The organism is Streptomyces bikiniensis, assembly GCF_000716625.1.
Classification (GTDB): Bacteria; Actinomycetota; Actinomycetes; order Streptomycetales; family Streptomycetaceae; genus Streptomyces; species Streptomyces bikiniensis.
Genome location: NZ_JNXJ01000003.1, coordinates 1 through 56,903 on the forward strand (window position 1 = coordinate 1; position 56,903 = coordinate 56,903).

The 56,903-nt window shown below is 70.7% G+C and carries 54 protein-coding genes, 1 tRNA gene and 3 pseudogenes; 30 read left to right on the forward strand and 28 right to left on the reverse strand.

The features are described 5' to 3' along the window. Nucleotides 1-1,686, forward strand: a 1,686-nt coding sequence (locus OO47_RS02335) for a relaxase/mobilization nuclease domain-containing protein (protein ID WP_033207822.1), incomplete at its 5' end; no start/stop codon positions are given. Nucleotides 1,687-2,182: 496 nt separating this feature from the next. After that, nucleotides 2,183-3,241 carry a hypothetical protein gene (locus OO47_RS02340; protein ID WP_030209230.1) on the forward strand — a complete coding sequence of 353 codons (1,059 nt, stop codon included), beginning with the start codon at nt 2,183-2,185 and terminating at the stop codon, nt 3,239-3,241. Nucleotides 3,242-3,666: 425 nt separating this feature from the next. Here OO47_RS02340 and OO47_RS37165 read toward each other — a convergent pair whose 3' ends face one another. Both OO47_RS37165 and OO47_RS37170 read right to left on the reverse strand, forming a co-directional pair. Then, nucleotides 3,667-4,236, reverse strand: coding sequence for a peptide deformylase (locus OO47_RS37165; RefSeq protein WP_199812261.1), 570 nt, complete (start codon nt 4,234-4,236; stop codon nt 3,667-3,669). Then, nucleotides 4,233-5,204 carry a helix-turn-helix domain-containing protein gene (locus tag OO47_RS37170; protein WP_033207825.1) on the reverse strand — a complete coding sequence of 324 codons (972 nt, stop codon included), beginning with the start codon at nt 5,202-5,204 and terminating at the stop codon, nt 4,233-4,235. Before OO47_RS37170 ends, OO47_RS37165 begins: the two co-directional genes overlap by 4 nt. 144 nt (nt 5,205-5,348) lie before the next feature. Here OO47_RS37170 and OO47_RS02360 point away from each other — a divergent pair, with 144 nt between their 5' ends. The 4 genes from OO47_RS02360 to OO47_RS02375 are packed head-to-tail and all read left to right on the forward strand — an operon-like array spanning nt 5,349 to nt 9,329. Continuing rightward, nucleotides 5,349-6,503 (forward strand): glycosyltransferase family protein, encoded by a 1,155-nt coding sequence (locus tag OO47_RS02360; RefSeq protein ID WP_030209236.1) that lies wholly within the window; start codon nt 5,349-5,351, stop codon nt 6,501-6,503. Beyond that, a complete protein-coding gene (locus tag OO47_RS02365) occupies nt 6,500-7,204 on the forward strand; it encodes a hypothetical protein (RefSeq protein ID WP_030209238.1) in 705 nt (234 codons plus the stop codon). The genes OO47_RS02360 and OO47_RS02365 overlap by 4 nt, the downstream gene beginning before the upstream one ends. Next, nucleotides 7,201-8,436 (forward strand): glycosyltransferase family protein, encoded by a 1,236-nt coding sequence (locus tag OO47_RS02370; protein WP_030209241.1) that lies wholly within the window; start codon nt 7,201-7,203, stop codon nt 8,434-8,436. Before OO47_RS02365 ends, OO47_RS02370 begins: the two co-directional genes overlap by 4 nt. Then, on the forward strand, nt 8,433-9,329 hold the full coding sequence (locus OO47_RS02375) for a glycosyltransferase family 2 protein (RefSeq protein ID WP_234323055.1): 897 nt from the start codon (nt 8,433-8,435) through the stop codon (nt 9,327-9,329). Before OO47_RS02370 ends, OO47_RS02375 begins: the two co-directional genes overlap by 4 nt. Here the strand turns inward: OO47_RS02375 and OO47_RS02380 are convergent. Next, a complete protein-coding gene (locus tag OO47_RS02380) occupies nt 9,287-9,787 on the reverse strand; it encodes an AAA family ATPase (RefSeq protein ID WP_199812262.1) in 501 nt (166 codons plus the stop codon). The two genes, OO47_RS02375 and OO47_RS02380, sit on opposite strands and share 43 nt — an antisense overlap. A 101-nt stretch (nt 9,788-9,888) precedes the next feature. Between OO47_RS02380 and OO47_RS02385 the strand changes: the two genes are divergently transcribed. The 7 genes from OO47_RS02385 (at nt 9,889) to OO47_RS02415 (ending at nt 17,192) form a co-directional block, all read left to right on the forward strand. Next, on the forward strand, nt 9,889-10,806 hold the full coding sequence (locus OO47_RS02385; RefSeq protein ID WP_030209249.1) for an FkbM family methyltransferase: 918 nt from the start codon (nt 9,889-9,891) through the stop codon (nt 10,804-10,806). A gap of 91 nt (nt 10,807-10,897) precedes the next feature. Beyond that, nucleotides 10,898-11,377 (forward strand): NUDIX domain-containing protein, encoded by a 480-nt coding sequence (locus OO47_RS02390; RefSeq protein ID WP_051715592.1) that lies wholly within the window; start codon nt 10,898-10,900, stop codon nt 11,375-11,377. Between the two features lie 155 nt (nt 11,378-11,532). Beyond that, complete coding sequence (locus tag OO47_RS02395; protein WP_030209254.1) at nt 11,533-12,435, forward strand: LLM class flavin-dependent oxidoreductase; 903 nt, start codon at nt 11,533-11,535, stop codon at nt 12,433-12,435. A 229-nt stretch (nt 12,436-12,664) separates the two neighbouring features. Continuing rightward, nucleotides 12,665-13,603: a restriction endonuclease gene (locus OO47_RS02400; RefSeq protein WP_030209255.1), complete on the forward strand. Its 939-nt coding sequence runs from the start codon at nt 12,665-12,667 to the stop codon at nt 13,601-13,603. 280 nt (nt 13,604-13,883) lie between these two features. Beyond that, nucleotides 13,884-15,053, forward strand: coding sequence for a DUF262 domain-containing protein (locus OO47_RS02405; RefSeq protein WP_234323056.1), 1,170 nt, complete (start codon nt 13,884-13,886; stop codon nt 15,051-15,053). Then, complete coding sequence (locus tag OO47_RS02410; protein ID WP_030209259.1) at nt 15,050-16,171, forward strand: AAA family ATPase; 1,122 nt, start codon at nt 15,050-15,052, stop codon at nt 16,169-16,171. Before OO47_RS02405 ends, OO47_RS02410 begins: the two co-directional genes overlap by 4 nt. Further along, complete coding sequence (locus tag OO47_RS02415; RefSeq protein WP_234323057.1) at nt 16,152-17,192, forward strand: hypothetical protein; 1,041 nt, start codon at nt 16,152-16,154, stop codon at nt 17,190-17,192. Before OO47_RS02410 ends, OO47_RS02415 begins: the two co-directional genes overlap by 20 nt. 63 nt (nt 17,193-17,255) lie before the next feature. Here OO47_RS02415 and OO47_RS34590 read toward each other — a convergent pair. Next, a pseudogene (locus tag OO47_RS34590) lies at nt 17,256-17,495 on the reverse strand (LLM class flavin-dependent oxidoreductase); the annotation flags it as partial. A 100-nt stretch (nt 17,496-17,595) separates the two neighbouring features. Here OO47_RS34590 and OO47_RS02420 point away from each other — a divergent pair. From OO47_RS02420 to OO47_RS02435, 4 genes are all read left to right on the forward strand, one after another. Beyond that, nucleotides 17,596-17,907 (forward strand): calcium-binding protein, encoded by a 312-nt coding sequence (locus OO47_RS02420; RefSeq protein ID WP_030209262.1) that lies wholly within the window; start codon nt 17,596-17,598, stop codon nt 17,905-17,907. 100 nt (nt 17,908-18,007) lie between these two features. Continuing rightward, complete coding sequence (locus OO47_RS02425; RefSeq protein ID WP_051715595.1) at nt 18,008-19,156, forward strand: hypothetical protein; 1,149 nt, start codon at nt 18,008-18,010, stop codon at nt 19,154-19,156. Between the two features lie 56 nt (nt 19,157-19,212). After that, nucleotides 19,213-19,461 carry a type II toxin-antitoxin system CcdA family antitoxin gene (locus OO47_RS02430; RefSeq protein ID WP_030209266.1) on the forward strand — a complete coding sequence of 83 codons (249 nt, stop codon included), beginning with the start codon at nt 19,213-19,215 and terminating at the stop codon, nt 19,459-19,461. Beyond that, complete coding sequence (locus OO47_RS02435; RefSeq protein WP_030209268.1) at nt 19,458-19,859, forward strand: hypothetical protein; 402 nt, start codon at nt 19,458-19,460, stop codon at nt 19,857-19,859. The genes OO47_RS02430 and OO47_RS02435 overlap by 4 nt, the downstream gene beginning before the upstream one ends. A gap of 75 nt (nt 19,860-19,934) precedes the next feature. Here the strand turns inward: OO47_RS02435 and OO47_RS34595 are convergent. After that, a pseudogene (locus OO47_RS34595) lies at nt 19,935-20,195 on the reverse strand (LLM class flavin-dependent oxidoreductase); the annotation flags it as partial. Between the two features lie 67 nt (nt 20,196-20,262). Continuing rightward, nucleotides 20,263-20,625, reverse strand: coding sequence for a hypothetical protein (locus tag OO47_RS02440; protein ID WP_030209271.1), 363 nt, complete (start codon nt 20,623-20,625; stop codon nt 20,263-20,265). A gap of 190 nt (nt 20,626-20,815) precedes the next feature. Between OO47_RS02440 and OO47_RS33210 the strand changes: the two genes are divergently transcribed. Together OO47_RS33210 and OO47_RS37565 are read left to right on the forward strand one after the other, a co-directional pair. Beyond that, nucleotides 20,816-21,136 carry a calcium-binding protein gene (locus OO47_RS33210; protein ID WP_234323058.1) on the forward strand — a complete coding sequence of 107 codons (321 nt, stop codon included), beginning with the start codon at nt 20,816-20,818 and terminating at the stop codon, nt 21,134-21,136. Then, nucleotides 21,090-21,449, forward strand: coding sequence for a hypothetical protein (locus tag OO47_RS37565; RefSeq protein WP_234323059.1), 360 nt, complete (start codon nt 21,090-21,092; stop codon nt 21,447-21,449). Before OO47_RS33210 ends, OO47_RS37565 begins: the two co-directional genes overlap by 47 nt. A 50-nt stretch (nt 21,450-21,499) precedes the next feature. On the opposite strand, the pseudogene OO47_RS38865 reads toward OO47_RS37565, so the two are convergent. The 6 genes and pseudogenes from OO47_RS38865 to OO47_RS02475 all read right to left on the reverse strand — a co-directional run. Then, nucleotides 21,500-21,613 (reverse strand): annotated as a pseudogene (locus tag OO47_RS38865) (LLM class flavin-dependent oxidoreductase); the annotation flags it as partial. A gap of 10 nt (nt 21,614-21,623) precedes the next feature. Further along, nucleotides 21,624-22,496, reverse strand: a complete 873-nt coding sequence (locus OO47_RS02455; protein ID WP_030209278.1) for a DUF72 domain-containing protein — start codon at nt 22,494-22,496, stop codon at nt 21,624-21,626. Nucleotides 22,497-22,686: 190 nt separating this feature from the next. Then, complete coding sequence (locus OO47_RS02460) at nt 22,687-23,229, reverse strand: RNA 2'-phosphotransferase (RefSeq protein ID WP_030209280.1); 543 nt, start codon at nt 23,227-23,229, stop codon at nt 22,687-22,689. A 152-nt stretch (nt 23,230-23,381) separates the two neighbouring features. Then, nucleotides 23,382-24,338: a MerR family transcriptional regulator gene (locus OO47_RS02465; RefSeq protein WP_030209281.1), complete on the reverse strand. Its 957-nt coding sequence runs from the start codon at nt 24,336-24,338 to the stop codon at nt 23,382-23,384. A 245-nt stretch (nt 24,339-24,583) separates the two neighbouring features. Continuing rightward, a complete protein-coding gene (locus tag OO47_RS02470; protein ID WP_030209284.1) occupies nt 24,584-26,374 on the reverse strand; it encodes an SDR family oxidoreductase in 1,791 nt (596 codons plus the stop codon). Further along, nucleotides 26,374-27,219 (reverse strand): M24 family metallopeptidase, encoded by an 846-nt coding sequence (locus OO47_RS02475; protein ID WP_030209289.1) that lies wholly within the window; start codon nt 27,217-27,219, stop codon nt 26,374-26,376. The genes OO47_RS02470 and OO47_RS02475 overlap by 1 nt, the downstream gene beginning before the upstream one ends. Before the next feature lie 283 nt (nt 27,220-27,502). Between OO47_RS02475 and OO47_RS02480 the strand changes: the two genes are divergently transcribed. From OO47_RS02480 to OO47_RS02495, 4 genes are read left to right on the forward strand one after another with little or no spacing between them, the layout of a single operon-like run. Next, complete coding sequence (locus OO47_RS02480; RefSeq protein ID WP_030209292.1) at nt 27,503-28,477, forward strand: ABC transporter ATP-binding protein; 975 nt, start codon at nt 27,503-27,505, stop codon at nt 28,475-28,477. After that, nucleotides 28,474-29,385, forward strand: a complete 912-nt coding sequence (locus OO47_RS02485; RefSeq protein WP_030209295.1) for an ABC transporter permease — start codon at nt 28,474-28,476, stop codon at nt 29,383-29,385. Before OO47_RS02480 ends, OO47_RS02485 begins: the two co-directional genes overlap by 4 nt. Beyond that, nucleotides 29,382-30,293, forward strand: coding sequence for an ABC transporter ATP-binding protein (locus tag OO47_RS02490; RefSeq protein ID WP_030209297.1), 912 nt, complete (start codon nt 29,382-29,384; stop codon nt 30,291-30,293). Before OO47_RS02485 ends, OO47_RS02490 begins: the two co-directional genes overlap by 4 nt. A 14-nt stretch (nt 30,294-30,307) precedes the next feature. Continuing rightward, the gene (locus OO47_RS02495) at nt 30,308-31,027 is read left to right on the forward strand and encodes an ABC transporter permease (RefSeq protein WP_030209299.1); all 720 of its coding nucleotides are present in this window, start codon (nt 30,308-30,310) and stop codon (nt 31,025-31,027) included. 121 nt (nt 31,028-31,148) lie between these two features. On the opposite strand, the gene OO47_RS02500 is transcribed toward OO47_RS02495, so the two are convergent. Together OO47_RS02500 and OO47_RS02505 are read right to left on the reverse strand one after the other, a co-directional pair. Beyond that, the gene (locus OO47_RS02500) at nt 31,149-32,420 is read right to left on the reverse strand and encodes a CynX/NimT family MFS transporter (protein ID WP_030209305.1); all 1,272 of its coding nucleotides are present in this window, start codon (nt 32,418-32,420) and stop codon (nt 31,149-31,151) included. 182 nt (nt 32,421-32,602) lie between these two features. Further along, the gene (locus OO47_RS02505) at nt 32,603-33,283 is read right to left on the reverse strand and encodes a FadR/GntR family transcriptional regulator (RefSeq protein ID WP_030209308.1); all 681 of its coding nucleotides are present in this window, start codon (nt 33,281-33,283) and stop codon (nt 32,603-32,605) included. Nucleotides 33,284-33,404: 121 nt separating this feature from the next. Between OO47_RS02505 and lpdA the strand changes: the two genes are divergently transcribed. Continuing rightward, on the forward strand, nt 33,405-34,808 hold the full coding sequence (lpdA, locus tag OO47_RS02510; RefSeq protein ID WP_030209311.1) for a dihydrolipoyl dehydrogenase: 1,404 nt from the start codon (nt 33,405-33,407) through the stop codon (nt 34,806-34,808). 129 nt (nt 34,809-34,937) lie between these two features. Then, a complete protein-coding gene (locus OO47_RS02515; protein ID WP_234323060.1) occupies nt 34,938-35,543 on the forward strand; it encodes a rhomboid-like protein in 606 nt (201 codons plus the stop codon). 192 nt (nt 35,544-35,735) lie between these two features. On the opposite strand, the gene OO47_RS02520 is transcribed toward OO47_RS02515, so the two are convergent. From OO47_RS02520 to OO47_RS02560, 9 genes are all read right to left on the reverse strand, one after another. Further along, nucleotides 35,736-36,542 carry an HAD family hydrolase gene (locus OO47_RS02520; RefSeq protein WP_030209315.1) on the reverse strand — a complete coding sequence of 269 codons (807 nt, stop codon included), beginning with the start codon at nt 36,540-36,542 and terminating at the stop codon, nt 35,736-35,738. Further along, nucleotides 36,539-37,828 (reverse strand): serine--tRNA ligase, encoded by a 1,290-nt coding sequence (gene serS, locus OO47_RS02525; RefSeq protein ID WP_030209316.1) that lies wholly within the window; start codon nt 37,826-37,828, stop codon nt 36,539-36,541. The genes OO47_RS02520 and serS overlap by 4 nt, the downstream gene beginning before the upstream one ends. A gap of 485 nt (nt 37,829-38,313) precedes the next feature. Then, entirely contained in the window at nt 38,314-39,249 is a 936-nt protein-coding gene (gene pheA, locus OO47_RS02530; protein ID WP_030209318.1) for a prephenate dehydratase, read from the reverse strand. Between the two features lie 78 nt (nt 39,250-39,327). Beyond that, nucleotides 39,328-40,599, reverse strand: coding sequence for an iron uptake transporter deferrochelatase/peroxidase subunit (efeB, locus tag OO47_RS02535; protein WP_030209320.1), 1,272 nt, complete (start codon nt 40,597-40,599; stop codon nt 39,328-39,330). A 21-nt stretch (nt 40,600-40,620) separates the two neighbouring features. Next, nucleotides 40,621-42,657, reverse strand: a complete 2,037-nt coding sequence (locus tag OO47_RS02540; protein WP_030209323.1) for a copper resistance CopC/CopD family protein — start codon at nt 42,655-42,657, stop codon at nt 40,621-40,623. Between the two features lie 24 nt (nt 42,658-42,681). After that, nucleotides 42,682-43,152, reverse strand: a complete 471-nt coding sequence (locus OO47_RS02545; protein WP_030209325.1) for a copper chaperone PCu(A)C — start codon at nt 43,150-43,152, stop codon at nt 42,682-42,684. Then, nucleotides 43,149-43,886, reverse strand: coding sequence for an SCO family protein (locus tag OO47_RS02550; protein ID WP_078489446.1), 738 nt, complete (start codon nt 43,884-43,886; stop codon nt 43,149-43,151). Before OO47_RS02550 ends, OO47_RS02545 begins: the two co-directional genes overlap by 4 nt. A 39-nt stretch (nt 43,887-43,925) precedes the next feature. Then, on the reverse strand, nt 43,926-44,720 hold the full coding sequence (locus tag OO47_RS02555) for a YcnI family copper-binding membrane protein (protein ID WP_030209331.1): 795 nt from the start codon (nt 44,718-44,720) through the stop codon (nt 43,926-43,928). A 204-nt stretch (nt 44,721-44,924) separates the two neighbouring features. Continuing rightward, complete coding sequence (locus OO47_RS02560) at nt 44,925-45,710, reverse strand: hypothetical protein (RefSeq protein WP_030209334.1); 786 nt, start codon at nt 45,708-45,710, stop codon at nt 44,925-44,927. A gap of 257 nt (nt 45,711-45,967) precedes the next feature. Here OO47_RS02560 and OO47_RS02565 point away from each other — a divergent pair, with 257 nt between their 5' ends. Continuing rightward, nucleotides 45,968-46,459, forward strand: coding sequence for an ATP-binding protein (locus tag OO47_RS02565; protein WP_030209336.1), 492 nt, complete (start codon nt 45,968-45,970; stop codon nt 46,457-46,459). A 90-nt stretch (nt 46,460-46,549) separates the two neighbouring features. On the opposite strand, the gene OO47_RS02570 is transcribed toward OO47_RS02565, so the two are convergent. Beyond that, nucleotides 46,550-48,010 carry an aminopeptidase P family protein gene (locus OO47_RS02570; protein ID WP_030209338.1) on the reverse strand — a complete coding sequence of 487 codons (1,461 nt, stop codon included), beginning with the start codon at nt 48,008-48,010 and terminating at the stop codon, nt 46,550-46,552. Between the two features lie 169 nt (nt 48,011-48,179). Beyond that, a complete protein-coding gene (locus tag OO47_RS02575) occupies nt 48,180-49,661 on the reverse strand; it encodes a PP2C family protein-serine/threonine phosphatase (RefSeq protein WP_078489447.1) in 1,482 nt (493 codons plus the stop codon). Between the two features lie 533 nt (nt 49,662-50,194). On the opposite strand from OO47_RS02575, the gene OO47_RS02580 reads away from it, so the two are divergent. Further along, entirely contained in the window at nt 50,195-50,938 is a 744-nt protein-coding gene (locus OO47_RS02580; RefSeq protein WP_030209344.1) for a bifunctional DNA primase/polymerase, read from the forward strand. A 203-nt stretch (nt 50,939-51,141) separates the two neighbouring features. Next, nucleotides 51,142-51,801: a hypothetical protein gene (locus OO47_RS02585; RefSeq protein WP_030209347.1), complete on the forward strand. Its 660-nt coding sequence runs from the start codon at nt 51,142-51,144 to the stop codon at nt 51,799-51,801. Between the two features lie 219 nt (nt 51,802-52,020). Here OO47_RS02585 and OO47_RS02590 read toward each other — a convergent pair whose 3' ends face one another. From OO47_RS02590 to OO47_RS02600, 3 genes are all read right to left on the reverse strand, one after another. Further along, entirely contained in the window at nt 52,021-52,998 is a 978-nt protein-coding gene (locus OO47_RS02590; RefSeq protein WP_030209350.1) for a DUF5926 family protein, read from the reverse strand. A gap of 320 nt (nt 52,999-53,318) precedes the next feature. Then, nucleotides 53,319-53,921 carry an ATP-binding protein gene (locus tag OO47_RS02595; protein WP_078489448.1) on the reverse strand — a complete coding sequence of 201 codons (603 nt, stop codon included), beginning with the start codon at nt 53,919-53,921 and terminating at the stop codon, nt 53,319-53,321. Between the two features lie 147 nt (nt 53,922-54,068). After that, nucleotides 54,069-54,890 carry a glycerophosphodiester phosphodiesterase gene (locus OO47_RS02600; protein ID WP_030209357.1) on the reverse strand — a complete coding sequence of 274 codons (822 nt, stop codon included), beginning with the start codon at nt 54,888-54,890 and terminating at the stop codon, nt 54,069-54,071. A gap of 304 nt (nt 54,891-55,194) precedes the next feature. On the opposite strand from OO47_RS02600, the gene OO47_RS02605 reads away from it, so the two are divergent. Together OO47_RS02605 and OO47_RS02610 are read left to right on the forward strand one after the other, a co-directional pair. Next, complete coding sequence (locus tag OO47_RS02605; protein WP_030209360.1) at nt 55,195-56,610, forward strand: S1C family serine protease; 1,416 nt, start codon at nt 55,195-55,197, stop codon at nt 56,608-56,610. A gap of 187 nt (nt 56,611-56,797) precedes the next feature. Beyond that, nucleotides 56,798-56,884: transfer RNA gene (locus OO47_RS02610), tRNA-Ser, on the forward strand. Nucleotides 56,885-56,903 lie beyond the last annotated feature (19 nt).

Sequence of the window (56,903 nt, forward strand, 5' to 3'; positions counted from 1 at the left end):
CTGCTCGCCTACCTCTACGGCCCCGGCCGCCACGACGAGCACACCGACCCGCACATCGTCGCCGGCTTCGCCATGCTCGGCATGCCCGACCCCGGCCGCAACCCGGACGCCACCCTCACCCAGCTCGCCCGCCACCTCGACGAGCCCGTCCATCTTCGGAACAGCGAGTTCGGCAAGAAGGTCACCGACCACGTCTGGCACTGCCCCGTCCGCACCGCCCCCGAAGACCGCCGCCTCTCCGACACGGAGTGGGCCGACATCGCCCAGCGGATCGTCGAAGCCGCCGGCATCGCCCCGGCCGGGGACGACCTGGGCTGCCGGTGGATCGCCGTACGCCACGCGGACGACCACATCCACATCCTCGCCACCACCGTCCGCGAAGACGGCCGCCGCCCCAGGCTCCACGACAGCGGCATCCGCGTCGGCGACGCCTGCCGCCAGATCGAAACCGACTACGGCCTGCGCCAACTGAAGAAGGGCGACCGCACCGCCGGACGCCGACCCACCCAGGCCGAGATACACAAGGCCCAGCGCCTCGGCTGGGAGCAGACCAGCCGCGACTGGCTCCAGGACCGCATCCGCGCCGCCATCCCCCACGCCAGCAACACCGAGGAACTCCTCGCCTACCTAGAAGCCATGGGCATCGCGGTCAAACCCCGCCGCGGACCGTCCGGCGACCTCCTCGGCTACGCCGCCGGCCGCCCCGGCGACCTCAACACGGACGGCGAACAGATCTTCCACCCCGGCGGAAAGATCGCCCCCGACCTCACCCTCCCCAAGCTCAAGGCCCGCCTGGAGACCACCGCGCCGGAGGAACACCCCACCGCCCGCCGTGACCAGCCTGCCACCCCCTGGCATCAGGCCATCGACGCCCTCGACACCCTCCACCAGGGGATGGCCGACGACACCCATGCCCAGGCCCATATCACCGCGCTCGGTGACCTCATCGAAGCCACCGCCCAGAAAGCCCCCAACCACCTCCACCCCGAACTACGAGCAGCCTCACGGGCATTCGCCCGCGCTCAGCGCTCCCAGATCCGAGCCGAGAACCAGGCCGCCACCACCCTGCGCAAGGCCGTCCGGGACATCGCCCACACCGCCACCGGCCCCGACGGCAGCGCCCTGGCGACCCTGCTCGCTGCCCTCGTCTGGGCAACGATCGTCGCCGCCCGCTGGCACGAGGCGAAGAACCACGCCCACCAGGCCGAAGCCGCCCGCCAGATCCTCCACCACCTCCAGACCGCCGCCGACCGAGCCCTCACGCCCGTCGTCGACAGCCTCGCCACCCACCGGCCGAACGATCAGGTCCGCCGGACCCTGGCCCACGACGTCCGGGCCGCCGTCCCCGACCACGCCGACCGCATCCTCACCGACCCCGCCTGGCCGGCCCTCGCTACCGTCCTCGCCGACGCCGAAGCCAGCGGCCACAAACTCCACCAGCTCCTCAAGGAAGCAGCCGCTAAGCGCGAACTCACCACCGCCCGCCAACCCGCCCGCGTCCTGATCACCCGCATCCAACACACCAGCCGCAACCCCGCACCCAACCCCCGCGCCGAAGCCGCCCGCCGCCGCTCCACCATGGCGCCCGCGCCCAGCGGACACCAGGCCCGCAACCCTCAGCCCACCACGGCACCCGCGGCCCCCGCCGATCAATGGCACCGCCCCACCAGGATTCGGCGGTCTTGAAGGTCACGGGGTGGGCGATGAGTGCCCAAGGATGACGATCGGCGCCTCGGCCTCCTCGCGGGCGCGTGCCGAGCTGGCACGCATGGCGGAGCCGGAGATCACGCGACCAATTCACCGCACTCGAACTGGCGATCAGGGGCTTGCTGCGCAAGCTGCGTACTGAGTGCGTAAGGGGTATCACCCCCGTCTGTCGTCGCCAGGGCGGCCTGAAGGGGTGACCTACCGGGACGCCAGAGGGCGTTCGGGGTACCCGCGTGATCAGCAGCGCGGGCATCAAGAGGTCGGCCTGGTGGAGGGCCGTGGAGCAGTTGTCGATAAACGGTCGCGTGCCTGCACCAAGTGGAGGAGTATGTACCAGTCGGGCGAAAGCGGGCAATCGAGGATTGGCTAACCTGAACCCGACGCTCCCACACGCCAAGCATGACGAGGCTCTCAGGCGCAGCCGATGCGGTCCCGTTAGCACCGGCGTGCTTCTTCCACGCCCTCCGGAGTCCGAATGGCCACGCCGACGAACCCGCTGACCCCCCAGACTGTCCAGCGGCTCGCATTCATCCGATTCCTCTATGCGCAGGGCGTGACCCAGACCCAGCAGCCCCAACCTCTCGCGGCGACCTCGGTGCTGTCCTTCCATGATGCGGTCGAACTCTTCCTTGTCCTCGCGGGCGAGCATCTGCAGGTCAACCTCCCCACTCAGATCAACTTCTCTCAGTACTGGGACAAGCTCACACCCGGACTGCCTCCGAGCACTCAACTGCCAAGCAAGAAGGCTATGGAGCGGATGAACAAGCTCCGGGTCAACCTCAAGCACACCGGTGCGATGCCGTCGACGATGGACATCGCACAGGTCCGCGCGGACGTGCTGACGTTTTTCACCGATGCGACGCCCATGGTCTTCGGCGGAGACTTCGATCGCATCGACATGATCGATCTGGTCGCCCGCCAACAAACAGTGAACTTCCTCCAATACGCGCAGACCAGCCTGGACCGGGGAGATCTGCCACAGGCGATGGCAGGACTTGCCATTGCGTTCGACGAGCTCATCGACCACTACACCGAGGCCCGCCAATGGGCCTACCAACCACCGTTCCGATTCGGCGACACGGTACGCGACTACAGCGACCAAAGCATGCACATGTTCAACGACCGAGGCGCCAGCAAGCTCCCTGACCTGCCCAGATTCAGGCAGAGCCTCAAAGACATGTCCAAGCAACTTGCGAGTCTGACCGCCGCGACCAAGGGCATTCGGCGGGCGATGCAGGTGACGGCACTGGGCATCGACTACAGCCGCTATGCCCAGTTCGAAGTGGTGACACCCGCCATCCAGCACTACTTGGATGGGCACACCACGTTCGTCGTCGAGGAGGGGCACAAAGCCCTCACCACCGACGACTACCACTTTGGACGCCTATTCGTGATCGAGTCCGCCCTGCAGGCAGCCAAAGCGGATGAAGTTCTGCAGCGGAGGCGTGCGCACCACGCTGCCGGCAGCCCGTCGCCGGGCAGCTGGAAGACCGGTGAGCACCGCCAGTGGGAAGGGCCTAATCCCTCCGGGTGATGAGCAAGAGCTCAATATTCGCCGGACGCCCACTCTGCCGCGTCGAACCGCAGGGGGTCCATGCTGGTCATGCACGACCTGAGGAAGGATCACTCGGCCGTGCAGCCGCATTCGAGCCGATGCTCACCCTGATCGGCACGACAATGGCTTCTGAAGCCTCTGCGCGCCGTGACCCGTGCTGGTTCCGCGTCGACGCAGTCGGCGAAGCCTGCCGAACCAGCGTTCAAGTGCTGCCCGCCCGCGTACCCAACGTGCGGGGCCTCGCAATCGAGGCCCGCTACCCCGCCCAGCGCTTGACCGCCTTGGTCTGAGTCAGCGGACGCGTCTCGAGGCCGTGCTCAGAAGGCTGACCCCGAGGACGATCAGCCACCACGGCGGTGGCGGCAGCCTCGCCCAGGCTGCGGGCCCGGAAGCCACGTCGGCCGTTATTGCTCGTAGGCCCACGCCCGGCCGGTCTGGCGGTACTCCTCGACGGGGATGGGAGCGACGCCCGTCCGCATCCGCGCGGTGTAGAGCAGGCCATCGAGGTGGTCGATCTCGTGGTGGACCAGCCGGGCGAGCCCGCGTTCGTAGGTGGTGGTCACCAGCTGGCCCTCCAGCGTGGTGGTCTCCACGGTGATCCGTAGTGGCCGGGGGACCAGGCCGCGGACGTCGAAGAACGACAGGCAGCCCTCGTACTGCTCGTCCTCGTCGCTGGAGCGGTCGGCGATTCGGGGGTTCAGCAGGACGATCGCCGGGGCGCCGGGGCCGGGGGGCTGGACCACGGCGGCGGCCCGGCCGATCGCGATCTGCGGGGCCGCGATGCCCATGCCCTTGGCGAACGGGTGAACCTGCCCGATCCGCTCCATCGCGGAGAACAGCTGCTCGACGACCTGCTCGGCTGCCTCGCGCTCGGCCGGCAGGGCGAAGGCGCGGGCAGGCTCGGCGAGGACGGGGGCTCCGTTCTGCACAACGCCGAGGCCACGCATCTGCTCGCTGGGCCGCACCTGGATCACCTGAACTCTCCTTGTTTTGCTTCACGTTCGGGTCGCGCCCGGAACCGCCATTCCAGACGGTACCGGGCATGGAGTGCGGGTGTGGACGTGCTCCAGGAGAAGACCCGCATCCCGTTCTCCTCGCGCTGGACCGGGGCCGTTCGCAGCGGTGCTGCCTCAGCGGTCATGGAGGTCTCGGTGCCCCACACCGCGGGGTCGAGTTCGGCGGGGAAGGCGAGTTCGACCGCCAGGTGCTCGGTGGGCAGGCGGACGGCGCGTTGGAACCAGCGGCCCCACTTCTCCTCGCCCACGGAGTAGGCGTACTCGATCCACACCGACTCGCCCGGGTACAGAGGGAAGCGGCCCTGCTCGTTCTCGAACAGCAGCCACACCTCCTTGAAGGCGTCGCGGTCGTGCTTCGCCTGCCAGCGCATCGCCTCACCACGACAGGTCGCCGTCAGAGCGAGCTCGTCCCAGGTCAGCGGGTGTTCGCGGTAGTGGGCGTTGGACCGTTCCGGCTCGCCCGGGTAGCGGTCGACGCTGATGCGGATCAGGTAGCGGGTGATCGGCTCACTGCCGGTGTTCCGCAGCAGCCGGCGCATCGTGAGCCGGTAGAGGTGCCCGTCGTAGTCGAGGCGGGCCGCGTCATGCTCGACGACGATCGCCGAGCCGGTCGCGTACGGCTGCTCGGCCCTGCGGGGTGCGGGTACGACCGCCGTCGGTGCCACAGGAGCCTTGGCCGTCTCGTAGTCCAGCCAGCGCTTCCAGATGGCCTTACCCGCGTTCAGGGCCTCCTCCGCACGGCGGGCGAAGTCCTCGGTCGGCTTGTGCCGGCCCGACTCGACGTGGCTCACGTAGGACGGATCGAAGCCCATCCGTCTGGCTAACTCCCGCTTGGCAAGGCCCCGCACCTCGCGCCAGTAGGCGACCTCCGCCGCGAACGCCTCGGCGGCCTGCTCGACCGTCAAGGCGTCGTCCCGCGCGTCCATCAAAGCCCCCGCCCTGGCCGTCGGATGAGATGAATGAACCGTCAGTGATCTCGATTCACCATTCTGTCACGGTCCCGTCCGCCAGTTTCCTTCCTTCACCGGCCCAGGTCGACCCCCGGGCCCAAACGAGGAGGGTCCCCAGCGATGCGCGTGCTGTATCTGCTCAACGTCTCCAACTCCAGTCAGCTGTCCGCCGACTCCGGCTACACCTTCGCCGACATGCTCGCCCCGGCCCTGACCGACGCCGGGGCCGAGGTGACCGTGGCCTCGCCGGTCCCGGTCGGCGACACCCGCGTGCACTTCGCGCCCATCACCTCGCCGTCCACCAAGTACCGGGCCCGCTTCGACCCCGGCATGGACGCCCTGGTCACCCTGATCCGCGACCGGCGGCCCGAGGTGGTGGTGGCCAACCAGATCGAGGCCGCCCCCGCGATCCGGGCCGCGCTCCTGGAAGCCGGGGTGGACGCGCTGATCACCGGCTACTGCCACTACCTGCCGTTCTCCTTCACCGACACCGGCGTCCTGGAGCTGGACCCGGCGATGAACGACCGGGGCCTGGGCCGCAGCGTGCTGCTGGCCTTCGCCGCCGGCCTCGCGGCCTGCGACCGCATCCTGGTCCACTCCTCCACCGCCGCCTCCTGGACCACCGCGGCTGCCGCCCGCACCGGCGTCGACCTCGGCGACAAGCTGCACATCGTGCCCGCCCCCAGGGACGTACGGCTGGTGCGCGACCCGGCTGGCATCACCCCGCCCGGAGGCAGGGCCACCGGCATCTACAACCACCGCCTGTACAGGCACTACGGCACCGCCCGCTTCACCCAGCTCGCCCGCCGCCTCGTCGCCGACGCCCCGGTGCGGCTCACGGTGATGGACCTGTTCGGCATCCGAAGTTCCGAGCGCATTCGCCTCGACCCCAGCCCCGAACGGCACCTGGAGGAGCTGGCGACCACGGATGGCGTCACGATCGCCTCCGACCGCGGCGACCGCGTCCGCTACCGCAACCTTCTGTCTGGCGCCCACTTCGGCATCGCCCCCTTCCGCCCCGGCTGCCCCTGGTCCATGTCGGTGATCGACTGCCAGGCGATGGGCCTGCCCGTAATCGGCCCGCGCACCGGCTGGCTCGCCGAGCACATCGACAACGAGCTGCTGTTCGACACCGACGAGCAGGCCGTCCAGATCACCGAGCGCCTCGCCACCGACGCCAAGTTCTACCTGGTGCACGCCAAACGCGCGCACGCCTCCACCGCCGACCTCACGCACGCCGTGGTGGCCGCCCGTTACCTGGAGGCGATCAAGTGACCGGCTTCGACGCGGTCCAGCTCTCCTACGACGAGCCGCTGGCCGACCGTCTGCACACCCGCCTCACCCGGGTGCTGGGCGGCACCGTCAAGCGCCTGCACGGAGTCCGCGGGATGCGGCGCGCGTACCGGCTCACCGCCGAGCTGGTCGACACCGAGCAGTTCTTCCTCGCCGACGGTGACTTCGCCATCGACCCCGAGTTCCCCACCGCCGCAGTCCAGCCGCTGGCCGACGGGGTGGCGATGCGGGTCTGGCAGGCGGTCAACCCGGTCAACGGCCTGACCTACGGCTACGGCGGGCTCAAGCTGATCCGACGCTCGGCGCTGCGGGAGATGGGCCAGGCCGTCGACGTGCTGGCCGCACTGCCCGGCCGGGTCGAGTTCTGCCGCCAGACCGCCGGGGTCACGCGGTTCAACCAGAGCCCGTTCCACGCGTGGAAGGCGGGCTTCCGAGAGTGCGCGATGCTCGCGCGCGGCAGCGAGTACGGCATGACCGACGCCTCCGCCCAGGAGCGTATCGCCGCTTGGACGGCTGGCCGCGACGGCGAGTTCGCCGCCTACGCGGCGGCCGGAGCCCGCGACGGACTCGGCTTCGCCAAGGCCGCTGCCCGCGACCCGCAGCGCTTCGAGGCGCTCAATGACCCGCCCTGGCTGTACCAGCACTTCACCACTCTGTACGGCGAGCAGGCGGTGACCGGATGAGCACCGCCCCCGGGCCACTGGTGCTGATCGAGCCGTACGCGCACCGGGCCGGCGGACATCACCAGCGCACGCTGGCGGCGCTCGCCGCCGCGCGGCCGGACAGCCTCGTCATCGCCCCGGGCGGCCTGAGCGAGGACGTGGGCCCGCTGGTTCAGTCCGGTTCCCGGGTCGCCGTCGGTCCGGCCGGGCCCGCGGCGAAGATCCTTCTGGCCGTCGCGCGGGCGGCAGCACGGGTCTCCGTCGCCGGCCAGCAGGTCTTCGCCTCCCGGCGCTGGCCGCTGGCGGTCCGCAGGTCCCCGCACCAGGTCACCCTTCTCGCCCGGTGCCTGACCGAGGCCGCCTGCCTTCGCACCGCACGCCGCCTCGCCCCGCGGGCCTCGGCAGTGGTGATCCTCAGCGCGAACGAGGCCCTGCACGGCGTGGCCGCCCTGCTCGGCGGCACCCCGCACCTGCGGTTCATCCACGAGGCGGTCACCACCGAAGACCGCCTGGTCCGGTGGCTGGGCCGACTTGCCCGCAGGGGCGAGAAACGGGTGATCGCTCTGTATCCGACCACCGCTGTCCGCGATCAGGTCGCGCCGGCCTTCCCTCGCCTTCTGGGTGAGGTGCGAGCGTTCGCGGTCGACGACGGGCGCCCGCTGACCGACGCCGAACGAGACGGTGCCCGCACCGCCTTCACCATCCCCGCCGATGCGAAGGCGGTGTGCGTGGTCGGCGGCTGGTGGCCGTACAAGGACATCCCCACCATCGACGCCGCCCTCGCCCGCCTCACTACCCAGCTGCACGTCCTGGTGTGCGGCACCCCACTGGACGACGCCGTCCTCACCCGCTGGCACCAGCTCCCCAACGTCCACCTTCACACCGTGCCCGGCCCGGTCGGCGACCAGATCCTGCGGCTCGTCTACGCCGCCGCCGACACGGCCCTCGTCGCCCGGAAGCCCGGCGTGGGCAAGGAATCCGGACTGGTCATGGACGCCGCCCGCCTCGCCGTCCCGCTGATCGTCTCCACGCACGACCCCGAGCTGACCGCCCGCCTCGACGGGCAGCCGTGGGTCCGGCTCTTCCCGGCCGGCGATCCGGACATCCTCGCCAAGACGCTGGACCACCTCACGGCCGACGCGCCCGCCCGCCCGGGGCCTTCGGCGCGCGGGGTCCTGGACATGCACTCGGCGGCCGAGCAGGCTGCCTTCCTCGCCGACACCTACACCCGCCTGACCAAGGAATGCCGATGAAGACGACCGTCTCTCCCGCCCTGGTCGCGGTGGTCGGCCCGGTCGAACCGGCTCTGCTGGCCGCCTGGACTGCCCACTACCGCCGACTCGGCATCGAACGCTTCCACCTCGCCTTCCACTTCCCCGACCACGTCCACGACGCCTGGCGGCACCAGCTCCTCGCGGCCAGCCACGACCTCGGCATCATCCCTGCCCGGATCAGCACCGGACCGTGGCACGAGCACACCAACACCCAGCTCCGCGACGCCTTGCGCGAGCAGGCGGGAACCGGCTGGCACCTGATCGCCGACTCCGACGAGTTCCAGACCTACCCCGCCCCGCTCGCCGAGATGATCGCCCAGGCCGAGGCCGCCAGGCGCAAGGTGATCGGCGGGCTGATGCTCGACCGCGCCACGAACGACGGCCGCTTGGCCTTGTGGCGCCCGGAAACCGGACTGGACCGGGCCTTCCCGCTCGGCGGGCACCTCACCCACCGGCTCCTCAAGGGCGACCCCCGTAAGATCGTCCTCGCCCACTCCTCAGTGACCGTGGCATCCGGCAACCACCGGGCACCGGGCCACAAGCCCGACCCGGACACGCTCGCGTGCGTGAACCACTTCAAGTGGCGCTCGGGCGTCCTAGACGACCTGCGCCGGCGGATCGACCGGTTCACCTCCGGTGAGTGGGCCGAGCACACCCCGGCCGTCCGCAGCGAGGCGTCCCGCCTGTTGCAGCACATCGACCGCCACAACGGCCGCATCGACGTCGCCGATCCCCGCCTGGCCTTCCGCCGCGTCACCCTCGACCGCCTGCCGGACGGCTGGGCCGCCGAAGCCGCCAAGATCTCCAACACCTGGCGCCCGCAGATGGCTCAGAGCCAGTCCGGCTCCACGATCTCCTCGCCCTCGCCCTGAGGCGCCTCGAAGCGGGCGAAGAAGTCATCCAGGGCCGCCGGCGTCACGACGAGCGCGTTGGCGTCCTCCCGCTCATTGCGCTCCGCCAGCCTGCGCAGCAGTTCGTCGCGCTCCACCGGGAAGTACAGCAGCCGCCACCGCCCGCCGGCCGACTCCACCAGCTCCTTCATCGCGTCGCGGTCCTTACGCGGCCACAGCCCGTGGTCCCACACCACATCCCGGCCCTCGGCGACCAGCTCGGCAAGCCGCTCGTGCAGCTCGGCGACGACCGGGGCCTCCTTCTCGAAGTAGGTGTTCTCCGGGTAGTCGACGCCGTAACGACCGTGCCGCTCGAAGACGACCTCGTCCACCGACAGCCGCACAGCACCCTCGGGCTCCAGCTTCCGCAGGGCATAGGTGGTCTTCCCCGAACCGGTGAGCCCCACCAGCAGGAACACCACCGGAGTGCGCTCGGCCACCGCCAACTCCCCTCAACAACACCAGCGTTCCTTGGCCAGTCTGCCACCGCCGGCCAGCCCAGGACCCCGTTCCCCATCACCGTCACCCGAAGGAGCCGCCCGTGTCTGCCTCCGCACTCGCCCGCACACTACGGGCCTACGTCCGCCACGCCCCCGGCAGCGTGGGCAAGGCCCGGCTCGTCGGCAGCTTCCTCGACGAGCACCTGCGCACCCACCCCGTCCGCACCACCGTCCGGCTGCGGTCCGGCGACAAGGTCGGCGTCACCACCAGCGACGTCATCCAGCGCTACCAGTACCTGTTCGGCGAGTGGGAGCCGAACCTGAGCGCCTTCCTGCGCGACCGGCTCCGCCCTGGGGACACCTTCATCGACGTCGGAGCCCACCGCGGCGCCTTCAGCCTATTGGCCTCCCACGCCGTCGGCCCCCACGGCCGCGTCGTCACCATTGAGCCCTCCCCGCAGTTCCACAACGACCTGACCGCCGCGGCCACCGCCAACCACCGCACCAACATCCGGGCCGTCCGCTCCGCCGCCTCCGACACCCACGGCACCCTGACCCTCTACCTGGAGGACCCCGCCAACCTCGGCCACACCACCGCCGTCCGGCCCCGCCACGTACACACGGCCTTCGACGTGCCGACCGCACCCCTGGCCGACCTGATCAGCCGGCCTGAGCTCGCCACCACCCGCGTCATCAAGATCGACGTCGAAGGTGCCGAGGCAGCAGCCATCCGAGGGCTGCTGCCCGCGCTCGCGCACCTGCGCGACGATGCGGAACTCGTCGTGGAAGTCACCCCCAGACTCCTGGCCAAGCAGGGCGAGAGCGCCGCCGACATCATCGACACCCTGCGCGAACACGGCTTCTACGCGTACACGCTCACCAACGACTACGACCCGGCCACCTACCCCCGAGCCATGCGCCGACCGCAGCCGCCCGCCCGGTGCAACGAAACCCCGAAGGACATGACCGACCTGGTTTTCTCCCGCACCAACGCCGACGGCCTCACGCTCGGGCGCTGAGCAGCACCTCCACATTCCAAGCGGCTCGGCCAGTCCGAGCCGCGCGCCAGGACCACCGACACCTTCCGGCACGTCGACGAGGAGTGGGCACGTGATCAACACCAGCGTGATGAACAGCCGCAACGCAGTCTGCGTGATCGTCCACGACAAGGACGCCGACACGATCGCCGCCGTGCTCTACGGAGCCCGCAACTGGTCCCCGCAGCCGGCCTGGACCCTCCCCGGTGGCAAGGCCGAACCCGGCGAAGCCCTCGACGAGGCCGCCGCCCGCGAACTCAAGGAGGAGACCGGCCTGCTCGTCGACCCGGCGGATCTCGCCCTCGTCCACGTCATCCACGTCGAACAGGGCTGGGACCAGGCCGGGCAGTTCGTCCTGTTCGTCTTCGCCACCGACACGTGGGCCGGTGAGCTGACCAACACCGAGCCGGACAAGCACCTGACGGCCGAGTGGGTCGCCGCGAGCCGCCTGCCCACCCCCGCGTTCCCGACCTCCACACAGGCCCTGGCGGCGTACCAGGACGAAGGCCCGTCCTTCTCCCGCTATGGATGGTCGGTCACCGCTGCGCAATGAGCCAGCACCAGGGTGATCGGCGGGCTCGGCCGCCACACTGAGACGGCTCCGGTGGGTGCCGCCCACCTCGCACCAGACCGGATCGCCGCAGTGTGAGGGCGTCACGCTCCGGAGTCGCATGGGAACACCCCTGGGTCCGACGTAGGCTCGGTGGCATGAGCCTGCGCCTGAGCACCGTGATCCTTCCCGTCGACCGCTGGCACGAGGGAGGCCGCGCGAAGTGGCAGCGCGCCGAGGAACTCGGCTTCCACGCCGCGTACACGTACGACCACCTCTCCTGGCGGACCTTCCGCGACGGCCCCTGGTTCGGCGCCCTGCCCACCCTTACCGCCGCCGCCACGGCCACGGACCGCCTGCGCCTGGGGACCCTCGTCACGTCGCCTAATTTCAGGCATCCAGTGACGCTCGCCAAGGAGCTGATCTCGCTCGACGACATCTCCGGCGGGCGGGTCACCCTCGGCATCGGGGCCGGCGGCAACGGCTTCGACGCCACCGCGCTGGGCCAGGAGGCGTGGACGCCGAAGGAGCGGGCGGACCGGTTCGGCGAGTTCGTTCCGCTGCTCGACCGGCTCCTCACCGAGGGCGCGGTCTCGCAAAAGGGCGACTTCTACACGGCGGAGGAGGCGCGGAACATCCCAGGCTGTGTCCAGCGCCCGCGGCTGCCGTTCGCCGTGGCGGCGACCGGGCCGCGCGGGCTGCGGCTGGCCGCCCGGTACGGGCAGGCGTGGGTGACGACGGGCGACCCGAAGCTGTACGAGGAGGGGACCCCGGAGCAGTCGGTGGAGGCGCTGCGCGGGCAGGTCGAGAAGCTCGGCAAGGCGTGCGCCGAGTCCGGGCGGGACGTCGCCGAGCTGGACAAGATCCTGCTGACCGGCTTCACCCCGGACCGGGGCCGACCGCTGGAGTCCGTGGACGCCTTCGTCGACTTCGCCGGCCGCCACCAGGAGCTCGGCTTCACCGAGATCGTGATCCACTGGCCGATCGCGGACTCCGACTTCGACGCTGACCAGCAGGTCTTCGAGCGACTCGCCACCGAGGCACTTACCCAGCTGAATTGATCAAGGGCCGTGCTGCTGGCCACGCCACTGCGTTCCACGTAACTCGTGCGGCCGATGAACGTGGAGCAATCAACAGCGGACGGAGCTACGGGGCTACTCCAATCACCCGAGCGGGAGCGTGGTGGTGAGCGCCACGTAGCGGCTCAACTGTCCCGCCAGACAGTAGAATCAATCAGATCATCCCGCAGTTGGGCAGCAGGGTAGGCGAGCATAGATCTGGGGGTGGGCCATGGTGGGGGCACAGTCGGGCGCTGCAAAGAAGATCCACTCCGACGCTTACGGGGCGCTCATCGAGGCGCTGACCACGATCAACTGGAACAAGGCCCCGTTCGAGCAGGACATCCGGCGCAGGCTCCGAGCGCATCCCGAGTTGCTCATGCGCCTCGACTTCGCCACGACGAAGCGCCAGACAGCAGCCCAGCTGGTGCACATGCTGATGGACCAGGAGTCGGAGTACCGGGACTTCACCATTGAGCTGATGATCGACGTGTCCAGGCTGGACACCTTCCCGAACCTGATGAAGCAGGTGGACGCCAAGGAGCTCCTGGCCGACGCTCAGGCTGCCGTGGCGAACCTGGCCAGGTGGGTTGACCGGCATGCCGGTCTAGTCGAAGAGCGGGAGAGACTAGCTGCGGACCTCGCGGCTCACCAGGACGAAGTTAATCGGAGTCGCAGTTTCGCCCAGGTGCTGCAGGAGCTGACGCAGGACTTCCTGCGGCTCCGTTCAATAGAGAACCGCCAGCAGGCGGGGCGTGAGTTCGAAACCTTCCTGCATCGGTTGTTCACCCTGTTCGATCTGGAACCCACGCTCGCGTACAACCTGAAGGGCGAGCAGATAGACGGGGCGATCTACTACAACACGGACCACTTCATCGTCGAGGCCAAGTGGCTGGCCGGCACCGTCGAGGCCGAGGACCTGATGAAGTTCGACAGCAAGGTGCGTCTAAAGAGCAAGAACGCCCTGGGCTTGTTCGTGAGCGTGAACGGATTCTCCGCAGGTGGCCGCGACATCTTCAAGCGGGGGACGTCGTTCATCACCATCGAAGGCGGAGACCTCTACTGCGTGTTGGAGGGGCGCATCCGCCTAGACGAGCTGCTCAGCCGCAAGCTCCTCCACGCAAGCACTACCGGCAATTGCTACTACCCGGCAGCAGAGATACTGGGCTGATTCTGAGCTCGACGCTTCGTTGAGGCACTACCCGACCTGGCCGCCCGCTCCGAAAGCAGCCACGGGAGACCTCGATGGTCACCCTGTGTCATACCCCAGCGATGTCAGGCGATGGTGTGCGCCTCACGGGCGGCGAATCCATCACACCGTTCGCCGCCCGGTCCTGCTCGTGAAGAGGTTCTTAGCCCTCGCCAGCGGCTAGGGTCACCTCCTGTCGCGTGAAGAGGAGGAGGTCAGCAAACTCCTTCGGCCTGGGCCACTGGCCCATAGAATGGCCCGCATGGCTATGGACGGCACGCAGACGACTCCGGACGTGGTGGAGGACGTGTTCGATGGACACGCCACGGGTATCGAGGTCGAGGACTCGGGCGAGGACACCACCAAGATTCAGCGGCCGTGGAACCCTGACCAGATCCGGGTGAACACCAGCCAGTTCTCCTTGCGTAACATCCTCGACCAGATCGACGAGGGTTCCATCGAGCTCGCTCCGGACTTCCAGCGGTTGCAGGTCTGGCGGACGGACCAAAAGTCCCTGCTGGTCGAGTCGCTGCTGCTCCAGATCCCGCTGCCCGCGTTCTACTTCGCGGAGGACGCGGACGGTTCTTTCCGCGTTGTCGACGGCCTTCAGCGGCTGTCGACGCTACACGCGTTCGTCCGGGGTGGAGACAACGGCTTCGCCCTTGGGAAGCTGGAACACCTGAACGATCTGAAGGACATGCGCTTCAGTGATCTCCCTGTACCGTCCCAACGGCGAATCAACAACACCCAGCTGATCGTCAACGTGATCGACCCGACGACACCGCGCGGGGTCACGTACGAGATCTTCAAGCGCATCAATACTGGTGGAACCCCGCTCAATGCCCAAGAGATCCGGCACTGCATGAGCAGCCCGCGTAGCAGGGGCATCTTGCACCGGATGACTCATACGGATGCTTTTGCCAAGGCCACTGGGGGCCGCCTCACTGATCACATCCGGATGAATGATCGGGAGATGGCCCTGCGGTTCGCCGCGTTCTGGTTGAAGGGGGTCTTGGCCTACCAGGAGCGCCCCTTCATGGAGCAGTTCCTGATGGACGCAACCGAGATGCTGGATGATCCGAAGCAGGTCCCAGACGAGCAGGTGACTGAGCTGGAGACCGCCTTCGAGCGGGCGATGACTCACGCGTACCTCGTCTTCGGCGAGCACGCTTTCCGCAAGTGGCCGGAGGGCGACGATTACCGTCGCCCGATCAACCGCGCCATGTTCGAGAGCTGGTCCATGGCCTTGGCCGACCCCGACTGCACGACTGCCGACCTGCGTACGCGTCGAACAGCCATTGTGAAGGCGGCCCGTGAGCGGATGACCACCGACGTCACGTACCTCAACGCCATCACCTCCTCCACCGCCGACCGGTTTAGGGTGGACTACCGCTTCAAGGCCGCCGTGGCGGATGCGGGAGCCGGTCTGTGATCACTTCCCTGGAGATTCGGGGCTTCAAGCGGTTTGAATCAGCGTCGTTTGGCCTGCGTCCTTTCACGGTCCTGACCGGAGTTAACGGCGGCGGCAAGAGCACCTTGATCCAGTCCCTGCTGCTGGCGAGGTTGGCAAGTACGTCAGGTGCAGCGGCAGGTGCCACGATCCGGCTAAATGGCCCGCTCGGGCTGGCTCTCGGCGAGGCCCGGGACGTGCTGAACTGGACGACCGACGCGCGTGAGATCAGCATTCGACTGGGCGGCCCGGACGGTGAGTCATGGGTGTACGGCTTCGGGCTGCCTGACGCCGAGCAGGCACTGCACCTCGACGTGCGGCGGCTCCCAGTGGCGCACGTGCCAGGTATCGGGTCCGCTGTCACGGATCCCGCTTTCACCTACCTGTGCGCCGAGCGTCTGGGCCCCCGTGACACGCTGTCGGTGTCCGCCGAGGAGCCCGACCGGATCGGAGTCGGAGTGCGGGGTGAGTTCACCGCACAGGTGCTGGCACTGCGCGAGTCCCGCGCGGTAAGCACTCGGAGGGCGGTCCGAGGAGCATTGCACCACCCAGATTCCGCAGGACCGCAGTTGAGAGTCCAGGCCGAATCGTGGGCCTCCGAGATCATCCGTCCTCTCCAGATCAATGCACGGGTCGCCGTGGGAATCATGGCCACGACGATCCGGTTCGGAGAGACGGGGCTGAGCGGTGAGGAGATCCGTCCAGTCAATACCGGGTTCGGCATCTCCTACGCCTTGCCGGTCATCGTCGCGGGGCTACTCACAGAGCCAGGCGATCTGTTGATCGTGGAGAATCCCGAGGCGCATCTGCATCCGGCGGGACAGTCCCGGTTGGGCCGGTTCCTCGCTCGGGTGGCGGGCAGCGGGGTACAGGTCGTGGTGGAGACGCACAGCGATCACGTCCTCAACGGAGCCCGACTCGCCGTCGCGCACGATCACTCGCTACCGGCGGCGGACATGATCACCCACTACTTCGATCACGACCAGACCCTGTCCATCGACATCAATGACAAGGGTGAACTCAGCTATTGGCCCAACGGTTTCTTCGACCAGATCGAGACCGACCTCGGGAGGTTGGCTCGTGCCCAACGCGGCAGGTAGGAACGGAAGGGGAAACGAGCAGGACTTATTGGGTGCCTCCGCTGCCCTCGATGCCGACGACGACTACCGCGTCGTAGTCGCCGAGGAGTGCTTCAACTGGCGGGAGCTGACGGACTCCGGCCTGCAAGACGCCCTCGACGTCCTTGTGGAAGTCCTCCAACCGTTTACTGACGGCCGCAAAGCCGCGTTCATGGAGCCCGCGTATGACGTCGAGTGCCGCCCCTCGGTAACGCTGATCGACGCCCTGTATTCCCCGGACGGAGGGCTACCACGTGACAAGCGGGCTCTGCTGCAGCAACTGGTGAGTAAATGTCGGTGCGTAATACCGGACGAGGAGGATCTGCCCCAGCCGGCCCGGGTAGCCGAGGGCTCCTGGCAGGAACCTTCCTGGGGTACAGCCCACGCCCTGGCTCGGGCAGCTATGGGCCGCGCCATGTCCTGTCTCCTGGTGCCTTACGCCACAGAACCCGACTGGCCGTCCGGATGGGTCACTGTCACGCGGACGACGGAGGTTGGCCAGGACGAGGTGAAGTTGCACGTTCTACGACACCCTGACGACGTACCGATCTTCTGGCGCGGTGTCCTCACCCACGAGAGCGTGCCGGCCGAGCGCTTCTTCACCTTCACAGAGGATGCTTTCCCCCGGCTGCTGTTCGCCGACTCTCTGCGTCTGCACCACTTCAAGGGCGCGTACGCCGAAGTCCTGCCGTGGCTCGTGAAGTTGCTGGGAGCGATTGACGACCACTTCGCCCGGACGCTGGCTGAATGCGGCGGCGACCAGACACAGGTTGTCCGGAGGTTCAGTGCTCTGGGCCTGGACATCTCACCCGAGAGCCCGAACACGAAGAAGAACGCGAAGGCGTGGGAGCAGCGCAACGTGGGATACGGCGACGGCACCTACCGATGCGAGTGGCATGGCAAGCGGCTCTGGGACCGCGACAGAGTCCACTTCTCATTGCCGATCGCCGAGCACGGCGACCGGATCCTCATCGGGATCTTTGTGGAGCATCTGGCGACCTGAGCGAAGGAGACCGAAAGGCGTGGCCATGGACGTTCCGCTCACACATCAACGGCCAGGTCAGCCCGTGATGGGTGAACAAGGCTTGACTGACGTGACGAGCGTGCCCAAACGTATACTCTGTGTGACCGTCGCTGCCGCTGTCAGCGTCGGGATCGCACCGAACCACGGCCCGTCCCGGAAGGTACGCCAGGACAGGTGATCGTAGGTGTACGCGGCGTGGAAGCCGAGTTCCTCGGCCCGCCGCCAGGTCTTCTGTCCTTCGGCCCACCGGTGGATGGGGAGGATCACGGTACTCAGACGCATGACTCGACGATACGCGGGCTTGCCGCTGCCGCGGATATGCCGACCGAGCAGATCCGGGAAGGCGCGTCGGCGTAGCCGTGGGGGCCGCTAACGTGGCGTCATGAGCACGCTGGACAGGGCTGAGCTTGAGGCCATGATCGAAGAGGCGACGGTGGACGCCTACGGCGAGGACGAGCAGCGGACCGGTCTGTTCACCATGCTTGAGGAGCATCTCGACGTGCCCTTCACCACCGTGGTTCTGGGCGTCGAGGCGATGGCGCACGGCGTCGACCTCACGCCCGACGGCAGGATCGTCGCCCTGTGCTCGCGTGGCCGTGTTCGGCAGTCGATAGGCATCCTTGACCTGCCGTTGCCCTCCCCCGCGCCCGAAGGTGTGGAGTGGATCGAGGCGTACCGCCATGGGGCCGGTTGAGACCGGGCACCCCTCACTTCATACGGAGCTGGATTGCACGAAAGGGCTGAACGTGGCTGACGCCGTACAGGGCGCGGGTGGACCATCACTGGCCGGCCTCATGGAGCGCAGCGCCGAGTTGAAAGGGGAACTGGTCACTTTCGCTCAGAGCGCTCGTTTCGACCGGTGGTTGACGCCTCTCCTGCTGGAGGCCGCGGGGCCTGCACGGCAGCTGGACGAGGGTGAGGCGATCCGGATCACCGATCACTTCATCCTGCGGTACCGCCTGCCGGACGGTTCGACCGTCGTGGACCGGTTCCTCGCCGGCCGGAAGGACTTGACCACGGCCGACCGGGAGATGCTGCTCGGCTGGCGTGACCCGGTCGAGGGCGTCTTCGAGGTCCGGCGCAAGGACGGCGATGCCGTCATCCTGCTGAACCTGGTCGACGACCTGGAGTACCGCGCGTACTCGAACGTCGGGCGGGCGGCGTTCCGTGGAGTGTCCAAGGGAGGATTCCTTCACACCTGCCTGGTACCCGTCCACTCAGCCGACGGTGCGTGGCTGGTGTCCGGGGCGATGACGAGCTACCCCAGGTCCAGCGCCCCCGAGATCGCCCAAGCAGCTCTGCAACTGGCCACGCACCACCCCGAACTGGTCTTCCGCAACCCCGAGAAGATCGAGCAGGGGTGGCAGCGGATGAGGGAGGACCGGGCCGCGTTCGTCGAGTTCTGCGGCGGCGACGAACTGGTCCTTCCGCCTGCCGAAGCCGAGGACCTCCTCAACGCCTACTACCGCCACCGCCAAAAGACAGCCGTCGCCGCACAGCCTGGTCGTGCCCGACGCAAGCGGCCCTCCGGCCTCGACCTGCCCTTCTTCGAGCTGCCGTCAGAACTGGCGGACTCGGACACCGTCGGCGTCATCTACGACCAGGTCGACGGGCTCAACTTCTACGCCGACTACGGGATGCTGCGGGACCTCTTCGCAGACCCCGCCCTCACGGGTCGCAGACGGCACCAGGACCTGCTGCGCACGTACCTGCGCGAGGAGTCGATCACGCCACTGCCGATCCGCCGGCTGGCCGCCGCTCACCCGGAGACGGCGGATACCGTGTTCCGGAAACTGCTGAGGAAGCCCGGATTCACCTGGAGCGAGCACGGCGATGCGCTGATGCGCCGGCGCAAGCCCTGGTACTACGAGAGCGACCCGCGCCCCGGGGTGTCCGTCATCGGTGACCGTCTGAGTGAGCTGCTGGGCGCGGGACAGCGCTGAGCTCGTACGTGGAGAAAGCCCGACGAATGGCGCGCATACCGCAGTATGCCGGCTCCATGGCTCACACGACCCGCATCACGGTCACTCTGCCCACCGAGCAAATGGCGGAGCTGAAGAGGCTCACGGACAACGTCTCCGGCTACGTCGCGGAGGCGGTCGCCCGCCAGATCAGACACCAGCTGCTCGGTGAGGAGCTGCGCCGCTACGAGGAGGAGCACGGCGCGTTCACCGACGAGGAACTGGCCGCGGCCCAGGCCAGAATCTTCGGCACGGCCGAGCACGAGGAGTCGGCGAGCGCCGCGTGAACCACCGCATCGAGACCGTCGTACTGGACTCCGAAGGGCTGTCCGCCTGGATCGCGCGGGACCGGACCGTGCTCGCGATGATCCGGTCTTTCCATTCGATGGCAGCCGATCTCGTGATCTGCGCCAACACCATCGTGGAAGTCATGCACGCCCGCGTGAACACCGCCCGACTGAACTGGGTGCTCTCGCAGGTCAAGGTGGAAGCGGTGACCGAGCAGGCGGCCAGAGCCGCCGCCGGCCTGCTCGAAGAGGCCGGTCTGCACGGCCACAAGTACGCGATCGATGCCACCGTCGCCGAACTCGCGCTCCGCCGGCCAGGCCCGGTGGCCGTGCTCACCTCGGACATCGACGACATGGCCAAGCTGTGCGGGAGTCACGTCCGACTCATCGCGCTCTGATCCGCTTCGGTCGGGACCAAGCGGTCCGGCATACGTCTTCCCAGGTCAGGCTGCGATAGGTGAACAAGGCTTGACCGACGTCACGAGCGTACCCAAGCGCATGCTCTGCGTTGCTGACGCTGCCGCCGTCAGCGTCGGGATCGCCCCGAACCACGGACCGTCCCGGAACGACCGCCACGACAGGTGGTCGTAGGTGTACGCGGCATGGAACCCGAGGTCTTCGGCCCGCCGCCAGATGTGCCGACCCCGGCTCCATCGGTGGACGGGAAGGATTACCGTACTCAGTCGCATGCCTGCGACCCTATGCGTCGGTGACTGCGGGCAACAGAGCGCCACACTCCCGGTCGGGGCTGCGGCGGTCCCGTGGTGCGCGTGTGCGCTCCGGAGCGGTGGGCGGCACCCTTCAGCTCTCGCAGTAGCGTGCGAAGACGCGGGCGCGCTCCTGCTCCCAGGTCCATTCCGCGTGCGTCCGGTGGAACGGAGCCCCGTTCGCCAGCTCGAAGAACTGGCCGGCGGGCCTGCCGGTCGCCTTGAGGATCACGATGGCGGAGAGCATGGGATCAGTCCCCTTGCTGTCCCGCCGGCAGGCGTCACCGAGGAGCTGGCTGATGATCGGGCCGCGATAGTGGACGTTGTGCCCCTGGGCCTTCAGCTCTTCACTGAGGGACTTGTACCAGCCGTCGGTACGGCCCTCCCGCGCCCAACGCCGGAGGATCTCCATCGTCTCGTCCAGCGCTGCCAGGTACTCGGTGTCGCCCTGTCGCATCCGAACCTCCCACGTCCTCAATGGACTTACACCGTATCCGGCAACGGCCCGCGTCGGCGCGGGCCGCAGGCCACTGTGCGTCCTCGTCGCTCCGGGGCGAGGCACCAGTGGCGTCGTTGCCGCCCGGTGTCGCCCTGGGGGCCGCTGGCGTTGCCTCATGGACGGGTGGGACACAGCCGCGCCTGAGGCCATGATCGAAGAGGCCACCGTCGACGCCTACACCGAAGACGAGCAGTCGACCGGTCTGTTCACACTGCTTGAAGAGCACCTGGCCTCGCCCTTCACCACCGCCGTTCTCGGCGTCGAGGTGATCGTGCGCGGCATCGACCTCACGCCAGACGGCAGGATCGTCGCCATGTGCACTGGCGGCCGGGTTCGGCAGTCGATCGGAATCCTGGAGCTGTCTTTGCCCAGCCCGCTCCCGAGGGCGCGGAGTGGACCGAGGCGTACCGTCACTGGGCCGGTTGAGGCCGGACACCTCTCACTCCACACGGAACCGGCTCGTCGGTGAGGAACTGCGCCGCTACGAGGAGGAACACGGCGCGTTCACTGACGAGGAGCTGGCTGCGGCCCAGACCAGGGTCTCGGGCACGGCCGATGAACCGGATCCTTCCCGGGGCAAGGTGGAAGCGGTGACCGAGCAGACGGTCAGAGCCGCCACCGGCCTGCTGGAAGAGGCCGGCCTGCACGGCCACAAGCACGCGATCGATGCCACCGTCGCCGAGCTCGCGCTCCGCCGGCCAGGCCCGGTGGCCGTGCTTACGTCGGACGTCGACGACATGGCCAAGCTGCGCGGTAACCGCGTCCGGCTCATCGCGATCTGATCTGCTCCGGGCGGGACCAAGATGCCCCTGACGCACGACTTCCCGGATCAGACGTGGTCGTAGGGGTGAGCGGTGTGGAAGCCCGGCTCCTTGGCGCGCCGCCACTTCGCGCGGCCTCCCTCGTGCCAGCGGTCGATCGGCAGGAGCACAGTGCTCAGTCGCATGGGGACGACCCTACGAGAGGCCGAGCAGCCGCCGCATCGACTCCGCCGCGCGGACGGCCGCGTCGCCGCAGCAGTTGTTGAAGAGGACGTGGACCTCCCGCGTCCGCTCGGCCGTCTCCCGGACGCGCGGGATCCACTCCGAGAGCTCCTCGGAGGTGTAGTCGTGGCGGAACCTCTCCTCCTTGGTCCCCGTGCCCCAGGCGGTGTTGCGGCCGTGGAAGCGCACCAGGGCGAGGTCCGGGGAGGTGACCCGTACGACCGGCGGCACGGACGTGGGCAGCGTCTGCGTCATGTCCACGGCCACGGCGGCCGCGTCCAGCTCCGTCAGCAGGGCGGTCGTCGCGTCGGCGTTCTCCTCGTGCCACCAGCCCGGGTTCCGGAACTCCACGGCCACCGGCCATCCGGCGGCCCGCTCCCGGCACCGGCGCAGGAACTCCACCGCCGGCGCTCCCGGTACGAGCCGGTGCGGGAACTGGAACAGCAGCGTCCCCAGGCGGTCGGCCTCGCGCAGCGGTTCGAGGGCCGCGCTGTACCGCGTCCACACCTCGTCGAGCAGCCCGGGATCGACGCCCTCCCGCCCCCGCTGCCGCGCGAAGGCCGGGCGGAGGTCGGCGGGCAGCGCCTCCGGTCGGGTCGGATGACCGGTGAGCAGCGAGAACGCCTTCACGTCGAAGCGGAAGTCCTCGGGGGTGCGCTCGGCCCACAGCAGGCTGTTGCGGGTGCTGGGCAGGCCGTAGTACGTGGAGTCGACCTCCACCACCGGGAACCGCGTGGCGTAGTACCGCAGTCTGCCCTCCGCGTCGCGCTGCCCCTTCGGATACCAGCCGCCGGCCACCAGCGCCTTGTCCGTCCACGAGCAGGTTCCGACCCGGATCTCTCCCATCCGCCCAGTGTTCCCCGGGACCGGCGGGGGATGCGTCCGGCACGCGGGCCGCCCGGTCCGCGTGGGGCGCCCGGTCTGCGTGGGGCGCTCGGTCTACGTGGGGCGCTCGGTCCGCGCCGGGGCGTCCGAGGGGGCGTCGGCGGAGACGTCGGCGGGGGTGTCGGCGGGGCCGGGATGGGGAGGGGCGGGTTCAGGACGGGAGGCGGAGGAACTCCGGCGGAACGGTGTCGGTCAGCCAGACCCCGTTGGCGCTGACGTGGAAGACGTGCCCGGCCCGGTGCATGGCGCCGGCGTCGACGCTCAGGACGACCGGTCGGCCCCGGCGGGCGCCGACCCGGGTCGCGGTCTCCCGGTCGGGGGAGAGGTGCACGTGGTGGCGGGCCATGGGCCGCAGCCCCTCCGCCCGGATGGAGGGGAGCCGGCCCGCGACCGTGCCGTGGTAGAGGTACGCGGGCGGTTCGGCGGCCGGCAGGTCCAGGTCCACCTGGACGGTGTGGCCCTGGCTGGCGCGGATGCGGGTGCCCTCGATCGCGAAGCGCTTCTTGTCGTTGGTCGCGACGACGTGGTCGAGTTCCTCGCGGGAGATCGGGAAACCGTGCTCCGCGGCGGCGCGGAGCAGCGCGTCGATCTCGGTCCAGCCCTGCGCGTCGAGGGCCAGCCCGATGCGCTCGGGCTGGTGGCGCAGATGCTTGGAGAGGTACTTGGAGACCTTCACCGTGCGACGTTCGTCCATGGGTGATCGTGAGGTCATCCGGTCAGGATGCCGGAGCCCGCTCCACCCCCGCCAATGCTTTTCGACGATTTCCGGTGGACAGGTTTGATCCACAGTCAAGCCTACTTATCCACAGGGTGATTGGCCTTTCTGTGGACAACAAGGCCTTCAATTCAAGGCAATTGACCCCTTTGATCATCTACGCAACTTTCGTGATGGCGCGAGGAGAGGGCGTCCAACGTCCTCTTGTGGACCTCCCGTTCCGTGGCGGCCGTGACGAAGGCCGCCACTCCTTCCGCCCCGACCAGGCCCTGCACGGCTCGGACCGTCCCGGCGGGCAGCGCCACCGGGCGCGGCTCGTCGTCCTGCGCGGGCGGCGCGTCCGGCGACAGGTGGATCTGGAGGTGCCGGGTGGCGAACAGGCGCATGGCGCGCGCCAGTTCGGCATCCACCGTCTGCTGGGCGAGCGGCCTGAGCCGCCGTACCATCGCCGCCGCCTCGGCCGCGTCCGCGTCCGTCGGCGGGCGGTGCTCCAGATAGCGGGCGAAGACGTACTCGGTCGTGAACTCCAGGAACCGGGAGGCGATGTGCTCCACCTGCCCCCGCAGTTCCTTCAGGTGCCCGGTGATCGCCGTCAGCGGCACCCCGGCCGCGTACAGCTCGGCCGCCACCGCCAGCTCCTGGGGGCTCGGTACGAGGTACTCCTCCGCCTCCCGGTCCGGGATCCGCTCCAGCACGCCCAGCTCCACCGCCTCCCGGATGGCCTCCTCGTCCGGCGTGCCGCCGAAGCGGGCGTCCAGCTCCGCGCGCGATATCCGGGCCGCCTCTTCGTCCGTCCACGGCCCGTGGACCTCCGCGACCAGACCGAGCACGCCACCGAGCCCCCGACCGGTGTCCCACGCCTCCAGGAGCTCCTTGATCGAGGCCAGGGTGTAGCCCCGGTCGAGGAGGTCGGCGATCCGCCGGAGCCGCGCGAGGTGCGCGTCCCCGTAGACGTTCGCCCTGCCCCGCCGTTCCGGACGGGGCAGCAGACCGCGGTCCTGGTAGGCGCGGATCGTCCGGACCGTGGCCCCGCTGAGACGGGCGAGGTCCTCGATCCGGTACTCCGGCTGTGCTGACTGCTCGGTCAAACCCGCTCCCACCGACCGCTTCCACCACCCCGCCGCCGCGGGATCCGTCCTGCGAGGGATCGTACGACCGCCGCTCCCCGACCCGCGCCGCCCCGGCCCTCGCCGACCTCCTACGCCGCCGACCCTCTACGCCGCCGTCTTTCTACGGCACCTTCTCCCTGTCCCTGCGTCGCCGCCCCCTGTCTCTACGTCGCCGTCTCCCTGTGCCTACGTCGCCGTCGCCCTATGCCTACGCCGTCGTCTCCCTATGCCGGCGGCTGCCACCGCGCGAGGGCCCGCAGGGCGCCCGGGCTCAGCCGGGACAGGAGGCGGGCGCCCCGGGCCTCGGGGGTCACCGGCACGACGGCCCGGTCGTGCAGGACGGCCCCCAGGATCGCGTCCGCGACCTTCTCCGGCGGGTAGTTCCGCAGCCCGTACAGCCGGGACGCCTTCTTCTGCCGCCGCTTCTCCTCCGCCGCGTCCGACACCCCGGCGAACCGCGTGGTCGCCGTGATGTTGGTGTTGACGATGCCGGGGCATATCGCGGACACCCCGATGCCCTGCCCGGCCAGTTCGGCGCGCAGGCACTCGCTGAGCATCAGCACCGCCGCCTTCGACGTGCTGTACGCGGGCAGGGCCCGGGAGGGCTGGAACGCCGCCGCGGACGCGGTGTTCACGATGTGGCCCCCCTGGCCCCGTGCGACCATCCGCGCCCCGAAGTGCCGGCACCCGTGGATCACGCCCCACAGGTTGACGTCCAGGACCCGCGCCCACTCCTCGCTCGACGTCTCGAAGAAGGATCCCGCGAGCCCGATGCCCGCGTTGTTGACCAGGACGTCGACGACCCCGTACTCGTCCTCCACCTTGGCGGCCAGCTTCTCCACCGCCTGCTCGTCGGAGACGTCGACGGCTTCGCCCCAGGCCTCCGGAGCACCGATCAGCCGCGCCATCTCCGCCGTACGGACCGCCCCCTCGGCATCCCGGTCCACGGCCACGACCCGGGCGCCGGCCTCCGCGAACGCGAAGGCGGTGGCCCGCCCGATGCCGCTGGCCGCCCCGGTCACCAGGACGAGCTGCCCGCCGAACCGCTCCGCGTACTCCGGCCGCACCCCGCTCTTCACCGACGCCGCGACCTGCTTCGGCGCCCCGGCCACCGGCTCCTCGTGGGCCCGGACGAACTCGGTGATCCAGGAGGACAGCTGGTCCGGCCGGGTGCGGGGCACCCAGTGCTTGGCGGGCAGGGTGCGCCGGGTCAGTCGCGGCACCCAGGCGCCCAGGTCGTCGTAGAGCCGGTCGGAGAGGAAGGCGTCACCGGTCGGCACGATCAGCTGCACGGGCGCGTGCGCGTACGCGTCGGGGCGCGGCCGGGAGAGCCTGGCCCGGACGTTGTCCCGGTAGAGCCAGGCCCCGTGCGCCGCGTCGTCCGGCAGCGAGGACGTCGGGTAGTCGCCGGCCGGGACCTTCTCCACCCGCTCCAGGATCCGCGGCCAGCGCTTGCCGAGCGGCCCGCGCCAGGCCAGCTCCGGCAGCACGGGGGTGTGGAGCATGTACACGTACCAGGACTTGGCGCCCTGGCCGAGGAGCTGGCCGACCCGGCGCGGGGTGGGCCGGTTCATCCGCCGCTTGATCCAGTGCCCGAAGTGGTCGAGGGAGGGCCCGGACATCGAGGTGAAGGAGGCGATCCGGCCCTCGGTGCGCGGCACGGTCGCGAACTCCCAGCCCTGCACCGAGCCCCAGTCGTGGCCGACGAGGTGGACCGGCCGGTCCGGGCTGACGGCGTCGGCGACCGCCAGGAAGTCGTCCGTCAGCTTCTCCAGGGTGAAGCCGCCGCGCAGCGGTACGGGCGCCGTCGACCGGCCGTGGCCCCGGACGTCGTACAGCACCACGTGGAACTCCTCGGCCAGCCGGACCGCGACCTCCGACCACACCTCCTTGGAGTCCGGGTAGCCGTGCACGAGCAGGACGGTCGGCCGGCCCGTCTCGCCGAGCTCGGCGACGCACAGCTCGATCCCGCCCGTACGGACCCGGCGCTCCCGGGCCCCCTTGAGCTCCGTCATCAGACCGCTCCCTCGTTCCAGCGCCGCACGTGCGGCAGATCGTCGTCCAGCCAGAACGCGCTCTGCTCGGGGTCCCGGGAGTCGGTGACGACCAGGATCTCCTCGAACTTCGCGCCCGTACCCCGGAACCCGAGGTGCGGCTCGACCGCCCACAGCCCGGGCGTGGGCGGGTGGTCGGAGAACTTGTACGGCGACCAGAGCGGCGACCAGCCGTCCCGGTGCCCGTGCAGGGCGTCGCTCGCCAGGCCCTTGAGCGCCCGGGTGCCGAAGCCGAAGAGCGTCGGCGACCAGCGGCGCTCCCGCACCCGGTCGATCTTGTGGGCGATGACGCCGAAGGGGTAGGCCCGGTGCCGGTTCGCGTACCCCTGGCGGACCATGAGCCGGTCCACGTCCTCGTATATCTCGCGCAGCGTGCGGCGCTCGCGCACCTCGCGCAGGATCAGCTCGCGGTGGGCCGCGAGGTCGGCGAGCAACCTGTCGTGCAGGGGATCGAGGCCGAGGCAGCCGCTGTAACCGATGTCGGCCGTGTACCCCTTGTACACCGGGGCCATGTCGAGGATGAACGGCATCCCCGCCTCCAGGCGCCGGTCCGTGGGGAAGAACTGGAGCGGGACCCTGAAGTCCACGAAGGCCGTGCGGTCCCCGAACCAGGCGAACGGCCGGTGGAACCAGTCCCGTACTCCCCGTTCGTGCAGCCACTCCCGCTGCATCCGGGCGGCCTCGCGCTCGGTCACGCCCGGCTTCAGCTGCGCCGCGACGGCTTCCGCACACGCGTAGGAGAGCCGCTGCACTTCCCTGAATCCCCGTAGCTCCGAGGAGAGTTCACCTGCCACCGCCGTCGCCATGCCGCCCCCGTCCCCCGTGAGCGCCCGGCTGCGCTCCGCGTTCGTAACTTGACATCGATGAATGTGACAATGCTCGGCGGCTGAGTCAAGGGGGCGGACGGCGGCCTGTGGAAAAGTCCGACGGAAGCCCGCCCGCGGCCACCCGGACGTGCGATGGGCGGTCACGGGGGCGACGACTTTCGTCGTTCCGCCCCTACTGGCTTGTACTCCTGTAGTCGGACAGAGATCGAGCCGTTGGTCTGACGACGCCTGTGGCGCACACCACTACCTTCGGAGCGTGACTGTGATCGCGACCGAAAGCCTCAGCAAGCGGTTCCCCCGGGTGACCGCTCTCGACCGGCTCTCCCTGGACATCGGGCCCGGTGTGACCGGACTGGTGGGTGCCAACGGAGCCGGCAAGTCCACGATGATCAAGATTCTGCTCGGACTCTCCCCCGCCACGGAGGGCCACGCGGAGGTCCTGGGCCTCGACGTCCGCACCTCCGGCCCCCAGATCCGCGAGCGCGTGGGATACATGCCCGAGCACGACTGCCTCCCCCCGGACGTCTCGGCCACCGAGTTCGTCGTCCACATGGCGCGCATGTCCGGGCTGCCCCCGACCGCCGCCCGCGAGCGGACGGCCGACACCCTGCGTCACGTCGGCCTGTACGAGGAGCGCTACCGCCCCATCGGCGGTTACTCGACCGGCATGAAACAGCGGGTGAAGCTCGCTCAGGCACTGGTCCACGACCCGAAGCTGGTCCTCCTCGACGAGCCGACCAACGGCCTCGACCCGGTCGGCCGGGACGAGATGCTCGGACTGATCCGCCGGATCTGGACCGACTTCGGCATCTCCGTCCTCGTCACCTCCCACCTCCTCGGCGAACTGGAACGCACCTGCGACCACGTCGTCGTCATCGACGGCGGGCGCCTCCTGCGCTCCAGCTCCACCAGCGACTTCACCCGGACCACCACGACCCTCGCGGTCGAGGTCACCGACTCCGACGAGCACCCCGACGGCACGGCGGCCCTCCGCACGGCCCTCACCGCCGCCGGCGTCACCCTCCACCCGGGCGTGGAGGAGGGCCTGCCCGGCGCCGGCCACATCCTGCTCCTGGAGGCGGAGGGCGAGGAGACGTACGACCTCGTGCGCGACACCGTCGCCGGGCTCGGCCTCGGGCTCGTCCGCATGGAGCAGCGCCGCCACCACATCGCCGAGGTCTTCCGTCCGGAGGCCGCCGAGGCGTCCACGCCGCACGAGGAGGTGCCGGCCCGATGAGCACCCAGATCCCCCAGCCCTCCCAGGCCGCTCCCGACACGACCCGGATCCACAACATCGGCTACCGGTCCTACGACGGCCCGCGCCTCGGCCGGGCGTACGCGCGCCGGTCGCTCTTCTCGCAGTCCCTGCGCGGCGCGTACGGACTGGGCCGCAGCGCCAAGTCCAAGGTGCTGCCGATGCTGCTCGCCGGCGTGATGTGCGCCCCCGCGCTGATCATCGTCGCCGTCGCGGTCGCCACCCAGCAGACCAAGCTCTCGATCGAGTACACGCAGTACGCGATCTACCTCCAGGTCGTCATCGGCATCTTCCTGGCCTCCCAGGCTCCCCAGTCCGTCTCCCGCGACCTCCGGTTCAGGACCGTGCCCCTGTACTTCTCCCGCCCGATCGAGCGCGCGGACTACGTCCTCGCCAAGTACGGGGCGATGGCGTCGGCACTCTTCATCCTCACGGCCGTCCCGCTGCTGATCATGTGGATCGGCTCGATGCTCGCCAAGATGGACTTCGCCGAGCAGACCAAGATGTTCGGCCAGGGGCTCGTCTCCGTGGCGCTGCTCTCGCTGCTCTTCGGCGGCATCGGCCTCGTCATGGCGGCCCTCACCCCGCGCCGGGGCTTCGGCGTCGCCGCCGTCATCGGCGTGCTGACCATCTCGTACGGCGCGGTCTCGACGCTCATGGGCATCGCCTACGTCACGGAGAACGCGGGCGCCATCAAGTGGCTCGGCCTGTTCTCCCCGATCACCCTCATCGACGGCGTGCAGAACGCCTTCCTGGGCGCACCGTCCATGTTCCCCGAGCTCGGGGGCCCGGGCGCCGGGTTCGGCGTGGTCTACCTGCTGGTCGTCCTCGCGCTGATCGCCGGCTCGTACGGCATCCTGATGCGCCGCTACCGAAAGGTCGGACTGTGACCACGCTCCACATCGACCACGTCTCCCGCTGGTTCGGAAACGTCGTGGCCGTGAACGACGTCTCGATGACGGTGGGCCCGGGCGTCACCGGCCTCCTCGGGCCCAACGGCGCCGGGAAGTCCACCCTGATCAACATGATGGGCGGCTTCCTCGACCCCTCCACCGGCGCCGTCACCCTCGACGGGCGGACGATCTGGAGGAACGAGTCGGTCTACCGCGACATCGGCGTCGTGCCCGAGCGGGAGGCGATGTACGACTTCCTCACCGGCCGCGAGTTCGTCGTGGCCAACGCCGAACTCCAGGGCCTCGGTGCCAAGGAGGCCCAGAGGGCCCTGGCCACGGTCGAGATGGAGTACGCGCAGGACCGCAAGGTCTCCACCTACAGCAAGGGCATGCGGCAGCGCGTGAAGATGGCCTCGGCCCTCGTCCACGACCCGTCGGTGCTGCTGCTCGACGAGCCGTTCAACGGCATGGACCCGCGCCAGCGCATGCAGCTGATGGACCTGCTGCGGCGGATGGGCGCGGACGGCCGCACGGTCCTCTTCTCCTCGCACATCCTGGAGGAGGTCGAGCAGCTCGCCTCCCACATCGAGGTGATCGTGGCCGGACGGCACGCGGCCTCCGGCGACTTCCGCAAGATCCGCCGCCTGATGACGGACCGGCCGCACCGCTACCTGGTCCGCTCCAGCGACGACCGGGCCCTCGCGGCCGCGCTGATCGCCGACCCGTCCACGGCCGGCATCGAGGTCGACCACGCGGACGGCGGACTGCGCATCCAGGCGGTCGACTTCGGGCGGTTCACGGAACTGCTGCCGAAGGTCGCTCGCGAGCGGGGGATCCGCCTCCTGACGGTCTCGCCCTCGGACGAGTCCCTCGAATCGGTCTTCTCGTACCTCGTAGCGGCCTGAAAGGAGCCCGACCGATGTACAACCCCACAGTCGCCCGACTCACCTACCGGGCCCTCCTCGGCCGCCGCAGGGCCCTGATCCTCTTCCTGCTGCCCGCCATGCTGCTGGTCATCTCGGCCGCGATCCGCGTGCTCAACGGCGCGGACGACCAGGCCGCGTCCGACGTCCTCGGCGGCTTCGCCCTGGCCACGATGGTGCCGCTGATCGGCGTGATCGCCGGCACGGGCGCGATCGGCCCGGAGATCGACGACGGCTCGATCGTCTACCTGCTGTCCAAGCCCGTGAAGCGGCCCACGATCATCTTCACGAAACTGATCGTGGCGATCGCGGTGACGATGGCCTTCTCGGCGGTTCCCACGCTGATCGCCGGGTTCATCCTCAACGGCAACGGCCAGCAGGTGGCCGTTGCCTACACGGTGGCGGCGCTCGTGGCCTCCATCACGTACAGCGCCCTGTTCCTGCTGCTCGGCACGGTCAGCCGGCACGCCGTGGTGATCGGCCTGGTCTACGCCCTGGTGTGGGAGACCCTCTTCGGCTCCCTGATCGCGGGTGCCCGCACCCTGAGCGTCCAGCAGTGGGCGCTCGCCCTCGCGGAGAAGGTCACCGGCGACGGCCTGGTCACCTCCGACGTCGGCCTCACCACGGCGGTGGTCCTCCTGGTGGCGGTCACGGTCACGGCCACCTGGTTCGCCGGCCAGAAGCTCCGCCGCCTGACCCTGGCGGGCGAGGAGTAGGCCCCGGGACCGGACACGGAAGCGGTACGGCTCCGAGGGTCGTCGCCCCCGGAGCCGGGAGGCCCTTCCGGAGCCGCCCCGCCACCCCGGTCGGTTCCCCGGCCGCCCCGGCCCGTTGTGCTCAGACCGTGCGGTCCCGGGCGGCGAGGAGGCCCACGGCCAGGGCCGCCGCGCAGACGCCGAGGACCACGCAGATCGGTGCAGTCCAGGAGCCGGTGGCCTGGTGGAGGGCGCCGGCTGCCAGCGGGCCCGCGGCGGCGAGCAGATAGCCGACCGTCTGAGCCATCCCCGAGAGCCCGGCCGCGGTCACCGCGTCCCCGGAACGCAGCACGACCAGGGTCAGGGCGAGCCCGACCGCGCCGCCCTGGCCGATGCCGAGGAGCGCCGACCAGAGCCAGGCGCCCTCCACGGGCGCCACCATCAGACCGGCGTAACCGGCGGCGACCAGCGTGGTGACGAGCACGACCAGCGGCCGCTGACTCCGCATCCGGCCGGCGAGCAGCGGCACCACGAAGGCGCCCGCCACCTGCACCAGGTTGTTGAAGGCGAAGACCATGCCCGCGGTGGAGCGGTCCATCCCGTGGTCGACGAAGATCGTCGGCATCCAGGCGATCAGCACATACGTCCAGAGCGACTGCAGCCCCATGAAGAGGGTGACCTGCCAGGCGAGCGCCGAGCGCCGGACGCTCACCGGGCGGGCGCCGCCGGCCGGGACGGCCCGTACCGCGTGACCCGTACGGCCGCGGGCGATCAGGACCTGGGGCAGCCAGGCGAGCGCCGCCACCGCGGCGAGCAGCGACCAGGAGCCGAGGGAGGCCTGCCAGCCGCCGCCCAGGGCCTTCTCCAGGGGGACGGCCGCCGCCGCGGCCACCGTGGCGCCCGCGATCATCGCGCCCGTGTAGACCGAGGTCATCGACGCGGCCCGGTCCGGGAAGTCACGCTTGATCAGGCCCGGCATGAGCACGTTGAGCAGGGCGATCGCCGTCCCGACGAGGACCCCGCCGCCGTACAGCGCGTACACGGAGGGCAGGACGCGCGCGAGGATGCCGGCGGCGAGCAGGAGGAGCGCCGCGAACAGCACGCGCTCGGCGCCGAACCGGCGGCCCAGCCACGGCGCGACCGCCGCGCCCGCGCCCAGGAAGAGCACCGGCACCGAGGTGACGAGCGAACTCGCCGCCGCGGAGAGCCCGAAGGCGGCGGATATCTCGCCGGCCAGGGGCGCCACGCTCGCCAGGGCGGCCCGCATGTTGAGCGAGGCCAGCACGATCCCGACGAGGAGCAGGGCCGGATGCGCGAGCAGGGCGCGCCGGGCCGCCGCCCCGGCCGCCGAGGGCCGAGCCCCGGCCTCGGCGTCGACGAGCACGGGCGCGGGGCCCGGCGCGGAGCCGGACACGGGCGGGGAGCCAGGGGCGAGCGCGGCGTCGGGCGCGGAACCAGGGTTCAGCGTGGTGTTGGGCGCGGTCACGGGCGCCGACGCGTCCGCCCCCCTACCTGACGCACGCGCCTCCGCACCTGACGTACACGCCCCCGTACCCGACATCCGCGCCCCCGTACCTGACATACGCGCTCCGGCGCTCATCGGGTCCGCTCCGTCAGCGCCGCGACCGTCTCCATCGGCTCCCGCAGCAGCTCGCGGGCCTGCCGCTCCGCCGCCTCCGGGTCGCCCGCCTCGATCGCGGCCACCAGGGCCTCGTGGGCGTCGATGTCGACCGGCGGCATCTCCCGGTCGCCGAGCGCCTCCACCAGGACCTCGTGGACCTGGGCGGAGAAGAAGCGGTACACCTCCACGAAGGCCGCGTTGCGGGTCGCGCCGACGACCGCCAGGTGGAAGGCGAGGTCCGCGTCGGCGTCCCGGTCGCCCTCCTCCCGCAGGGTGGTCAGGGCGGCCCGCAGCCGCAGCAGGTCGTGGGTGTCGCGCCGGGTCGCGGCGAGCCGGGCCGCCTCGGCCTCCAGGGCGACCCGGAGTTCGAGCACGTCGGCCGCGCCCGCGTGCCGGACCCCGTGCAGGACGGCCGCCGGGTCGGCGGTGGACCTGACGAAGGTGCCGTTGCCCTGCCGGGACTCCAGGAGCCCGGCGTGGACGAGGACCCGGACGGCCTCGCGGACGGTGTTGCGGCCCACTCCGAGCTGCTGCGCCAGCTCGTGCTCGGTGGGGATGCGGTCGCCGACCGCCCACTCCCCGCCCGCGAGCTGACCGCGGAGCTGTTCCACCGCGGAGTCCACCAGCGAGGTCCGCCCCGCCGCCCTGAGCGCCATGCCGTCCGCCCTCTCATTTGCCCGGTTGCCCAGTCATCCTACAACTCACGGCCTCCGGGACACCGGACTACTGTGGGGCCGTACGCGGACCGCACACCCTCATCACCCTCGGGAGTCAGTCATGTCAGACCGCTTCGACGTCGTCGTACTCGGAGCAGGCCCCGGCGGTTACGTGGCCGCCATCCGCGCCGCCCAGCTGGGCAAGCGGGTCGCGGTCGTCGAGGAGAAGTACTGGGGCGGCGTCTGTCTGAACGTCGGCTGCATCCCGACCAAGGCGCTGCTGCGCAACGCGGAACTGGCCCACATCTTCAACCACGAGGCCAAGACCTTCGGCATCAAGGTCGACGGCACCGTCTCCTTCGACTACACGGAGGCGTTCCGCCGCAGCCGCACGGTCGCGGACGGCCGCGTCAAGGGCGTCCACTACCTGATGAAGAAGAACGGGATCACCGAGTTCGACGGCCGGGGCACCTTCCTCGACGCGAACACCCTCCAGGTGGCCAAGTCCGACGGCACCTCGGAGACGATCGCCTTCGACAACTGCATCATCGCCACCGGCGCCACCCCGCGCCTGCTGCCGGGCACCTCCCGCACCGACCGCGTGGTGACGTACGAGGAGCAGATCCTCGCCGAGGACGCCCCGAAGTCGATCGTCATCGCCGGCGCCGGCGCGATCGGCATCGAGTTCGCGTACGTCCTGAACAACTACGGCACCAAGGTCACGATCGTCGAGTTCCTCGACCGGATCGCCCCGCTGGAGGACGAGGACGTCTCCAAGGAGCTGGCGAAGCAGTACCGCAAGCTCGGCATCGACGTCCTGACCTCGACCCGCGTCGAGTCCATCGACGAGTCCGGCCCGCAGGTCCGCGTCACCGTCACCGGCAAGGACGGTGCCCAGAAGGTCCTGGAGGCCGACAAGGTCCTCCAGGCGATCGGCTTCGCCCCGAACGTCACGGGCTACGGCCTGGAGAACACCGGCGTCGCCCTGACCGAGCGCGGCGCGATCGACGTCGACGGCCGCTGCCGCACCTCCGTGCCGCACATCTACGCCATCGGCGACGTCACCGCGAAGCTGATGCTCGCGCACACCGCCGAGGCCATGGGCGTCATCGCCTCCGAGACCATCGCGGACGCCGAGACGATGGAGCTCGACTACCCGATGATCCCGCGCGCCACCTACTGCCAGCCGCAGATCGCCAGCTTCGGCTGGACCGAGAAGCAGGCGCGCGAGAAGGGCTTCGACGTCAAGGTCGCGAAGTTCCCCTTCACCGCGAACGGCAAGGCGCACGGCCTCGGCGACGCCACCGGCTTCGTCAAGATCGTCGCGGACGCCAAGTACGGCGAGATCATCGGTGCCCACCTGATCGGCCCCGACGTCACCGAGCTGCTGCCCGAGCTGACCCTGGCCCAGCAGTGGGACCTCACGGTCCACGAGGTCGCCCGGAACGTCCACGCGCACCCGACCCTGGGCGAGGCCGTGAAGGAGGCGATCCACGGGATCGCCGGACACATGATCAATTTCTGAGGCCGCTACCAGGGCCCGGCGGGTCCGGGTGATAGGCACTGAAGGGTGCCGAGCAGCAGGGTGCCGAACGAGAAGGCGCCGAGCAGTACCCCTCCGGGTGGCGAACCGTCCCGGCCGATCAGGTCGTGGGTGCGTTCGTCACCCGGTACGCAGGTGTGGCTGGCGGTCGTCGCGCTCACCAGCCTCGTCCTCGCGCTCGTTCCCACCGGCGTGGAGGAGTACTTCCTCCACCGCAACAGCAGCAACCTGCACCAGCTCGCCCACCACCCGGTGCGGGCCCTGCTCGGCAGCGCGTTCTGGATCGAGGACCCGGCCGACATCGTGCTGTACGCGGTGCTCTTCGAGCTCCTGCACGCGCCCGTGGAGCGCTGGCTCGGCACCGCGAAGTGGCTCTTCACCGTCGCCGCCGCGCACATCACGGCGACGCTCGTCAGCCAGCAGGCGGTCCTGGCGGCCATCCGCCTCCACGACGTGCCGCGCGGCATGGCGCACGTCGTGGACATCGGGGTCAGCTACGGACTCGCCGCCTCGGCGGGCATCCTCGCGTACCGGCTCGCCCGGCCCTGGCGCCGGTTCCACCTCGTGGGCGTGATCGCGCTCTTCGCCGTCCCGCTCGTCACCGACCGCACGTACACCGATCTGGGTCACGCGATCGCCCTGGCCGTCGGCCTCGCCTGCTACCCGCTGACGCGCGGAAAACCGGTCGCACACGAACAGCGACCCGGCGCACACTAGACGTACGGGGGACACGGGGGATCTCCCGGAGGAGAGGGGCGGCCGCTTCGAGCGCGCGGACTCGGTCCACGCGGGCCGCCCCCTCCTTTCAGGTCCTGGTTCAGGTCCCGGGCCCTTTTGTCTCCCGGTTCAGGTCTCGGGTCCTTTTGAGTACCGGGTCAGGTTCCGGGTCCTTTTGGGTACCGGACCGGCTCAGCCGGTCAGCAGGCGCTCCAGGACGACCGCGATGCCGTCCTCCTCGTTCGAGGCGGTCACCTCGTCGGCCACCGCCCTCAGCTCCGCGTGCGCGTTGCCCATGGCCACGCCGCGGGCCGCCCAGCCGAACATCGGGATGTCGTTGGGCATGTCGCCGAAGGCGATCGTCTCCACCGCCTTCACGCCCAGCCGGCGCGCGGCGAGCGAGAGGCCCGTCGCCTTGCTGAGGCCGAGCGGGAGGATCTCCACGATGCCGGGGCCCGCCATGACGATGTCCACGAGCCCGCCGACCGTGGCGCGGGCGGCCCGGGTCAGCTCGTCGTCGGTCAGCGTCGGGTGCTGGATGTAGAGCTTGGTCAGCGGCGCCGACCACAGCTCCGACGGGTCCTCGTACGGCACGTACGGCAGCGGACCCTCGTGGGCCCGGTAGCCGGGGCCCATCAGGACCTCGCCCTCCAGACCGTCGCGGCTCGCGGCGAGGGCCAGCGGCCCCACCTCGGCCTCGATCTTGGACAGGGCGAGCCCGGCGAGCTGCCGGTCCAGGGTCAGCGAGGTCAGCAGCCGGTGCTCACCGGCGTGGTAGACCTGCGCGCCCTGCCCGCACACCGCGATCCCCTCGTAGCCGAGGTCGTCGAGGATGTGCCGGGTCCAGGGCACCGCCCGGCCGGTGACCACGATGTGGGCGGCGCCCGCCGCCGTCGCGGCGGCGAGCGCGTCCCGCGTACGGTCCGACACGGACTCGTCGGAGCGCAGCAGCGTCCCGTCGAGGTCCGTGGCGACCAGGCGGTAGGGGAAGGGGCTCACTTGGCGATCGGCTCCAGGACCTCACGGCCGCCGAGGTAGGGACGGAGCACCTCGGGCACCCGCACCGAACCGTCGGCCAGCTGGTGGTTCTCCAGGATCGCCACGATCGTGCGCGGTACGGCGCACAGCGTGCCGTTCAGGGTGGCCAGCGGCTGCACCGTCTTCTTGCCGCCCTGCTCGTCGCGCATGCGGACGGAGAGGCGGCGGGCCTGGAAGCTGTCGCAGTTCGACGCCGAGGTCAGCTCGCGGTACTTGCCCTGCGTCGGGATCCACGCCTCGCAGTCGAACTTGCGGGAGGCGGAGGCGCCGAGGTCACCGGTGGCGACGTCGATGACCTGGAACGGCAGCTCCAGGCCGGTCAGCCACTGCTTCTCCCACTCCAGGAGGCGCTTGTGCTCGTTCTCCGCGTCCTCGGGCGCGACGTACGAGAACATCTCGACCTTGTCGAACTGGTGGACGCGGAAGATGCCGCGGGTGTCCTTGCCGTACGTGCCGGCCTCGCGGCGGAAGCAGGGCGAGAAGCCCGCGTACCGCAGCGGCAGCTTGTCGGCGTCGATGATCTCGTCCATGTGGTACGCGGCGAGGGGGACCTCGGAGGTGCCGACGAGGTAGTAGTCGTCCTTCTCCAGGTGGTACACGTTCTCCGCGGCCTGGCCGAGGAATCCGGTGCCCTCCATGGCGCGCGGGCGGACGAGCGCGGGGGTCAGCATGGGGATGAAGCCGGCCTCGGTGGCCTGGGCGATCGCCGCGTTGACCAGGGCCAGTTCCAGGAGGGCGCCGACGCCGGTCAGGTAGTAGAAGCGCGAGCCGGAGACCTTGGCGCCCCGCTCCACGTCGATGGCGCCGAGGGCCTCGCCCAGCTCCAGGTGGTCCTTGGGCTCGAAGCCCTCGGCCGCGAAGTCGCGGATGGTGCCGTGCGTCTCCAGGACGACGAAGTCCTCCTCGCCGCCGACGGGGACGTCCGTGTGGACGATGTTCCCGAGCTGGAGCAGCAGGCGCTTGGCCGTCTCGTCGGCCTCGTTCTGCTCGGCCTCGGCGGCCTTGACGTCGGTCTTGAGCTGCTCGGCCTTCTGCAGGAGCTCGGCGCGCTCCTCCGGGGTGGCCCTGGGGATCAGCTTGCCGAGCGCCTTCTGCTCGGATCGGAGCTCGTCGAAGCGGACGCCGGACGACCTGCGCCGCTCATCGGCGGAGAGCAGGGCGTCGACGAGGGAGACGTCCTCTCCACGGGCGCGCTGGGAGGCGCGAACACGGTCGGGGTCCTCACGGAGCAGGCGAAGGTCAATCACCCCACCAGGCTACCGGTGTGTGTCGGCGCGACCCCACCGGATAAGAGGGCGTGTGGAGTTTCGCCCGAATTGCCGCTCTTGGGAATGTCGGGCGGGGTGAGTCCATTCGGTTATCCACAGGCTGTGTGAAAAACCTGTGGACCATGGAAAGAGTCGCAGGTCTTTTCCTCTCCGCGCCTGGGAAATCCGTGATCAAACACCATCGAGACACTCATTCGGGTGGGAAGTGCTCACTCCGAAGAGTGGGTCTGGTGGGGGATGCTGACGAAGGCGCGGGTGAAGCGCTGTGGATGACACCCCCGGTGAAGAGGAGTGGCTAGGGCGATTTGTCGACCTTGCCGGAGTGTGGTGTCGACTTGTCCCCAGGTCGAGTGGAATGCCTGTGGATAACCTCTGTGGGTAACTGAAAAGTATGCAGGTAGGACTACTGGTTCGTACCTGTGGACGACCGTGCACCCTCCGGCGCGCGATCCGCCATTCTCGGATCAGGCCCGACCGTCCTGGGCCCTCGCCAGCCAGTCGGAGGCCGCCATGAACTCCCCGTCCGAAGTGCCGCGCCGCAGCACCCGCACGTCCTCGACCGCGACGCCCGCCCTCGGATACGAGCCGAGGAACCGCACCTTGGGGCAGATCCGCTTGAGCCCCATCAGCGCCTCGCCCACCCGCCGGTCCGCGATATGGCCCTCGGCGTCCACGGCGAAGCAGTAGTTCCCGATCCCCGCCCCCGTGGGACGGGACTGAATCAGCATCAGGTTCACCCCGCGCACCGCGAATTCCTGGAGCAGTTCGAGGAGGGCACCCGGATGATCGTCACCCAGCCACAGCACCACCGAGGTCTTGTCCGCACCCGTCGGGGCCGCGGGCCGGGCCGGCCGGCCCACGAGCACGAACCGCGTCTCGGCGTTCTCCGCGTCGTGGATCTCGGTCACAAGGGCTTCGAGCCCGTACGTCGCCGCCGCGAACTCCCCCGCGAAGGCGGCGTCGAAGCGGCCCTCCCGCACCAGCCGGGCCCCGTCCGCGTTGGACGCGGCCGACTCCCACACCGCGTCGGGCAGGTGCTTCCGCAGCCAGTTGCGGACCTGCGGCTGGGCCACCGGGTGGCCCGTGACCGTCTTGATCTCCGAGAGCTCGGTCCCGGGCCGGACGAGGAGCGCGAAGGCGATCGGCAGCAGCACCTCGCGGTAGATCATCAGCGGTTCGCCGGAGGCCAGTTCGTCCAGGGTCGCGGTCACCCCGCCCTCGACCGAGTTCTCGATCGGGACGAGCGCGGCGGCGGCCTCCCCGTTCCGTACGGCGTCGAGGGCGGCGGGGACCGAGACCATGGGGACGAGTTCCCGCGTCGCGGCCTCGGGCAGCGTGCGCAGCGCCGCTTCGGTGAAGGTGCCTTCGGGACCGAGATAGGTGTATCGGGTGGCGGACATGCCGTCACCCTAATGGTCCCGGGGAACCGCCGTCCGCCGTCCGCCGGACGTCTCGCGTCGCTCGCCGTCCGGGTGGCCTCACGCCTCCAGGAGGCGCTGGCCCACGTACTCGCCCTCGGCGGGGCCGCCCGGCACCGCGAAGAGGCCACTGGCCTCGTGGCGGATGAACGGGGACAGCGCGTCGCCCCGGTCGAGCTTGCGCTGCACCGGGACGAAGCCCCGGAGCGGATCGGCCTGCCAGCAGATGAAGAGGAGACCGGCGTCCGGCGTCCCGTCCGGACCGATGCCGTCGTGGAAGGAGAACGGCCTGCGCAGCATCGCCGCCCCGCCGTTCTGTTCGGGGGCGGAGATCCGGGCGTGGGCGTTGTCCGGGATGACCGTCCCGCCGTCGGGGCCGCGCTTGTCCAGGTCGAGCTCGGTGGTCTCGGTGCCGCCGGTGAGCGGGGCCCCGTCGGACTTCCGGCGCCCGATCACCTTCTCCTGCGCGCCCAGGGGCAGCTTCTCCCAGTCGTCCAGGAGCATCCGGATCCGGCGCACCACCGCGTACGAACCGCCGGCCATCCACTCCTCGGCGCCGGTGGCCCCGGCCGGGACGAAGATCCGCCGGTCGAAGTCGGGTTCGGCGGGCTTCGGGTTGCGGGTGCCGTCGACCTGGCCCATGAGGTTGCGGGCGGTCATCGGCCGCGCGGTGGCGCCGGCCGAGCGATTGAAACCGTTCATCTGCCAGCGCACCCGGGCCGCGTCCCCCGCGTCCTTCTGCACGGCCCGCAGCGCGTGGAAGGCGACGAGGGCGTCGTCGGCACCGATCTGCACCCACAGATCGCCCCCCGAGCGCCGGGGGTCCAGGGCGTCCGAGGAGAAGGCCGGCAGCGGGTCCAGCCCGGCGGGGCGCCGGGCGGCGAGGCCGGTGCGGTCGAAGAAGGTGCGGCCGAAGCCGAAGGTGACCGTGAGGGAGGAGGGACCCGCGTCGAGCGCGACCCCGGTGTCCTGCGCCGGGGCCTTGCCTGCCATCAGCGTCTTCGCCGTGGCCGACCAGCGGCGCATCAGGGCGACGGCCTCCTTGCGCCCGGCTCCGGGGGCGAGGTCGAAGGCGACCAGATGGCCGCGGGACTGGAGGGGAGTGGTGATGCCCGCCTGATGTTTCCCGTGAAACATCACCTCGGTCGAGCCGACGGTGGTCAGGGCCGCCGGGCCTCCGGCTCCGTTCGCGGAGGCGGTGCCGTCGCCGGAGAAGGCCGCCGAGATCCCGGCGCCGCCGGCCGCGCCGACGACCAGACCGGCCGCGCCCACCGCGCCGACGGTGCCGAGCAGCCGTCGCCGGGAGATCTCAAGGTTGTCGCGCTCGCTGATGTCGCTCTCGCTCACGGGGGGTCAGCCGATCTTCACGTTCTTGTCGATGGTGGTCTGGTCGATGTCGGAGGTGCGGACGGTCACCTGGATCCGCCACTCGCCGGGCATCGGGATCTGCACGCCGCTCGCGCTCCAGTGTCCGGCCTGAATGCGGTCGGGGGCGACGGGCAGCGGGCCCACGTCCTTCGCCTCCAGGGTGAGGGCGACCTTGACCTCGGGGATGTCCAGCGGCTTGCCGTCGGGGCGCTCGACATAGATGTGGAGCCCGTTGGCGCCGGTGCGGCCGGGGTCGAGGCTGAGCCGGACGACGCCCTTGCCGTCGACGCCACCGGTGTCGAAGGGCAGCTGGACGTCGACGGGCCGGTCGGGCACGGCGGCGGGGCCGGAGGCGGAGGTGGACCGTCCGGCCTCCTCCTCGGTGCGGCCGGGTTCGGTCGCGGTGAGGACGGTGGTCACGACGAGGAGGACGACGGCGACGGCGGCCTCGGTCAGCACCGAGCGGCGCAGTCCGGACCGTTCGGGGTCGGCGTCCCGCTCCCGCTTGCGCCGGGCGGTGGCGACGGCGGCCCGCTGCCGGGCGAGCTGGGCGGCCCGCTCGGGGTCGACGGCGGGGGCCGCTCCGGACCCCTCTTCGGCCCCGGAGCCTTCGCCGTCCTCACCGTCCTCGCCATTCTCGGGGCCTTCGCTGTCCTCGGGGTCTTCCGCTTCTCGGGCGCCCTTCGCCTCCTCGGCGCCCTCCGTCGCCTTCGTCGCCGCGTTCTCCGCGTCCTCTGCGTTCTCTGCGTTCTCTGCGTTCTCCGCCTTCTCCGCCGAAGGGAGGTCCGCCAGTCGCTGGGTCCAGCGGCGGGAGATCCAGGCGATCCCGACGAGGACGCCCATCAGGCCGATCTTGACGAGGAGGAGCTGCCCGTAACGGGTGCCGGTCAGGGCGGACCAGGAGCCGACCTGCCGCCAGGACTGGTAGAGCCCGGTGGCCGCGAGGACGGCCACGGAGGTGAAGGCGACCTTGGAGAAGCGCTCGACCGCGGCGCGTTCGACGGAGGGCGCCCGGTGGAGGGCGACGAGCAGCACGGTGAGGCCGCCGAGCCAGGCGGCCACGGCGAGGAGGTGCAGGATGTCCACGGGCATGGCGACGCCCGGCTGGATTCCGGTCGAGGCGTGCTCGGCCAGGGCCCAGGTGCCGGCGATCCCGGTGGCCACCACGGTGCCGCCGATGCCGAGGCCGAAGACGAGGTCCTTCTTCTCCTTCGGGTCGGTGCGCCGGGTGTAGGAGCCGAAGAGGACGGCCACGAAGAGCGCGGCCGCGCCGAGGAGCAGCAGCCGGGAGGTGAGCGCGGCCCCGGTCTTCGTCTCCAGGACGCTCTTCAGGCCCGCCAGGTCGAAGGCGTCGGAGAGTTCGCCGGAGCCGGTGTACGGGTTGCGCAGGAGCAGCATCGCCAGCGTGGCGCCGGTGAGGACGAGCCAGGCCCGCACCACCGTCTGCTGCACCGGGCGGACGCCCGCGCCGCGCGGCCAGCAGACCAGGACGAAGGCGCCGCCGCCGACGAGGACGGCGAAACCGGCGTACGAGAGGTAGCGCGCGATCCCGTAGAGGGCGCCGACGAGTCCGCCGCCGGGCTCCCGGTCGGGCAGCGCGACGGAGGTGGCGGAGGGGGCCCCGATGGAGAAGGTGAAGGCGCCGGCGATGGGGTGGCTGTCGGCCGAGACGGTCTGCCAGGCCACGGTGTACGTGCCGTCGGGCAGACCGGCGCGGAGCTCCACCCCGTACCGGACGACGGAGCCGCTGCACAGGTCGCGTATCTCGCCGGTGTCGGCCCGCCGCCCCGCCGGGTCGAGGACCCGGATGGAGTCGGCGCTCATGGCGACCTGCTCGGAGAAGGTCAGGTTGACCTCCTTGGGCGCGGTGGCGACCACCGACCCGTCCTTCGGGTCGCTGCCGGTGAGCGCCGCGTGCGCGGAGGCGGGCGCGGCGCCGGCGAGCAGCGTGCCGAGGAGCGCGGCCGCGAGGATCAGCAGCCGTGCCAGGGCGGTACCGAGGCGCGGGGCGGTGGTCGTCATCTCTGGGTCACTCCGTCAACGCGTTCAGTGCTGCTGCGGGTTGTGGTTGGCGGCCTCGACGGGGAGGTCGACCTTGATCGGGTCGGACTTCTCGAAGTGGAGCTCGACGCTGACCTTGTCGCCCTGCTCGGGCTTCTCCTTCAGCGACATGAACATGATGTGGTTGCCCCCGCGTGCCAGGGAGAGCTTCCCGTTCGCGGGGATGTCGAAGAACTTCACCTCCTGCATCTTCTGGTTCTTCGTCTCGTGGATCGTCACGTCGTCCGAGATCGGGCTGGTGACGGAGGTCAGCCGGTCCGCCGTGTCGCCGTCGTTGGTGATGGTGAGGAAGCCGCCGGCCATGTCCGTCACCGGCTTGGGCATGAACGCGCCGCTGACCTTCAGTTCGGGCTTTCCGGACCCGGACGGGGAACCGTCCGATGACGAGCACCCGGTCAGCGCGAGCGAGGCGGCGAGCGCCACGGCGGCGGACAGGGCGGTGGTGCGGCGGTTCACGGGTTCTCCCCCTTGACGAGCTTCGGCAGGTCCTCGGCGTACTGCTCGGCGGTCGTGTCCTCGCCGTACAGGACGTAGCCCTGGTCGGTCGTGGGCGAGAAGGCGATCACCTGGGCCCCGTGCATGGAGACGACCTTGCCGTCCTTCTCCTTCTTCGGCGGGTCGATCCCGATGCCGATCTGGCGGGCCCCCGCCTGGATGGCGGAGAACTCGCCGGTGAGACCGGTGAAGGAGGGGTCGCCTGCGGCGGGCAGCCACTTGGCGAGCTCGGCGGAGGTGTCCCGCTCGGGGTCGGTGGTGACGAAGACGACCTGGAGTTTGTCCTGGTCGGCCTTGGGGAGCTGCTTCCTGGCGATGGCGATGTTGCTCATCGTCATGGGGCAGACGTCGGGACAGTGCGTGTAGCCGAAGTAGATCAGGGTCGGCTTGCCCTTGGTGCGCTCGCGCAGGTCGTACTTCTCGCCCTTGGTGTCGGTGAGGACGAGCGCGGGCTTGTCGTACGGCCGGTCCAGGACGGTCGCGGCCTTGGTGGAGTCGGTGCCGCCGGAGACCTCGGCGACGGAACCGTTGCCCGTGCCGGAGGTCTTGCCGTCGCCGAGGCCGACGGCCGCGGTGACGCCGATCGCCGCGACGATCGCGGCCGTGGCGATGAGCAGCGGGGTGCGTCGGCCCGGGCGGCCCGGGCGAGCCGGACCGCCCTCGGACCCGGGGGTGTTCGTCTTCTGTGCGGACATGCTGTTTCTTTCCGTGTCCTTCGGGAGGGAGTACGGCCGTCAGGCCGAGCGGCGGCGGCCGGCGAGGACGCCGAAGGCCACACCGGCCACGCCGACGAGGATGCCGACGACGCCGAGGATCCGAGCAGTGGTGTCGGAGGAGGAAGAGGAAGCCGCTGCGGCCTTCTCCTCGTGGTCGCCCGCCTTGTCGTCGTGACCGGACTTCTCCCCCGTGGAGGCGGAGGCGGTGGCCGTCGCGGACGGCGCGGCGCCGCCGTGGTGGTCGTCGGACGCCGCGGAGAGCTTCAGGACGGGGGCCGGGTTCTGCGGCTCCTCCGCACCCTCCTTCTGCTCCTCGATCCAGCGCACGACCTCCTTGTTGGAGTACGTCTGGATCGACTTGAGGACCAGCTGGTCGGCGTCCTCGGGCAGCTGCCCGAGGGAGAGCGGGAAGGTCTGGAAGAAGCCGGGCTCGATGCCCGAGCCGTCGGCGGTCCAGGTGACCTTGGAGACGGCCTCGTTGATCTTCCTGCCGTGCAGCTCCAGCGGCTTGTCGAGCTTGCTCTTCGTGACCTCGGCCTTCCAGCCGGGGACGGGCTGCGGCATGACGGAGGCGAGCGGGTGGTCGAGCGGGAAGTTGACCTCCAGCTTCACGGTGGAGGCGTTGTCGCGCTCGTTCGGCACCTTGATGTTGACGGTCGCGTAGCCGCCCTTGGCGGCCTCGCCCTGCGGCTGCACGCTGACGTGCGCGAAGGCGGTGCCGGAGAGGAGCACGACGGAGGAGAGGGCGATGCCCCCGGCGAGGGCGGCGCGGGTGGCGGAGACGCGGCGGGCGGGGGTACGGGAAACGCTCATGACGGGACACTCCAGCTCGGAGAGGAACGGAACAGGACGGTGACGCCCGGCACGCCGGAACGGAAGACCCGGAACGGGAAACCCGGAACGGAGGAACCAGAACGGAAGACCCGGAACGGGAGACCCGAAGGGGACCCGAACGACGGAGAACCCGGGCGGGCGCGCGCGGACGAACGCGGTCCCGCTCCTGTCGAGCGGACCGCGTCAGGCTGCGAGGACGCAGTCGGCGGCCGGCGGGCCGCGCCTGATCACCGTGTCCCTGAGCGCCTCGGCCACCGGCGGCGGCGAGGTGTCGGAGGCCGTGCGGAGGGCCCGCCGGGGCGCGGTGCTCGCCGCCGACGGCAGCCCGGCGAGCAGCATCCGTACGAGACGGAGCGCGGCCCGCAGGGACCGGACCCGGGCGTGCTCCGCGAGCTCCGCCGCCCCCTGCTCGGAGAGTTCGACGAGCCGGCCGAGGGCGCGGTCGCCGCGCCGCAGCAGCCAGCCCGTGGCCAGGGCGGCGAGAAGGTGCCCCAGGAGCATGGGCAGACCGGGCAGCAGGCCGTCGGCGGGGGCCGCCGGCGCGGCGGCCGCGCCGTGCCCTGCGTGGGTGTATGCGGCGGCCGGGTCGAGCCCGGCGTCGGTGAGGATCCTGGTGGCGTCGGTGGGGGTGAGGGACGTGGCCCCGACCCCGCAGACCAGCCGCGCCGCCGTCCGGACGAGGGCGTCGTCGGCCTGGGCGCCCAGGGCGAGCCGGTGCTGCCCGAGGCCGAAGAGGACGTGCAGTCCGAGCTGCCCGGCCGCGAGGGCGCCGACGACGGAGCCGAGGGAGCGTTCACGTCCGCCGAAGAGGACGGCGCACCCGAAGACGCCGAGGAAGCCGGCGACCAGGGACCAGGGGGCGACGCCCGCGCACGCCGCGAGGGCGTGGCCCAGCGCGGACAGCACGACGCAGACCGCGGTGAACACCGCGGCCCTCAGCAGCCGTGGAGCGAGCGCGGGGGCAGACATGGCGGGCCCATCATCGCACCACGCCCCCCACCGCGGTACGGCAGGTCCGGAAGGTCGCACTTGGGGCTCTGGGGTCGCCCCTGGGTCTCTTGAGGCTCTTCGGGGCGACATACACCGGTTCCCCGGCCCCGGGCATCCGCCGAACGAGCGCTCTTGACGCCCCCGGGCGCTTACGAAGCCTCCCGTACGGCAATACGTATCGGTACGTCGGGCTGCCGGGCCACCGGTCCGCCGAGCCTATGCCGGGAGGCTGGAGCATGAGCATCTGGTGGTCACTCCATCTGCGGCGCGAAGCCGCGAGCGTGCCGCTCGCGCGCCGGCTTCTGCTGGGGACGATGGAGACGGCGGGAGTCGATCCCGACGTGTCGTACGAGCTGTCCGTGGCGCTGACCGAGGCGTGTGCGAACGCGGTCGAGCACGGCGGCGCGGGCGCGGCCCCCAACGCGGGGCCGGACGGGACCGGTCCGGACGGAGCCGGTCCGGGCGGGGCGCTCCCGGGCGCCTACCGGGTGACGGCGTACCTGGACGGCGAGACCTGCCGCATCGAGGTGGCCGACTCGGGGCCCGGCTTCCCGTACGCGGAGCTCCCCGTGGCCCCCTCGGACGCCGAGCACGGGCGCGGGATGCGGCTGATCGAGGAGCTCTCCGACCACGTGCAGTTCGGCAACCGCTCGGGCCGGGGCGGCGCGGTGGTCAGCTTCGACAAGATCCTGAAGTGGAAGGACGCCCCCTCCCTCCTCATGGCGTGAGCCCCCGGGACGCGGAAGGCGCACGGGTACGGAGAAGGACCCCCGCCGGTCGGTCGGCGGAGGCCCTTCGTGTTCCAACGTACGCGGAGGTCAGCCCTTCAGCGAGGCCATCCACGCCTCGACCTCGTCGGAGCGGCGCGGCAGCGCGTCCGAGAGGTTCCGGTTGCCGTCCTCGGTGACGAGGATGTCGTCCTCGATCCGGACGCCGATGCCCCGGTACTCCTCCGGCACGGTCAGGTCGTCGGCCTGGAAGTACAGACCCGGCTCGACGGTCAGGCACATGCCCGGCGCGAGGGTCGTGTCGACGTAGGCTTCGGTGCGCGCGGCGGCGCAGTCATGGACGTCCATGCCGAGCATGTGGCCGGTGCCGTGCAGGGTCCAGCGGCGCTGGAGGCCGAGCTCCAGGACGCGCTCGACCGGGCCCTCGACCAGACCCCACTCGACGAGCTTCTCGGCGAGGACGCGCTGGGCGGCGTCGTGGAAGTCGCGGTAGGCGGCGCCGGGCTTCACCGCGGCGATGCCGGCCTCCTGCGCCTCGTACACGGCGTCGTAGATCTTGCGCTGGAGGTCGGTGTACCGGCCGTTGATCGGGAGGGTGCGGGTGATGTCGGCGGTGTACAGCTCGTTCGTCTCCACGCCGGCGTCGAGCAGCAGCAGCTCGCCGGAGCGCACGTCGCCGTCGTTGCGGACCCAGTGCAGGGTGGTGGCGTGCGGTCCCGCGGCGCAGATGGAGCCGTAGCCGATGTCGTTGCCCTCGACGCGGGCGCGCAGGAAGAACGTCCCCTCGATGTAGCGCTCGCTGGTGGCCTCGGCCTTGTCGAGGACCTTGACGACGTCCTCGAAGCCGCGGGCGGTGGCGGCGCAGGCCTTCTCCAGCTCGGCGACCTCGAAGGAGTCCTTGATGAGGCGGGCCTCGGAGAGGTACACGCGCAGCTCTTCGTCGCGCTCGGCGGTGACCTTGTCGGTCAGCGCGGCCTCGATGCCGGCGTCGTGGCCGCGGACGGCGCGGACGGGGCCGGTGGCCTCCCTGAGCGCGTCGGCGAGCTCGCGCACGTCCTTCGCCGGGATGCCGAGGAGCTGCTCGGCCTCGGCGAGGGAGTGGCGGCGGCCGACCCACAGCTCGCCCTGGCCGTCGAGCCAGAACTCGCCGTTCTCGCGGTTGGAGCGCGGCAGCAGGTAGATCGTGGCCTCGTGGCCGTCCTCGGTCGGCTCCAGGACGAGGACGCCGTCCTGCGTCTGGTCGCCGGTGAGGTACGCGTACTCGGTGGAGGCGCGGAAGGCGTACTCGGTGTCGTTCGACCGGGTCTTCAGCTTGCCGGCCGGGATCACCAGGCGCTCGCCCGGGAAGCGGGCGGAGAGCGCGGCGCGGCGCTCGGCGGTCCGGTCGGCCTGGGCGATCGGCTCCAGGCCGTGCAGCTCGGTGTCGGCCCAGCCGGACTTCATGTTCTCGGCCAGCTCGTCGGACACGCCCGGGTAAAGGCCGTTCTTGCGCTGCTTGATCGGCTGGTCTTCGGTCTCTTCCGGGGTCTCCGGGGTGAGCTCCTCGGCCACGGGTCTGCCTCCTCTGGTACGACACTGAACCCCCACCATCGTACGGTCGTACGGAAGGGGCCCCAGGGCCGGAAGACCCATTACCGGAGCGTCATGATCCGCTTACCGGGACGGACCCGGTACGCACGCGCGTCCCCACTCGGATCCCACTCGAATCCTGCTCGAATCCTCACTCGAAGCGGGCCGCGAGCAGCACCACGTCCTCCCCCTCCACCGCCGGGTCGAGCCCACCGGGCAGCAGGGTCCGCAGGACGTGGTCCGCGACGGCGCCCGGGTCGGGCCGGTCCGCCCGCGGCACGCTCGCGGCCGCCGCGTGGAGCCGGGCGAAGGCCCGGTCCGTGGCGTCACCGGTACGGCGCAGCAACCCGTCCGTGTAGAGGAGCACCGTTTCTCCCGGTGCGGGGGACAGCTCCACGCTCGGCGCCTCCCAGCACGTCAGCATCCCGAGCGGGGCCGACAGCGAGGTCTCCACGAACTCGGTGCGGCGGTCACCGACGACCAGCGGCGGGGCGTGTCCGGCTCCGGCGAGGACGATCCGGCGCTGCGCGGGTTCGGCGTACGCGAAGAGCGCGGTCGCGGAACGGGCGGGCTCGGTGAGCCGCAGCAGCAGTTCCAGGTCGGAGAGGACGGCGACCGGGTCCTCGCCCTCCATCACCGCGTACGCCCGCAGGGAGGCGCGTAGCCGGCCCATGGCGGCGAGCGCGCCGGGGCCGGTCCCGGAGACGGAGCCGACGGCGAGCCCGAGGGCGCCCTCGGGCAGCGGCAGCGCGTCGTACCAGTCGCCGCCGCCCTGCGGGCCGGTGAGGTGGCGGACGGCGAGCCGGACGCCGGGGACGCGGGGGAGCCGGCTCGGGAGCAGCTCCTCGGCGACGGCAGCGACCCGGACGTGGGCGCGCTCGACCTGGAGGAGCCGGGCCAGGTGCTCGGTGGCGAAGCGGCCGTAGAGCCCGATGAGGTGGCGCCGGCGTTCGTCGGGCTCGGCGGGCTCGTCGTAGAGCCAGACGGCCGCGCCGAGCCGGCCGGCCTCCTCGGTGGCGAGGGGCAGGGCGTAGCTGGCGGCGTAGCCGAGACGGGCGGCGACCTCGCGGTGGCGCGGGTCGAGCCCCTCCTCGGTGCGCACGTCGCGGATGGCGATCGGATCGGGCACGCGCGCGGGGCGGCCGGCTCGGGACGGGTCGGCTCCGGGCAGGTCGGTCTCCGGGAGGCCGTCGAGGAGGCGGCCGCAACTCCCCGAGCCGCGCGGGACGGTCTCGATGGTGCCGAGGTCGGCGTGGGCCAGGCCGAGGCCGATGGTGCTGGTGGGGCCGAGGCCGTCGGCGGGTTCGAGGACGGCCATGCCCCGGCGGGCGCCGACGAGGGCGGCGCCGGCGCCGAGCATCTCGCGGAGGGCCCCGTCGAGGGAGTCGGTCTTGATCAGGCGTTCGGTGAGTTCGTGGAGAGTGGTGAGGTCGGAGACCCAGGAGGCCAGCCGGTCCTGGATCAGGACGCCGGGAGGGAGGGCCGCGTCGGAGGGGGGCGCGGCCGAGGGGACCCCGGGGAGGGGCGCGACAGTGTGCGGTGGCGCGGGAACCGTTGAATCGATTCCAGCCACTTTCGGCAGACGGGGGGAACTCATGTCAGTCGGCTTTCCGACCGGTGCGTTTGACGCCATAGCATCGCAAACCCCCATGTCATCCTGCGCCGCTCGATGTACCCACATGTACACGCACAAGAGGAGCGATGTCCAGCATTGTCCCCCTGGGAAAAGTGGTGTCCGTGAGGTCGTGCGAGAGGGTTGAAGTAAGCGTGAAGTTGGCTGAAAATTACCCCCGGTGTGCACCTTTTGCGGTCGACTGGCGTCGTTTCAAAGCGCGTCATTACGAGCGTGCGGGGTACGTAAACGGTGACAGGCAGGGGCGGTTGAAGCTGCCCCGGAACGTGATGCGGGACCCCGGCGTCTTCCACGCCGCAGGCCGCGGCCCGCCACCGACTGGCGGGGAACGTGTTTCGAACCGCTCCGGATCCGACCTGGCTCCACTGGGCTCCACCTGGCTCCACCGGGTTGTACGCGGTTTTCCGGCTCGGCCGGCCCCGCTTCCACGCGGTCCGGCGCCCGCCGACCCGGTACGCGCTGATACGCACGGTGAATGAATCTGCACGTGGTGTGATGGGAATTCGGCGTTCAACGGAAAGGAACGAGCGCTCATGCGCGAGATCCTCGGAAGGCGACGCAGGCTCCGGTTCCGGCGGGGGGCGAGGACCGCACGGCTCGACGCGGCGGTCACCTTCGCCGTCGAATGGAACTGGCCCGTCCTGCCGGGCGCGGGCCTGAGGGCGACGACCCGTACGGCCGCGGGCCTGAAGGTGCTGTCCCGCGCGGCCGCCGGTCTGAGGACGCCGGGCCGTGCGGACGCCCCGGAGTCCGACTGCTCCTGTCCCGACCCCGGCTGCGTGGTGCCCGGCGCGCACCCCTACGACCCCGGACTGCTCGCCGCCACCACGGACGAGCGCATGGTCCGCTGGTGGTGGACCGCACGCCCGGACGCCCCGGTGCTCCTCGCCACGGGCGGCGGCGCGCCCTGCGCGGTCAGCCTCCCCGCGGCGGCGGGCGCCCGGGCCCTCGCCGCGCTCGACGCGACGGGCATGCGCCTCGGCCCGGTGGTCGCCACCCCCACCCGGTGGTCGATCCTCGTCGCCCCGTACGACCTGGAACGGCTGGGCGAGCTGCTGTACGCGAAGGACAGCGTGCCCAGTTCGCTGCGGTTCCATGGGGAGGGCGGCTATCTATTGCTGCCGCCCTCGGTCGCGGGCTCCGGACAGGTCCGCTGGGAGCGGGCGCCCCTCACGGGCTCGGCCCGCCCGTGGCTGCCGGACGTCGAGGCGGTGGTCGACGCCCTGGTGGAGGCGAGCACGAGCATGCCCGGGGGCGGAAGCCGGCTGGCGTACTGAGGGCACGTCGCCACCCTGTTGTGGAAGAGGGGCGAGCACGTGTTGTCCTCCGTGGCGGCGGGCGTTCACCCGAACGGGTGCGTCCCGGCCCGACGCGTACGGGAAACGGGTGCGCGGCCGTCCGGGCGCCCGTCGCCCGCCGCTATGTTCGCCCCACCGTCCGGATCTCCGGACCTCCAGCCGAGCAGGAGCAGGTGGGCCCGATGTCTCCGGTGAACCTCCGCGTGGTCGCCCTCGGGGCCGTCGTCACGGCCGCCGTACTGCTGCCGCTCGTCGCGACGGCGGGACCGGCCGGAGAGGGCGTACGATCGCTCGACGCCCGGAGCGAAGGCGACGGGAAGGCCGGGTACGACGGAGGGGCCGGGGACGAGGGAGGGACCGGGGGCCTGTGGAAGGGCTTCGACCCCGGGCTCCGTACGCCGGAAGCGACCGTTCCCGAGACCTCCGCCACCTCTCCCACCCCTCTCACCCCTCCCAGCCCTCCCGCTCCTTTCGCTCCGGCGGCTCCCGAGCGGATCACGCGCTGTGGGCCGGAACTCGCCTCTCCCGGTGGGGTCGAAGCGCAGACGTGTGTCCTGAACGAGGGGGTCGATGTCTGGGCGCGTACGTATTACCGCAACGCCACGCGGCAGGAACTCGACGCGTTCCTGACCCTCATGGCCCCCGGCGGACGGACCGTTCAGGCGCGCTGCGCGGTCCCGGCACAGGACGAACCCGGCACCTGCGAAACGCCCCGGGAGCGCGGTGCGGGCACGGTCGCGGCCTATACGGCGGTGGCGGAATTCGCCGGCGCGGACGCGGGCGGCAGTACTCCGCTGCTGCTGCGGGCGGGCAGCAACACGACGGACCGCGAAGGAAGTTGAACGTCGACGCTCCGGCCGGGCCGGAAGCGGACATGGAAAGGCCCGGTCGCTGGCGACGGGGGATGCACCAGCGACCGGGCTTCCAGAACGGTAACAAGAGATCTGCTGTTCGCAAATTCGATCTCGGTTATTCGGACAGGGATTTACCTGTCCGAAGACCGGGTTGTGGTGGAAGTCACCGACTGGTCGGTCTGTCAGTCACCGATACCACCTGGGGTATCAGCTGAGAGTGACCTGACGGTTCGTGAGGCCGCCGCGCGCCCGCCGCTCCTCCGCCGTGAGCGGAGCGTCCGACGCGAGCGCTCCGGTCAGCCGCTCGAAGAACTCGGCGGCCGGCTTCTCGCAGTCCTCGGCGGTCATGGAGGTCGGCAGGTCCCACACCGGCACCACGAGGCCGTGGGCGCGGAAGGAGCCGACGAGCCGGGTGTCCGGGCCGAGGGAGGTGGAGCCGGCGGCCTGGAGCCGGGCGAGCGCGTCGAGGAGCTTCTCCTCCGGGTACGGCATGACCCAGCGCAGGTGGTTCTTGTCGGGGGTCTCGCACCAGTACGCGGAGTCGACGCCCGTCAGGCGGACGGTCGGGATCGCGGCGGCGTTGGCGCGCTCCAGGGAGGCGGCGACCTCCGGGTCGGCACCGTCCGCCGACTGCGGGATCCAGAACTCGAAGCCCGTGTGCACCTCGGGGACGAACGGGGCGTCGGCGTCCAGCAGGTCCTGGAGGCGCGGGCCCTCGGCCGGCACGCGGCGCGCGGGGACGGGGGTGCCCGGCTCGGCCTCCAGGGCGCGCTGGAGGGTGTCGGCGAGGTCGCGGGCCAGGTCGCCGGAGGTGGAGTCGTTCTGCAGGGCGAGCAGGACGGAGCCGTCGTCCCGGCGGAGCGCCGGCCACGCCATCGGGAGCACGGTCGCGAGCGTCACGGACGGCACGCCCTCGGGCAGTCCGCCCTTCAGGGTGAGCGGCACGGTGGCGGCGGGCACCAGCTCGCGCAGTGCGACCCAGTCGCACTCGCCGGGCAGGCCCTCGAAGGGGCGCTGGACGAGCTCGGTCACGGCGTGCGCGGCGGACCGGCCGTGACACGCCTTGTAGCGGCGGCCCGAACCGCACGGACACGGCTCGCGCGCGCCGACGACCGGGATCTCCCCGTTCGTGACCTGTGCCTGGCCGGTCTTGCCGGCCTTCGTCTGGGGGCGCTTCTTGGCCATGGTGTGGCTTTCTCCCGATCGCGGCGGTGCTTGTTCAGCGGTGCTGTTTCGGGCGCGAGCCTAGCCGCCCCGGCCGCCGCCGCCCCTCAGGCGGGCCGCACGTTCGGCGGAGCGGACGGCTCCGGAAAAACCGGGGGACTCGCTCCGCGAAAGCCGGGACGCCTCCTCCGGAGGAGCCGGAGGGGATACCTCGGAGGAGCCGGACGGGGATGCCCCGGGGGAGCCGGACGGGGATGCCCCGAGGGAGCCGGAGGGCATTGCCTCGGGGCGCCGTAGGGGTACGCCCCGGAGGGGCCGGAGCGGTCGTCTCTCCGCGAGGCTCAGTCCAGGTCGTCGTACGCGTCCAGGAAGTCGAAGCTCGAACCGCCGCCGACGCGGGTCGCGAAGTCCTCGCGGCGGTGTCCCTCGGTGACGACCACCCAGACGGTGACCTCGCCGGTCGCGCTGTCGCGCACGCCCCAGTCCTGGGCCAGCGCGCTGATGATGTTCAGCCCGCGGCCGCCCCGCGCCGTGACCGAGGGCGTCGACGGAGCGGGCCGCGTCGGGCCGCCGCCGTCGGTGACCTCGACCCGCAGGCCGCCTCCCGGGTCGACCCGCCAGGCCGCCCGTACGTCCCCTTCGCCACGCTCCGCCCGCCCCAGCGGCCTGGCGTACCGACAGGCATTGCTGAGCAGTTCGGAAAGGATCAGCACCGCGTCGTCGACGACCGATTCCGCGACCCCGCTGCGGTACAGCTCGTCCCGCATCCGGTGCCGCGCCTCACCCACGCCCGCAGGGCCATGGGGTACGGCCATGCTCGACGACGTGGGCACCTCCTGTGCCACCACCAACGCCACCCCCGAGACCTCCTTTGCCCCACGCCACGGTGTGAATGCCCCGATGACCTGGACCGGAAACCGGCCAATCGGCGTGGGATGAGGCACTCGTGACGATCGCGTACGGACGGAACGCGCCGGTGCACTCCCTGTAACCCCTGATGCTCCCTTTGTCCTTTGTGACGGATGGGGCGGAAGTGAGGAAAAGGGGGGAGCCGAGGAGACGGCAGGGGACGGGACAGGAGGGGGCGGGGATCAGTCGCGGCCCAGCTGGGACAGCACCTGCTTCGGGCGGTTGGTGATGATCGCGTCCACGCCGAGGCGCTCGCAGAGCTCGACGTCCTCGGGCTCGTCCACCGTCCACACGTGGACCTGGTGCCCCGCCTTCTGGAGCCGCAGGATCACCGCCGGGTGGTGCCGGACGATCCGGATGGAAGGGCCCGCGACGCGCGCGCCCGCGGGGAGCCGCCCGTCGCGCAGCCGGGGCGAGACGAACTGGGCGAGGGAGACGGTGGGGAGCGTCGGCGCGGCGGCGGCGATCCGGTGCAGGGAGCGGGCCGAGAAGCTCATGACCCGTACGGGGGAGTCCTCGGGGGACGCGGGCGCGTGGAGGTCGAACCTCTTCAGGAGCTGGAGCAGCCGCTCCTCGACCTGGCCCGCCCAGCGCGTGGGGTGCTTGGTCTCGATCGCCAGCTCGACCCGGCGCCCGGTGTCGGCGACCAGCTCCAGGAGGCGTTCCAGGGTGAGGACGGAGGTGGATCCCGGGGCCCGCCGGTCGGGGCTCTCGGCCGACTCTCCCCGGCCCTTCCAGGTGCCGAAGTCGAGCTCGGCGAGGGCGGCCAGTTCGAGGGTGGAGACGGCGCCGCGGCCGTTGGAGGTACGGTCGACGCGCCGGTCGTGCACACAGACCAGGTGCCCGTCGGCGGTGAGCCGTACGTCGCACTCCAGGGCGTCGGCGCCGTCCTCGATGGCCTTCACATAGGCGGCCAGGGTGTGTTCCGGTACGTCCTCGGACGCTCCGCGGTGGGCGACGACCTGGACGGGGACGCGGTTCGGTTGCTGCCGTGCGTGAGTCACCGCGTCATGGTGCCATTGGCGGGGCGTGGCGGGCACGCCGAGCCTGTCCGTTCTGTCCTTTATAAAGGATGGAGTGCGAATGCACAGCTCCGTCTTACAGCGGCCTGACGTCCGGTGGGAAAAGCTGGTCGCAGCACCCTGGAGCCGGAGCGACCACAACCCCACGCGTCGGGGACGGTCCTACCGGGCACACGGTACGAACCGACCCACGCAGCCCCAGCAGTCAAGACAGTCGACGTAGTCACACAGTCAACGCAGTCAACCGCAGTCAACGTAGTCACGCAGTCAACGAGGAGAGCGAGCTGTGAGCACCGAGAACGAGGGCAAGGCCGTTCCGGGGGACCCGGCTGCCCCGTCCGTCCCTCCCGCGCCTCCCGTACCTCCATCGGCCCCTCCGGCCTCGACCCCGGACCCGGCTTCGGCCTCAGCCCCGCCTTCGGCCTCGATCCCGGACCCGGCGGCCCAGGAGGCCCCCACGGTCCAGGCGGCGGCGCAGCCCGCACACGCGGCTCCGGCCGGCGGTTGGCCGCCGCCCCCGCCGACCGTTCCCTCCTGGGGCGCCCCGCACGCGCCCGTACCCGCCGCTCCCGCCGCGCCGCGCAAGCGGACCGGCGGTCTCGTGGCGGCCGTCCTGGCGGCAGCGCTCGTCGCGGGCGGGATCGGCGGCGGCATCGGCTACTGGGCGGCCGAGCGCAACGACGACGGCATCAGCTCGACCACGGTCTCCTCGGGCGACACCCCGGCCTCCTTCAAGCGCGACCCGGGGACGGTCGCGGCGGTCGCGGCGAAGGCGCTGCCGAGCGTGGGCACCATCCAGGCGAAGTCGGGCGGTTCCCAGGGCGAGGGCGGCACGGGCACGGGCTTCGTGTACGACCAGGAGGGCCACGTCGTCACCAACAACCACGTGGTGGCGTCGGCCGCGAACGGCGGCACGCTCTCCGTGACCTTCTCCGACGGCAAGTCGTACGACGCGGAGGTCGTCGGCCGTGCCGAGGGCTACGACGTGGCGGTACTGAAGCTCACGAACGCCCCGAAGGACCTCAAGCCGCTCCCGCTGGGCGACTCCGACAAGGTGGCGGTCGGGGACTCGACGATCGCGATCGGCGCCCCGTTCGGCCTGTCCAACACGGTGACGACGGGCATCATCAGCGCCAAGAACCGCCCGGTCGCCTCGGGCGACGGAGCCGGCGGCAGCAACTCGTACATGAGCGCCCTGCAGACGGACGCCTCGATCAACCCGGGCAACTCCGGCGGTCCGCTGCTCGACGCGAGCGGTGCGGTGATCGGCATCAACTCGGCGATCCAGTCCACCAGCGGCGGTTTCGGCCAGACCCAGGCGGGTTCGATCGGCCTCGGCTTCGCGATCCCGGTCAACCAGGCGAAGAACGTCGCGCAGCAGCTGATCAGGACGGGCAAGCCGGTCTACCCGGTGATCGGCGCGACCGTGAACATGAACGACAAGGGCGAGGGCGCCGAGATCGCCGAGCGGGGGACCGGCGGCACGCCCTCGGTCACCCCGAACGGCCCCGCGGCGAAGGCGGGCCTGAAGCCGGGTGACGTGATCACCGGCTTCGGCGGGCACCAGATCGACAGCGGCCCCACCCTCATCAGTGAGATCTGGACCCGCAAGCCGGGCGACTCGGTGGAGATCACCTACGAGCGCGACGGCAGGTCGGTCACGACCACCGTCGTCCTGGGCGAGCGCACCGGCGACAGCTGACGCGCGGGTCGAGGTGTGGTGTACGGGTGCGGTCCGGGGCTCCGAAGCCCCGGACCGCACCCGTACGCCCCCCGCCCACTCCGCACCCGTACGTCCGCCCCGCCCCACTCCGTGCGAACCACCCGCCGCCGCCCGGCCCCTCCAGCCGGTACGCTGTAGCCGCCCCGGCCGAGCGGTCCGGAGCACGGGTGGGTTGCCCGAGCGGCCTAAGGGAACGGTCTTGAAAACCGTCGTGGCAGCGATGTCACCGTGGGTTCAAATCCCACACCCACCGCCGATGCGAAGGCCCCCGA

Coding starts and splice junctions, on each gene's coding strand:
- OO47_RS02340 (WP_030209230.1), top strand. CDS start 2,183: ATGGCCACGCCGACGAACCCGCTGACCCCCCAGACTGTCCAGCGGCTC.
- OO47_RS37170 (WP_033207825.1), bottom strand. CDS start 5,204: ATGGACGCGCGGGACGACGCCTTGACGGTCGAGCAGGCCGCCGAGGCG.
- OO47_RS02360 (WP_030209236.1), top strand. CDS start 5,349: ATGCGCGTGCTGTATCTGCTCAACGTCTCCAACTCCAGTCAGCTGTCC.
- OO47_RS02370 (WP_030209241.1), top strand. CDS start 7,201: ATGAGCACCGCCCCCGGGCCACTGGTGCTGATCGAGCCGTACGCGCAC.
- OO47_RS02375 (WP_234323055.1), top strand. CDS start 8,433: ATGAAGACGACCGTCTCTCCCGCCCTGGTCGCGGTGGTCGGCCCGGTC.
- OO47_RS02395 (WP_030209254.1), top strand. CDS start 11,533: ATGAGCCTGCGCCTGAGCACCGTGATCCTTCCCGTCGACCGCTGGCAC.
- OO47_RS02400 (WP_030209255.1), top strand. CDS start 12,665: ATGGTGGGGGCACAGTCGGGCGCTGCAAAGAAGATCCACTCCGACGCT.
- OO47_RS02405 (WP_234323056.1), top strand. CDS start 13,884: ATGGCTATGGACGGCACGCAGACGACTCCGGACGTGGTGGAGGACGTG.
- OO47_RS02420 (WP_030209262.1), top strand. CDS start 17,596: ATGAGCACGCTGGACAGGGCTGAGCTTGAGGCCATGATCGAAGAGGCG.
- OO47_RS02425 (WP_051715595.1), top strand. CDS start 18,008: ATGGAGCGCAGCGCCGAGTTGAAAGGGGAACTGGTCACTTTCGCTCAG.
- OO47_RS02430 (WP_030209266.1), top strand. CDS start 19,213: ATGGCTCACACGACCCGCATCACGGTCACTCTGCCCACCGAGCAAATG.
- OO47_RS02440 (WP_030209271.1), bottom strand. CDS start 20,625: ATGCGACAGGGCGACACCGAGTACCTGGCAGCGCTGGACGAGACGATG.
- OO47_RS33210 (WP_234323058.1), top strand. CDS start 20,816: ATGATCGAAGAGGCCACCGTCGACGCCTACACCGAAGACGAGCAGTCG.
- OO47_RS02455 (WP_030209278.1), bottom strand. CDS start 22,496: ATGGGAGAGATCCGGGTCGGAACCTGCTCGTGGACGGACAAGGCGCTG.
- OO47_RS02460 (WP_030209280.1), bottom strand. CDS start 23,229: ATGGACGAACGTCGCACGGTGAAGGTCTCCAAGTACCTCTCCAAGCAT.
- OO47_RS02470 (WP_030209284.1), bottom strand. CDS start 26,374: ATGACGGAGCTCAAGGGGGCCCGGGAGCGCCGGGTCCGTACGGGCGGG.
- OO47_RS02475 (WP_030209289.1), bottom strand. CDS start 27,219: ATGGCGACGGCGGTGGCAGGTGAACTCTCCTCGGAGCTACGGGGATTC.
- OO47_RS02485 (WP_030209295.1), top strand. CDS start 28,474: ATGAGCACCCAGATCCCCCAGCCCTCCCAGGCCGCTCCCGACACGACC.
- OO47_RS02495 (WP_030209299.1), top strand. CDS start 30,308: ATGTACAACCCCACAGTCGCCCGACTCACCTACCGGGCCCTCCTCGGC.
- OO47_RS02505 (WP_030209308.1), bottom strand. CDS start 33,283: ATGGCGCTCAGGGCGGCGGGGCGGACCTCGCTGGTGGACTCCGCGGTG.
- lpdA (WP_030209311.1), top strand. CDS start 33,405: ATGTCAGACCGCTTCGACGTCGTCGTACTCGGAGCAGGCCCCGGCGGT.
- pheA (WP_030209318.1), bottom strand. CDS start 39,249: ATGTCCGCCACCCGATACACCTATCTCGGTCCCGAAGGCACCTTCACC.
- OO47_RS02540 (WP_030209323.1), bottom strand. CDS start 42,657: ATGACGACCACCGCCCCGCGCCTCGGTACCGCCCTGGCACGGCTGCTG.
- OO47_RS02550 (WP_078489446.1), bottom strand. CDS start 43,886: ATGTCCGCACAGAAGACGAACACCCCCGGGTCCGAGGGCGGTCCGGCT.
- OO47_RS02555 (WP_030209331.1), bottom strand. CDS start 44,720: ATGAGCGTTTCCCGTACCCCCGCCCGCCGCGTCTCCGCCACCCGCGCC.
- OO47_RS02560 (WP_030209334.1), bottom strand. CDS start 45,710: ATGTCTGCCCCCGCGCTCGCTCCACGGCTGCTGAGGGCCGCGGTGTTC.
- OO47_RS02565 (WP_030209336.1), top strand. CDS start 45,968: ATGAGCATCTGGTGGTCACTCCATCTGCGGCGCGAAGCCGCGAGCGTG.
- OO47_RS02575 (WP_078489447.1), bottom strand. CDS start 49,661: ATGGCGTCAAACGCACCGGTCGGAAAGCCGACTGACATGAGTTCCCCC.
- OO47_RS02580 (WP_030209344.1), top strand. CDS start 50,195: ATGCGCGAGATCCTCGGAAGGCGACGCAGGCTCCGGTTCCGGCGGGGG.
- OO47_RS02585 (WP_030209347.1), top strand. CDS start 51,142: ATGTCTCCGGTGAACCTCCGCGTGGTCGCCCTCGGGGCCGTCGTCACG.
- OO47_RS02590 (WP_030209350.1), bottom strand. CDS start 52,998: ATGGCCAAGAAGCGCCCCCAGACGAAGGCCGGCAAGACCGGCCAGGCA.